This is a genomic window from Rhizobium lusitanum (assembly GCF_014189535.1).
Taxonomy (GTDB): Bacteria; Pseudomonadota; Alphaproteobacteria; order Rhizobiales; family Rhizobiaceae; genus Rhizobium; species Rhizobium lusitanum_C.
This window is the reverse complement of sequence record NZ_CP050308.1, coordinates 395,576-452,102: the sequence shown is the minus strand read 5'-3', so window position 1 is coordinate 452,102 and position 56,527 is coordinate 395,576. Positions and strand designations below refer to the sequence as shown.

Annotated in this window: 54 protein-coding genes, 1 tRNA gene and 3 pseudogenes (2 of these 58 cut by a window edge); 36 read left to right on the top strand and 22 right to left on the bottom strand. The window is 60.2% G+C overall.

Features of this window, described 5'->3' with window-relative positions:
- Nucleotides 1–166: the start of a PilZ domain-containing protein gene (locus HB780_RS16010; RefSeq protein WP_183693465.1), read on the bottom strand. Its footprint begins 464 nt before the window's first position; only the first 166 of its 630 coding nucleotides appear in the window; its start codon is at nt 164–166; its stop codon lies off the left edge, out of view.
- Nucleotides 167–284: 118 nt separating this feature from the next.
- On the bottom strand, nt 285–914 hold the full coding sequence (locus tag HB780_RS16005) for a PAS domain-containing protein (protein WP_183693462.1): 630 nt from the start codon (nt 912–914) through the stop codon (nt 285–287).
- A gap of 321 nt (nt 915–1,235) precedes the next feature.
- Between HB780_RS16005 and HB780_RS16000 the strand changes: the two genes are divergently transcribed.
- Complete coding sequence (locus HB780_RS16000) at nt 1,236–2,006, top strand: rhomboid family intramembrane serine protease (RefSeq protein ID WP_183693460.1); 771 nt, start codon at nt 1,236–1,238, stop codon at nt 2,004–2,006.
- A gap of 167 nt (nt 2,007–2,173) precedes the next feature.
- A complete protein-coding gene (locus HB780_RS15995) occupies nt 2,174–2,608 on the top strand; it encodes a CBS domain-containing protein (RefSeq protein WP_183693458.1) in 435 nt (144 codons plus the stop codon).
- A 168-nt stretch (nt 2,609–2,776) separates the two neighbouring features.
- On the opposite strand, the gene HB780_RS15990 is transcribed toward HB780_RS15995, so the two are convergent.
- The 3 genes from HB780_RS15990 to folE all read right to left on the bottom strand — a co-directional run bounded on the left by HB780_RS15990 (nt 2,777) and on the right by folE (nt 4,945).
- Nucleotides 2,777–3,742, bottom strand: coding sequence for a patatin-like phospholipase family protein (locus HB780_RS15990; protein WP_183693456.1), 966 nt, complete (start codon nt 3,740–3,742; stop codon nt 2,777–2,779).
- Nucleotides 3,743–3,858: 116 nt separating this feature from the next.
- A complete protein-coding gene (gene hisI / locus HB780_RS15985; protein WP_183693453.1) occupies nt 3,859–4,308 on the bottom strand; it encodes a phosphoribosyl-AMP cyclohydrolase in 450 nt (149 codons plus the stop codon).
- Between the two features lie 25 nt (nt 4,309–4,333).
- Nucleotides 4,334–4,945, bottom strand: coding sequence for a GTP cyclohydrolase I FolE (gene folE, locus HB780_RS15980; RefSeq protein WP_183693450.1), 612 nt, complete (start codon nt 4,943–4,945; stop codon nt 4,334–4,336).
- Nucleotides 4,946–5,237: 292 nt separating this feature from the next.
- Between folE and HB780_RS15975 the strand changes: the two genes are divergently transcribed.
- The 5 genes and pseudogenes from HB780_RS15975 to HB780_RS15955 all read left to right on the top strand — a co-directional run bounded on the left by HB780_RS15975 (nt 5,238) and on the right by HB780_RS15955 (nt 9,918).
- Nucleotides 5,238–5,690 (top strand): iron-sulfur cluster assembly scaffold protein, encoded by a 453-nt coding sequence (locus HB780_RS15975; protein WP_183697160.1) that lies wholly within the window; start codon nt 5,238–5,240, stop codon nt 5,688–5,690.
- A 128-nt stretch (nt 5,691–5,818) separates the two neighbouring features.
- Nucleotides 5,819–6,263, top strand: a pseudogene (gene yidD / locus HB780_RS32670) (membrane protein insertion efficiency factor YidD).
- A gap of 5 nt (nt 6,264–6,268) precedes the next feature.
- The gene (locus tag HB780_RS15965; protein WP_183693447.1) at nt 6,269–6,799 is read left to right on the top strand and encodes a DUF1697 domain-containing protein; all 531 of its coding nucleotides are present in this window, start codon (nt 6,269–6,271) and stop codon (nt 6,797–6,799) included.
- A 124-nt stretch (nt 6,800–6,923) separates the two neighbouring features.
- The gene (gene thrS, locus HB780_RS15960; protein WP_183693444.1) at nt 6,924–8,921 is read left to right on the top strand and encodes a threonine--tRNA ligase; all 1,998 of its coding nucleotides are present in this window, start codon (nt 6,924–6,926) and stop codon (nt 8,919–8,921) included.
- Between the two features lie 157 nt (nt 8,922–9,078).
- Complete coding sequence (locus HB780_RS15955; protein ID WP_183693442.1) at nt 9,079–9,918, top strand: lysophospholipid acyltransferase family protein; 840 nt, start codon at nt 9,079–9,081, stop codon at nt 9,916–9,918.
- 19 nt (nt 9,919–9,937) lie between these two features.
- Here HB780_RS15955 and HB780_RS15950 read toward each other — a convergent pair whose 3' ends face one another.
- Nucleotides 9,938–11,056, bottom strand: a complete 1,119-nt coding sequence (locus tag HB780_RS15950; protein WP_183693439.1) for a hypothetical protein — start codon at nt 11,054–11,056, stop codon at nt 9,938–9,940.
- Between the two features lie 110 nt (nt 11,057–11,166).
- Between HB780_RS15950 and HB780_RS15945 the strand changes: the two genes are divergently transcribed.
- The 4 genes from HB780_RS15945 (at nt 11,167) to HB780_RS15930 (ending at nt 14,108) form a co-directional block, all read left to right on the top strand.
- The gene (locus tag HB780_RS15945) at nt 11,167–11,754 is read left to right on the top strand and encodes a nitroreductase family protein (RefSeq protein WP_183693437.1); all 588 of its coding nucleotides are present in this window, start codon (nt 11,167–11,169) and stop codon (nt 11,752–11,754) included.
- A complete protein-coding gene (locus HB780_RS15940) occupies nt 11,754–12,359 on the top strand; it encodes a flavin reductase family protein (RefSeq protein WP_183693434.1) in 606 nt (201 codons plus the stop codon). The genes HB780_RS15945 and HB780_RS15940 overlap by 1 nt, the downstream gene beginning before the upstream one ends.
- A gap of 111 nt (nt 12,360–12,470) precedes the next feature.
- On the top strand, nt 12,471–13,616 hold the full coding sequence (locus HB780_RS15935) for a DUF2336 domain-containing protein (RefSeq protein WP_183697158.1): 1,146 nt from the start codon (nt 12,471–12,473) through the stop codon (nt 13,614–13,616).
- 93 nt (nt 13,617–13,709) lie between these two features.
- Nucleotides 13,710–14,108 carry a GNAT family N-acetyltransferase gene (locus HB780_RS15930; RefSeq protein ID WP_183697155.1) on the top strand — a complete coding sequence of 133 codons (399 nt, stop codon included), beginning with the start codon at nt 13,710–13,712 and terminating at the stop codon, nt 14,106–14,108.
- A 15-nt stretch (nt 14,109–14,123) separates the two neighbouring features.
- On the opposite strand, the gene HB780_RS15925 is transcribed toward HB780_RS15930, so the two are convergent.
- The 3 genes from HB780_RS15925 to parE all read right to left on the bottom strand — a co-directional run bounded on the left by HB780_RS15925 (nt 14,124) and on the right by parE (nt 18,791).
- Nucleotides 14,124–15,302: an AI-2E family transporter gene (locus HB780_RS15925; protein ID WP_183693431.1), complete on the bottom strand. Its 1,179-nt coding sequence runs from the start codon at nt 15,300–15,302 to the stop codon at nt 14,124–14,126.
- 141 nt (nt 15,303–15,443) lie between these two features.
- Nucleotides 15,444–16,577 (bottom strand): esterase-like activity of phytase family protein, encoded by a 1,134-nt coding sequence (locus tag HB780_RS15920; RefSeq protein ID WP_183693428.1) that lies wholly within the window; start codon nt 16,575–16,577, stop codon nt 15,444–15,446.
- 144 nt (nt 16,578–16,721) lie between these two features.
- Entirely contained in the window at nt 16,722–18,791 is a 2,070-nt protein-coding gene (gene parE, locus HB780_RS15915; RefSeq protein WP_183693425.1) for a DNA topoisomerase IV subunit B, read from the bottom strand.
- Nucleotides 18,792–18,990: 199 nt separating this feature from the next.
- Between parE and HB780_RS15910 the strand changes: the two genes are divergently transcribed.
- From HB780_RS15910 to HB780_RS15895, 4 genes and pseudogenes are all read left to right on the top strand, one after another.
- Nucleotides 18,991–19,887 carry a dienelactone hydrolase family protein gene (locus tag HB780_RS15910; RefSeq protein WP_183693422.1) on the top strand — a complete coding sequence of 299 codons (897 nt, stop codon included), beginning with the start codon at nt 18,991–18,993 and terminating at the stop codon, nt 19,885–19,887.
- A gap of 140 nt (nt 19,888–20,027) precedes the next feature.
- Complete coding sequence (gene tpiA, locus HB780_RS15905) at nt 20,028–20,798, top strand: triose-phosphate isomerase (RefSeq protein ID WP_183693419.1); 771 nt, start codon at nt 20,028–20,030, stop codon at nt 20,796–20,798.
- A 119-nt stretch (nt 20,799–20,917) separates the two neighbouring features.
- Nucleotides 20,918–21,426: pseudogene (gene secG / locus HB780_RS15900) on the top strand (preprotein translocase subunit SecG).
- A gap of 144 nt (nt 21,427–21,570) precedes the next feature.
- On the top strand, nt 21,571–23,199 hold the full coding sequence (locus HB780_RS15895; RefSeq protein WP_183693417.1) for a CTP synthase: 1,629 nt from the start codon (nt 21,571–21,573) through the stop codon (nt 23,197–23,199).
- On the opposite strand, the pseudogene ftrA reads toward HB780_RS15895, so the two are convergent.
- Nucleotides 23,162–24,200 (bottom strand): annotated as a pseudogene (gene ftrA / locus HB780_RS15890) (transcriptional regulator FtrA). The gene HB780_RS15895 and the pseudogene ftrA sit on opposite strands and share 38 nt — an antisense overlap.
- Nucleotides 24,201–24,268: 68 nt before the next feature.
- Here ftrA and HB780_RS15885 point away from each other — a divergent pair.
- The 4 genes from HB780_RS15885 (at nt 24,269) to HB780_RS15870 (ending at nt 28,302) form a co-directional block, all read left to right on the top strand.
- Nucleotides 24,269–24,664, top strand: a complete 396-nt coding sequence (locus HB780_RS15885) for a rhodanese-like domain-containing protein (RefSeq protein WP_183693414.1) — start codon at nt 24,269–24,271, stop codon at nt 24,662–24,664.
- 84 nt (nt 24,665–24,748) lie between these two features.
- Nucleotides 24,749–25,798 carry a HoxN/HupN/NixA family nickel/cobalt transporter gene (locus tag HB780_RS15880; RefSeq protein ID WP_183693411.1) on the top strand — a complete coding sequence of 350 codons (1,050 nt, stop codon included), beginning with the start codon at nt 24,749–24,751 and terminating at the stop codon, nt 25,796–25,798.
- Between the two features lie 85 nt (nt 25,799–25,883).
- Entirely contained in the window at nt 25,884–26,417 is a 534-nt protein-coding gene (locus tag HB780_RS15875; protein ID WP_183693408.1) for a FecR domain-containing protein, read from the top strand.
- A 13-nt stretch (nt 26,418–26,430) separates the two neighbouring features.
- Nucleotides 26,431–28,302: a CHASE2 domain-containing protein gene (locus tag HB780_RS15870; protein WP_183693405.1), complete on the top strand. Its 1,872-nt coding sequence runs from the start codon at nt 26,431–26,433 to the stop codon at nt 28,300–28,302.
- Between the two features lie 72 nt (nt 28,303–28,374).
- On the opposite strand, the gene HB780_RS15865 is transcribed toward HB780_RS15870, so the two are convergent.
- On the bottom strand, nt 28,375–29,463 hold the full coding sequence (locus HB780_RS15865; protein ID WP_183693402.1) for a citrate synthase/methylcitrate synthase: 1,089 nt from the start codon (nt 29,461–29,463) through the stop codon (nt 28,375–28,377).
- Nucleotides 29,464–29,547: 84 nt separating this feature from the next.
- Here HB780_RS15865 and HB780_RS15860 point away from each other — a divergent pair, with 84 nt between their 5' ends.
- Nucleotides 29,548–30,681: a citrate synthase gene (locus HB780_RS15860; protein WP_183693399.1), complete on the top strand. Its 1,134-nt coding sequence runs from the start codon at nt 29,548–29,550 to the stop codon at nt 30,679–30,681.
- Here HB780_RS15860 and HB780_RS15855 read toward each other — a convergent pair.
- Entirely contained in the window at nt 30,657–31,034 is a 378-nt protein-coding gene (locus HB780_RS15855; protein ID WP_183693397.1) for a VOC family protein, read from the bottom strand. The genes HB780_RS15860 and HB780_RS15855 overlap by 25 nt on opposite strands.
- A gap of 199 nt (nt 31,035–31,233) precedes the next feature.
- On the opposite strand from HB780_RS15855, the gene gnd reads away from it, so the two are divergent.
- Nucleotides 31,234–32,259 (top strand): phosphogluconate dehydrogenase (NAD(+)-dependent, decarboxylating), encoded by a 1,026-nt coding sequence (gene gnd / locus HB780_RS15850; protein WP_183693394.1) that lies wholly within the window; start codon nt 31,234–31,236, stop codon nt 32,257–32,259.
- A gap of 66 nt (nt 32,260–32,325) precedes the next feature.
- Here the strand turns inward: gnd and HB780_RS15845 are convergent, their stop codons facing one another.
- From HB780_RS15845 to HB780_RS15825, 5 genes are read right to left on the bottom strand one after another with little or no spacing between them, the layout of a single operon-like run.
- On the bottom strand, nt 32,326–33,552 hold the full coding sequence (locus HB780_RS15845) for a molybdopterin molybdotransferase MoeA (RefSeq protein ID WP_183693391.1): 1,227 nt from the start codon (nt 33,550–33,552) through the stop codon (nt 32,326–32,328).
- Nucleotides 33,553–33,555: 3 nt separating this feature from the next.
- The gene (moaC, locus tag HB780_RS15840) at nt 33,556–34,050 is read right to left on the bottom strand and encodes a cyclic pyranopterin monophosphate synthase MoaC (RefSeq protein ID WP_183693388.1); all 495 of its coding nucleotides are present in this window, start codon (nt 34,048–34,050) and stop codon (nt 33,556–33,558) included.
- A gap of 1 nt (nt 34,051) precedes the next feature.
- Nucleotides 34,052–34,867, bottom strand: a complete 816-nt coding sequence (trpC, locus tag HB780_RS15835) for an indole-3-glycerol phosphate synthase TrpC (protein WP_183693384.1) — start codon at nt 34,865–34,867, stop codon at nt 34,052–34,054.
- Between the two features lie 12 nt (nt 34,868–34,879).
- Nucleotides 34,880–35,896, bottom strand: coding sequence for an anthranilate phosphoribosyltransferase (trpD, locus tag HB780_RS15830; protein ID WP_183693381.1), 1,017 nt, complete (start codon nt 35,894–35,896; stop codon nt 34,880–34,882).
- A 25-nt stretch (nt 35,897–35,921) separates the two neighbouring features.
- Nucleotides 35,922–37,814, bottom strand: a complete 1,893-nt coding sequence (locus HB780_RS15825) for a peptidylprolyl isomerase (protein WP_183693378.1) — start codon at nt 37,812–37,814, stop codon at nt 35,922–35,924.
- 182 nt (nt 37,815–37,996) lie between these two features.
- On the opposite strand from HB780_RS15825, the gene HB780_RS15820 reads away from it, so the two are divergent.
- The 4 genes from HB780_RS15820 to HB780_RS15805 all read left to right on the top strand — a co-directional run bounded on the left by HB780_RS15820 (nt 37,997) and on the right by HB780_RS15805 (nt 41,754).
- Nucleotides 37,997–38,278 (top strand): DUF883 family protein, encoded by a 282-nt coding sequence (locus tag HB780_RS15820; RefSeq protein WP_183697153.1) that lies wholly within the window; start codon nt 37,997–37,999, stop codon nt 38,276–38,278.
- A gap of 258 nt (nt 38,279–38,536) precedes the next feature.
- A complete protein-coding gene (locus HB780_RS15815) occupies nt 38,537–39,001 on the top strand; it encodes a MarR family winged helix-turn-helix transcriptional regulator (protein ID WP_183693374.1) in 465 nt (154 codons plus the stop codon).
- The gene (locus HB780_RS15810) at nt 38,994–40,217 is read left to right on the top strand and encodes an HlyD family secretion protein (RefSeq protein ID WP_183693371.1); all 1,224 of its coding nucleotides are present in this window, start codon (nt 38,994–38,996) and stop codon (nt 40,215–40,217) included. The genes HB780_RS15815 and HB780_RS15810 overlap by 8 nt, the downstream gene beginning before the upstream one ends.
- Nucleotides 40,210–41,754, top strand: coding sequence for a DHA2 family efflux MFS transporter permease subunit (locus tag HB780_RS15805; protein ID WP_183693369.1), 1,545 nt, complete (start codon nt 40,210–40,212; stop codon nt 41,752–41,754). Before HB780_RS15810 ends, HB780_RS15805 begins: the two co-directional genes overlap by 8 nt.
- A gap of 66 nt (nt 41,755–41,820) precedes the next feature.
- Here HB780_RS15805 and HB780_RS15800 read toward each other — a convergent pair whose 3' ends face one another.
- On the bottom strand, nt 41,821–42,417 hold the full coding sequence (locus HB780_RS15800; RefSeq protein WP_183693366.1) for a DNA-3-methyladenine glycosylase: 597 nt from the start codon (nt 42,415–42,417) through the stop codon (nt 41,821–41,823).
- A 198-nt stretch (nt 42,418–42,615) separates the two neighbouring features.
- On the opposite strand from HB780_RS15800, the gene HB780_RS15795 reads away from it, so the two are divergent.
- A tRNA-Ser gene (locus HB780_RS15795) sits at nt 42,616–42,705 on the top strand.
- Nucleotides 42,706–43,247: 542 nt separating this feature from the next.
- Here the strand turns inward: HB780_RS15795 and cml are convergent.
- Both cml and HB780_RS15785 read right to left on the bottom strand, forming a co-directional pair.
- On the bottom strand, nt 43,248–44,450 hold the full coding sequence (cml, locus tag HB780_RS15790) for a CmlA/FloR family chloramphenicol efflux MFS transporter (protein ID WP_183693363.1): 1,203 nt from the start codon (nt 44,448–44,450) through the stop codon (nt 43,248–43,250).
- Nucleotides 44,451–44,732: 282 nt separating this feature from the next.
- The gene (locus tag HB780_RS15785; RefSeq protein ID WP_183693362.1) at nt 44,733–45,026 is read right to left on the bottom strand and encodes a PsiF family protein; all 294 of its coding nucleotides are present in this window, start codon (nt 45,024–45,026) and stop codon (nt 44,733–44,735) included.
- Nucleotides 45,027–45,439: 413 nt separating this feature from the next.
- Here HB780_RS15785 and HB780_RS15780 point away from each other — a divergent pair, with 413 nt between their 5' ends.
- The 4 genes from HB780_RS15780 (at nt 45,440) to HB780_RS15765 (ending at nt 49,743) form a co-directional block, all read left to right on the top strand.
- A complete protein-coding gene (locus HB780_RS15780) occupies nt 45,440–46,606 on the top strand; it encodes a septal ring lytic transglycosylase RlpA family protein (RefSeq protein WP_183693359.1) in 1,167 nt (388 codons plus the stop codon).
- Nucleotides 46,607–46,674: 68 nt separating this feature from the next.
- Nucleotides 46,675–47,886: a D-alanyl-D-alanine carboxypeptidase family protein gene (locus tag HB780_RS15775; protein ID WP_183693356.1), complete on the top strand. Its 1,212-nt coding sequence runs from the start codon at nt 46,675–46,677 to the stop codon at nt 47,884–47,886.
- Between the two features lie 142 nt (nt 47,887–48,028).
- Nucleotides 48,029–48,712 (top strand): dTMP kinase, encoded by a 684-nt coding sequence (gene tmk / locus HB780_RS15770; RefSeq protein WP_183693353.1) that lies wholly within the window; start codon nt 48,029–48,031, stop codon nt 48,710–48,712.
- Nucleotides 48,709–49,743, top strand: a complete 1,035-nt coding sequence (locus tag HB780_RS15765; RefSeq protein ID WP_183693350.1) for a DNA polymerase III subunit delta' — start codon at nt 48,709–48,711, stop codon at nt 49,741–49,743. Before tmk ends, HB780_RS15765 begins: the two co-directional genes overlap by 4 nt.
- Here the strand turns inward: HB780_RS15765 and HB780_RS15760 are convergent.
- Entirely contained in the window at nt 49,740–50,483 is a 744-nt protein-coding gene (locus HB780_RS15760; protein ID WP_435693938.1) for a sulfite exporter TauE/SafE family protein, read from the bottom strand. The genes HB780_RS15765 and HB780_RS15760 overlap by 4 nt on opposite strands.
- 304 nt (nt 50,484–50,787) lie before the next feature.
- On the opposite strand from HB780_RS15760, the gene metG reads away from it, so the two are divergent.
- The 5 genes from metG (at nt 50,788) to HB780_RS15735 (ending at nt 55,430) form a co-directional block, all read left to right on the top strand.
- Nucleotides 50,788–52,341 (top strand): methionine--tRNA ligase, encoded by a 1,554-nt coding sequence (gene metG / locus HB780_RS15755; RefSeq protein ID WP_183693344.1) that lies wholly within the window; start codon nt 50,788–50,790, stop codon nt 52,339–52,341.
- Between the two features lie 8 nt (nt 52,342–52,349).
- Nucleotides 52,350–53,132 (top strand): TatD family hydrolase, encoded by a 783-nt coding sequence (locus HB780_RS15750; RefSeq protein WP_183693341.1) that lies wholly within the window; start codon nt 52,350–52,352, stop codon nt 53,130–53,132.
- A gap of 4 nt (nt 53,133–53,136) precedes the next feature.
- Nucleotides 53,137–53,964 (top strand): MBL fold metallo-hydrolase, encoded by an 828-nt coding sequence (locus HB780_RS15745; protein WP_183693338.1) that lies wholly within the window; start codon nt 53,137–53,139, stop codon nt 53,962–53,964.
- Nucleotides 53,961–54,452, top strand: coding sequence for a YbaK/EbsC family protein (locus tag HB780_RS15740; protein WP_183693335.1), 492 nt, complete (start codon nt 53,961–53,963; stop codon nt 54,450–54,452). The genes HB780_RS15745 and HB780_RS15740 overlap by 4 nt, the downstream gene beginning before the upstream one ends.
- A 270-nt stretch (nt 54,453–54,722) precedes the next feature.
- Complete coding sequence (locus HB780_RS15735) at nt 54,723–55,430, top strand: polysaccharide deacetylase family protein (protein WP_286203118.1); 708 nt, start codon at nt 54,723–54,725, stop codon at nt 55,428–55,430.
- A 16-nt stretch (nt 55,431–55,446) separates the two neighbouring features.
- Here HB780_RS15735 and HB780_RS15730 read toward each other — a convergent pair whose 3' ends face one another.
- Complete coding sequence (locus tag HB780_RS15730) at nt 55,447–55,668, bottom strand: DUF1127 domain-containing protein (RefSeq protein WP_183693329.1); 222 nt, start codon at nt 55,666–55,668, stop codon at nt 55,447–55,449.
- 129 nt (nt 55,669–55,797) lie between these two features.
- Between HB780_RS15730 and HB780_RS15725 the strand changes: the two genes are divergently transcribed.
- Nucleotides 55,798–56,527, top strand: partial view of a LysR family transcriptional regulator gene (locus tag HB780_RS15725; protein WP_183693326.1) — the 5' portion only. Its footprint extends 146 nt past the window's final position; 730 of the gene's 876 nt are visible here — the first part of the coding sequence; it begins with the start codon at nt 55,798–55,800; its stop codon lies beyond the right edge, outside the window.

The following is a 56,527-nucleotide window of genomic DNA, read 5'->3' as shown; positions in this document are numbered from 1 at the left end:
CGGGCGACATGTCGGTGACCAGGCATTCGAATTCTTCGTAACTGGCCAGCATTAGACGGCCCTGCATATTGATCGGAACCCGCTGAAAGGTTCGCTGATCGTTGCGGGGCGCACCTCCTACCATCTGGTTGGGCCGCGTCGTTTGAGCTGGCTGGAATGAATGCATAAATGGGCTTCTTCAACCGACTATGTTTGTTGCAATCATTAGCCGAACTTTCTTAAGGTAAGGTTGTCTTGGCCGAATAATGATTGAGAAGAGATGGATGAATTTGTGTCGTGATGGGTCAACCGGCGCGAGAATCGTGCATGCCCGTTTTCAAATGCAGCATCCGCCGCATCAATTCACCGAACCGGGCACCATCTCGAGGTGAGATCAAATCGGCGGATTGCGGATGCGTTGGCAGTTCGACGGCGCGGGCAGGGCGGTCATGAAGCAAGCGGCTGCGATCAAGCGCCAGGAACTCCATGGGTTCGCTGCCAAGCCACGCTGTTTGTGCAACCGGCGTCAGGCAGCCGAGCAGACGATCGCAGACATCACCCGATGAACGCATCGGCATCAGCACCATTTCAAAGGCCATATGGCGGCCGCTGATGCTGTAGCCGGTTGCATTGATCAAGACGGGAACCACATGCGTCATCACGCCAGTCGCAATGCGAATCGGGTCTTCGATCTGGCTGCCGGCCCAAAGCGCGGCAAAACTCTCGCCGCGAATCTCGCGTCCCATGAGACTGCAAATCGCCGTACCGGCCAGCCGAAAACGCGGTGCATCATTCGGCAAGAGCTCCAGAATGAACAGCTCCGGCAGGATGTGGCGGACCGCCGAGGGCTGTATCAAATTGCGCAATGGGGCATCCGCACCACCGCGCAGCTGCTCCCAATAGGTGAATATCTCGATGCTCGTCTTCTGGCGCATGACGCGTCGGTATCCCATTTCAGTTCAAATACAGGGGCGCTCATCGCCCTTGCACCTTGCCTTGCTTATTTCATGCCAAGGCCGAGCCATTAAGGTTAAGAAAGGGTTTCGTTTGCCTTTTGCGGCCCTGAATGGGAGAAATAGGCCATCACTTCACGAGGTGACCTTCAGCACAAACTCTTTCGGGCGGGGGATGCAAGCCATTGCGGCGCATCCCTGTGAAGAGCGCCCGAACAAGCCGTCCACATTGGTTGGACGGCTTTTTTTTTGACGATCGCTGCTGTATGTCTCGAGTCCCTTTTGAGGACCTCAGAGCAAGACATGGACAATGCAGAGCCGCCGCGCCAACAGCTAGAAGATCCGCGGCCGCCGCAGCGCGTTCCGGCTTTCAACCTGCCACCCGTCATCCTCGCAAGCCTGGCACTGCTGGCGGTCGTCTTCGCTGTTCAGAACTTGCCCTGGTGGTCGGACGATACACTGAACTGGCTCTATTTCACCTTTAGCTTCATTCCCGCGCGCTATGCTTTCCCGCTGTCACAGCAGGGACTGGAGTGGCTGTGGACGCCGGTCACCTATTCGCTTCTGCATGGCGGTATCGAGCATATCGTTTTCAACGGGCTGTGGCTGATGGTCTTCGCAGCACCTGTTGCGCGCCGGATTGGCGTCGTGCGCTATGTGCTCTTCTGGCTTTTTTCAGCCGCCGCCTCGGCATTCCTGCACGCGGCTATCTATTGGGGTGACCAGACCCTGCTGATCGGCGCATCCGGCGTCGTTTCAGGATTGATGGGAGCTGCCTGCCGTTTTGCCTTTCCGGCCATGGACGGCCGCCGCATCGGCGCACGGCAAGCCCACCTCAACCCGCGGCTGTCGATCCTCGACTCGCTGCGCAGCCGGACGGTCGTCGTCTATATCCTGATGTGGGTCGCCGGCAACGCACTGGTCGCTTTCGGCATCACGCTGGTTGGCGACAGCTCGCAACCGGTCGCCTGGGACGCCCATATCGGCGGCTTCCTCTTCGGCTTCCTGCTGTTTTCGCTGTTCGACCGGCAGCCTCGCGTCGAAGTCGAAAATCCTGCCGTATCAACGGAATGAAGCTGTTGCTTTCTTGGCTCCACAAGCGCAACATTCATGGCTATCGGACGCGCGTGGGAGGAAACCAACGCGGCCGATGAAGGGAGCAGCGGCCCGAAACCTTGGGGTGGTTTCGGAACAAATCCGAAGCTCGCATGTTCACTGTGCTTTCGAGATGGGAGAATCGAATGTCAGTTTCCGTAAAAGCCATACTGGATATCAAAGGTCGCGACGTCGTTACCACCGGGGGTAATACGACCGTCGCGGAGGCCGCTAGAATTCTCAACGAGAACCGTATTGGCGCCATCGTTGTCGTCGGCATGGCAGGCAAGATTTCCGGCATATTCACCGAGCGCGATGTGGTCAATGCGGTGGCCAAGCACGGTAGCGAATGTCTCGATCAACCGATCGCCTCGCTGATGACGGCGAAGGTGCATCGCTGCAAGGAAGAGAGCACCACCGACGAGCTGATGGAGCTGATGACCCTGCGCCGCTTCCGCCATGTCCCGGTCGAAGACAAAGGCAAGCTCTCCGGCATCATCTCGATCGGCGACGTCGTCAAATGGCGTATCCGCGAGATCGAGCTCGAGGCCGAGCAGATCAAGGCCTATATCGCTGGGTGAGAAGCGGTTCGGCGAAGCCGAAGCAATCGACCCAGCGGGTCGATTGCAGCGTATAGCGCCCTGAGCCCAAAGCGAAGGGCCGGGTGGTGCCTCATATGCGAAAGCCATCCCGCCGTTTTGAGCGAGATGGGCGGCATGTCTCTTCAGAGTTTCACGTCTATTGACGCCCTACCGCGCATAGGCTTCCTGCATGCGCCGGATTTCGGTGAGCCGCACCAATGTCTCCTCATAGCCGCGCTCGATCGCCTCGCCGGCACGATGAAACTCCGAGAGGCCGATGTCGCTGAGGCGCGGATGCAGCGCCAGGTCCGGCGGGTCGCCGGCAAGGCGAGCACGAGAGATCCGATCCTGAATAATGTTGAAAGCCTGTACCATCACGCCGGTCATGCCGAGCTTGGTGTAGGGCGGCTCTTCGCGGCGTTGCTGGTCGCTGCTCGGCGGGCCGGCATTGTGTTTGACGACGGCAGAACGACCGTAGAGGTCGTAATTCAAATTGACGGCGACCACGAGAGGCTGCTCGTAAGCACGACAAACGGAAACAGGCACCGGATTGACGAGTGCGCCATCGACCAGCGTGCGGCTATTGGTGCGAACCGGCTCGAAAATGCCGGGCAGGGCATAGGATGCCCGCAGTGCCGTGATCAGCGAGCCATTGGCGATCCAGACCTCGTGGCCGGTGTTCAATTCCGAGGCGACGGCGACGAATGTGCGGTCGAGATCCTCGATAGACAGGCCTTCAAGGTGTTCCTGCATGCGCTTGGTAAGCCGCATGCCGCCGAACAGGCCGCTGCCGCCAATGGTGAGATCAAGCAGGCTGGCGATGCGGCGCATAGTCAAGGAGCGGGCAAAAGCCTCCAGCTCGTCAAGCTTGCCGGCAAGATAGCAGCCGCCAACCAGAGCCCCGATGGACGTGCCCGCAACCATGCCGACCTCGATACCCGCCTCGTCCAGGGCACGCAGCACGCCGATATGAGCCCAGCCGCGAGCTGCACCTCCTCCAAGCGCCAGCGAGATCTTTACTTTCTTTGGCGGAGCGGGAGCAATGGGAGGAGCGAGGATGCCGCGCGAGGTGGTCGGATCTGAACCAGCCGAAGTCTGTCCGGCGCCCTGACGATTCAACCCCCAATTCAGCATGACATATCTTCCTCTGAGGCCTGTATGTGCCCCTTGCTAAAATACTGTCCCTTTTTCGTTTCCAAATCGTATATTTGGTTATCGCCCGATCGATATGTGGAAACCTGTCGCCTGGCCTATTGCTGGTAGATTTCGCTGGGATCGAAATGCAGGTGATCGTCGACCACGCTCAGCACCGGCTTTCCATCCTCCAGCTCAACCGTACGGTAGAAGCAGGAACGGCGACCAGTATGGCACGTTGCATCGTGACCGGCGACTACAACTTTCAGCCAGATGGCATCCTGATCGCAATCGGTACGTATCTCCTTCACCGTTTGCAGGTTTCCGGAAGTCTCGCCCTTTTTCCAGAGTTTGCCGCGCGAACGGCTGTAGTAGTGCGCCGTCTTGGTCTTGATGGTCAGCGCCAGAGCTTCGGCATTCATATGCGCGACCATCAGCAGCTCACCGTCATGTGCGTCGGTCACGATTGCGGTGATCAGTCCGCGATCGTCGAAACGGGGCGTGAAATCGCCCGCATCCTCAAGCTCGGACTTGTCCGTGGAAGGGGCGTTGAATACCAAATTCATCTCAGGCTCTTTTCTTGGAGCCCTGTCAGCGGCTCCGGACCATCGTCATGAAGCGGACCTGCTCAGCCGGATCGGCCTTGAAAGCACCGGTGAAAGTCGTCGTCAGCGTTGAAGCACCCTGCTGCTGCACACCGCGCATCGCCATGCACATATGTTCGGCTTCGATCATCACGGCGACGCCGCGCGGACGCAGGGAATCGTCGATGGCATTGGCGACCTGGGCGGTCATGGCCTCCTGCGTCTGCAGGCGGCGACCAAAGATTTCGACGACGCGGCCGATCTTCGACAGGCCAAGCACGCGACCATTCGGCAGATAGGCGACATGCGCCTTGCCGATAATCGGCACCATATGATGTTCGCAATGCGAGTAGAACGGAATATCGCGCACGAGGACCATGTCATCGTAGCCGGAAACTTCCTCGAAGGTGCGACCAAGCACGTCCTCGGGGTTCATGTCATAGCCGGCGAAAAGCTCACGATAGGCCTTGGCGACGCGCGCCGGCGTATCGAGCAGGCCTTCGCGCTGCGGATCATCACCTGCCCAGCGAAGCAGAACGCGAACGGCGTCTTCTGCTTCCTTCTGTGAAGGACGATCGGATTCAACGGCTTGCGGAAAGTTCTTTACAATGGCGTCCATTACCTGTGGTCTCCTGACCCGCACCGCGGATCTTGTTTTATCGGACTCGCCACTGGTATTCCCCATCACATGGGAAAATGTGTACCTTTGGCGGGCTCCGGGGCGTTCTGGCTGGCGGACAAGCCTGCCGTCCTGCACGGTTTCCCATCAAACTTACAGAAGACCATTGCATTTTTGTGGTCTTCGAACGACATACATATAGTATGGCATTGTCCCTGTGAAAGTGTCCAAACGGAACACAGTGTGTTTTTGTTTTGAAACACAAAGCGCATACATCGGAGCGAGATCGATGATGGACGAGATCTATAACAGCAAGATCCTGGAATTCGCCGGCAATATCGAACGCATTGGTAGCCTTTCAGACGCCGATGCGAGCGCTCAGGCCCATTCCAGACTGTGCGGCTCCCGCGTGAAGATCTGGCTGAAAATGGACGACGATGTCGTTACCGATTTTGCGCACGACGTCAAGGCCTGTGCGCTTGGTCAGGCGTCTTCTTCGGTCATGGCCCGCCATGTGGTGGGTGCCACTTCCGCCGAATTGCGCCAGGCACGAGAAGATATGCTTGCGATGCTGAAGGCGAACGGCGAGGGGCCAACAGGGCGCTTCGAGGACATGCGCTATCTGAAGCCGGTCAAGGATTACAAGGCGCGCCATGCATCGACGATGCTGACTTTCGATGCTGTGGTGGATGCGATCGGGCAGATTGAGGCGACGCGGGCCGGGGTTGTTGAGGCTGTATCGTGAGTATCTCTGCGCGGAGAGCGCATACCCCCCTCTGTCACTCCGTGACATCTCCCCCACAAGGGGGGAGATTGAGGAGAGTACGCAGCATCCGCCCCAGAACACTATCAAGTATCGAGGGATAGCCGCTCATGTGCTATCTCTGCTCAGTACAGGATGAAGAAGATGAGGGTGGAGCTGCGGCAAGCTCCAAACCGATCTCCCCCCTTGTGGGGGAGATGTCACGGAGTGACAGAGGGGGGGTATACCACACGACGGATAAGTCGTAATTGGCATGGCCCCTTCCGCAAGACACCCGACCGGCTCTTCGGCATGGGCCTAATCCGTCTGTATCAACTGACCCTTTCCGGCTTCATCGGCAATTCCTGCCGCCATATTCCGACCTGCTCGGAATATGGCTACGAATCGATCGCCCGGCATGGCTTATGGCCCGGCGGCTGGATGACGCTGTTTCGGGTGGCACGTTGCGGCCCTGGCGGCACCAGCGGGCTGGACCCAGTGCCAGAAGCTCTGGAAAACCACTATCATTGGTGGACACCCTGGCGGTATTTCGTCATCGGCCGAAAGGCAGCCTGAGCGGCATGACGACGTATGTCGCACTGCTTCACAGCATCGTCCTTGCCGCTGGCCGTCGAGTCATCATGAGCGATCTGCGGACGATGGCGGAAAATCTGGGCTTCACCAACGTCAAAACGCTGGTCGCGACCGGTAATCTGGTCTTCGAGGCTGGCGCGCAACCGATTGCGGCAATCGAAACTCAGCTCGAAGCGGGCTTTACGAAGACTTTCGGCAAGCACGTCGACATTATTGCTCGCGATGCTGCGACGTGGATTAAGCTTGTCGCGGGCAATCCGTTCGCAGACGGTGAAGGCAGCGAGGTGGCCATCCGCGTCATGCGTGAACCGCTCGATCCGTCGGTGGTCGAAGTACTCGAAAAGCGCAGAAGCGGCCCGGAGCTGCTGGCCGTGGTCGATGGCGATCTCTGGATCGATTTCGGCGGTAAGGCGAGTGAAACGCGCCTGCTCTCCTCGCTGACCACCAAACGTCTCGGTGTCGGCACGCTGCGAAATTGGAATACGGTGCGAGGATTGGTCGGGATGATCGGCCGTTAGAGCTGCTTTTCCTTTACTAAATCGCCAAATATCGTTATCAGGCGACCGCGTTCAAAAACATTGATTGACCGCATCTATTGAAACCACCCGCATTCGTTGGCGGGACTGGACAAGGAGAATTTCGATGTCCCAATCCGTTTCCCTGACATTTCCCGATGGTTCCGTGCGCAGCTACGATGCTGGCGCAACCGGCCGGGATGTCGCTGAATCCATTTCCAAGTCGCTTGCCAAGAAGGCCGTCGCCATTGCGATCGACGGCACCGTGCGCGACCTTTCCGAGCCGGTGACCGACGGCAAGATCGAGATCATCACCCGCAATGACGGCCGCGCGCTGGAGCTGATCCGGCATGACGCGGCGCATGTCATGGCGGAAGCCGTGCAGGAGATCTGGCCAGGTACTCAGGTGACCATCGGCCCTGTGATTGAAAACGGCTTCTATTACGACTTCGCCAAGAACGAGCCCTTTACGCCCGACGACCTGCCGGTCATCGAGAAGAAGATGCGCGAGATCATCCAGCGCAATGCTCCCTTCACCAGGCAGATCTGGTCGCGCGAAAAGGCCAAGCAGGTCTTTGCCGACAAGGGCGAGCGCTACAAGGTGGAACTCGTAGACGCCATTCCTGAAGGCCAGGACCTGAAGATCTATTATCAGGGCGATTGGTTCGACCTTTGCCGTGGGCCGCATATGGCCTCCACCGGCCAGATCGGCACGGCCTTCAAGCTGATGAAGGTGGCCGGCGCCTATTGGCGCGGCGACAGCAACAATCCGATGCTGACCCGCATCTACGGCACGGCCTTTGCCGAACAGGCCGATCTCGACAACTACCTGCATATCCTCGCCGAAGCTGAGAAGCGCGACCACCGCCGTCTTGGCCGCGAAATGGACCTGTTCCATTTCCAGGAAGAGGGTCCGGGCGTCGTTTTCTGGCATGGCAAGGGCTGGCGCATTTTCCAGACTCTGGTCTCCTATATGCGCCGCCGTCTGGAAGGCGACTATCAGGAAGTCAACGCGCCGCAGGTGCTCGACAAGTCGCTCTGGGAAACCTCCGGTCACTGGGGCTGGTATCGCGACAATATGTTCAAGGTGACTGTCGCCGGCGACGATACCGACGACGACCGCGTCTTCGCTCTGAAGCCGATGAACTGCCCCGGCCACATCCAGATCTTCAAGCATGGTTTGAAGTCTTACCGCGAACTGCCGATCCGTCTTGCGGAATTCGGCAATGTGCATCGCTACGAGCCTTCGGGCGCGCTGCACGGTCTGATGCGCGTGCGCGGCTTCACGCAGGATGATGCGCATATCTTCTGTACCGACGAACAGATGGCGGCCGAATGCCTGAAGATCAACGACCTGATCCTGTCTGTCTACGAGGACTTCGGCTTCGAGGAGATCGTCGTCAAGCTTTCGACCCGTCCCGAAAAGCGCGTCGGTGACGATGCGCTCTGGGATCGCGCCGAAAGCGTGATGATGGAGGTCCTGAAAACCATCGAGGAGCAGTCCGGTGGCCGCATTAAGACCGGCATTCTACCCGGCGAAGGCGCGTTCTACGGGCCGAAGTTCGAATATACGCTGAAGGATGCCATCGGCCGTGAATGGCAGTGCGGCACGACGCAGGTCGACTTCAATCTGCCGGAACGCTTTGGCGCCTTCTATATCGACCAGCACTCCGAAAAGACTCAGCCGGTAATGATCCATCGCGCCATCTGCGGCTCGATGGAACGCTTCCTCGGTATCCTGATCGAGAACTTCGCCGGCCATATGCCGCTTTGGGTCTCGCCGCTGCAGGTGGTTGTCGCGACCATTACCTCGGAAGCCGACGGTTACGGCGAAGAGGTAGCGGAAGCGCTGCGTGACGCCGGGCTCACGGTCGAGACCGACTTCCGCAACGAGAAGATCAACTACAAGATCCGCGAGCATTCGGTAACGAAGGTTCCGGTGATCATCGTCTGCGGCAAGAAGGAAGCCGAGGAGCGCTCGGTCAATATCCGCCGTCTCGGCAGCCAGGCGCAGACGCCGATGTCGCTCGACGAGGCGATCGCATCGCTGTCGCTCGAAGCCACACCACCGGACGTCCTGCGCAAGCGCGAAGCCAGGCGGGCCAAGGTTGCCAAGCTTGCTTGATACAATAAATATCGTCTGACGGCGCTTTCAGCGCGCCGTCAGATAACTGACATAGAACTTTCATATATGTGCTGAAAAGAACGCTGCTGCGCCCGTTGCATGCCAAGAAGGATATGCGGCTCAGCAGGTCATAGGAGCGGGGCAGCCCGTCGCGGATTTGGATTTCAAAGAATTATCCTACGCCAATGAACGGGATACGCGCATCAAGCGTTGGTTCATCCGCTCCATCGAAGGCCTTTCCGGTCGCGATCGCTATACCCGGCTCTACGATATCTGGCGTAGCGATATCGTCGGCAAAAGCGAGCGCGTCTTCGGCAAGATGCTCGATCTCATCGATGTGCGGCTTGTGGCCAAGGGCGAATGGCCGCCACGCGATGTTCCCGATGCGCCGATCGTCATCGTCGCCAACCATCCTTTCGGTATCGGCGACGGCATCGCCGTGTTGGCGCTTGCCGAAGAGCTCGGCCGGCCCTTCAAGGTGCTGATCAACAACGAGTTGCTGAAAGTGCCTGAGATGAACGACTATTCGCTGCCGGTTTCCTTCGAGGAAACCAAGGAAGCGATGGCGATCAACATGAAGACGCGCCATGAGGCGGTTCGCCTGCTCAAGGATGGCACCACCATCATCGTCTTTCCGGCCGGCGGCGTCGCGACGGCCAAGAAGGGTTTTGGCCGCGCCGAGGACCTGCCGTGGAAGATCTTTCCGGCAAAGCTCATCCAGGCTGCCCACGCCAGCGTCATTCCCATCTATTTCGAAGGTCAGAACGGCCGGCTGTTCCATCTCGCCAGCCGCGTATCGATGACGCTGCGCATCTCTCTGCTGATCCGTGAATTCCGCCGCCTTTCTGGCAGCACTATCACCGCCCATGTCGGCAAGCTGATGACCTGGGAAGCGATGAGCGAAGGCAGTGACCGTAAGGATCTGCTGTCGAAGCTATACGGCGCGGTGTTTTCCATGGCGCCGCCAAAGCGGGCGTTGCGGAAAAAAGCCGGGTGAGGCGAGGGCTACCTCACCGTCAATCCATACTATCGCCGCCATCATCGCCGGCAGACGGTGCCAACTGCTCATAGGTCGGCAATGGACGCTGTTGGCTTGACACGCCGGGTTGGCCAGACGACCCCTGTGCCTGCGGCGACTGGACGGGAATCTGTTGCGCAGGCTGCTGATTGTCGGCGTCCTGAGGCTGCTGTTGCTTCATCAGCACTTCGACATCGGTATTCCTGCCTGCAACGACGGTGAAGTCGCGCTGGTAGATCTTGTCCTTGTTGCGGGCGACGGCGGTATATTGGCCTTCGGCCAGCACCATCACCGGGAAGGCACTGAGACTTTCGCCGACGATGTCGCCGGCAGCCGTCAAGATCGACCAGGCCGTATCGGCAATCGCCTCACCACCGGCGTCCGACACCAGCTTGAAGGTGATTTTTGCCGCTCTATGCTGGATCGTCGCCTCTGTCACCTTGCCGGCCTCGACCTGGATATCGGCACGAATGACAGCGTTGACGGCGCCATACTCGGAGACGATGTGATAAATACCGGTACTGAGGCCGACCAGCGTGTTTGGCTTGACGTCGGACATGACAAGGCCGCGCTCGCCATCTTCCTTGGCGTCACCGGCATAGATCGAGAAACTCAGCTCGGCGGGTGGAATGCGAACGTCGGAACCGGAGACGGCGTTCAGCACCATGCCGCCGGCGTCCAATACCATGGTCTGCTTCTGCGATAGGCCGCTTTCAGGCACGGTCAGCTTCTTGGTGACGCCGGCCCGGCCGAAGGAGACATTGACGAAATAGTCGCCGGGCTGGAGGTGGAAGGAGGCTGAGCCGCCCTTGGAACTCGCCACCAGCGGCAGCTTGCCGTCAGTGCCGGCAAAGGGGCTGAAGACATACCAGGACAGGCCCTGCTGCTGCGGGCCGCTATCGGGTGCAAGCTTGGCTTCCAGCGAAACGTCGCGCAAAGTCCGGGCTGGCGAGTTTTCGCCATCCGGGGCCACGAAGGCGTTGAGCTTCGGCATTTTCAAGCTGCCGTCGAGCTGCTTGAACTCCTGAAAGGCATCCTGTGCCGAGGCAGCCGTACTCAGGCTTGCGAGCATGGCGAAAGCCGCGCCCAATCGGTGAGCGGATGAAATACCTGACATGCGTTCCCAACCGATTGACTTCCGATAAAACACAGGCCACTTCAAAACCAATGCGGTGGCAAATTCAAGACCCACTTCCTCCCGCGCATGAAAATGAAAGCAATCACTCCATGAAAACCGATATCAAGCTGGTCGATTATCTGGCGGTTCGCCGATCCATTCCCGCGTTTCAGATGGCGGAACCAGGCCCGGACAAGGCCGAAATCGAAGAGATCCTGCGGCTCGCCTCCCGTGTGCCGGACCACGGCAAGCTCGCTCCGTGGCGCTTTATCGTCTATCGCGGCGAGGAGCGGGCGAAGATCGGCGAAGAGTTGCTCAAGCTTGCGCTGGAAGCCAAGCCGGATCTGTCCGGGGAAATGATTCAGGTCGAGCGCACGCGCTTCACCCGCGCACCGGTCGTTATCGCAGTCGTCAGCACGGCAGGCCCGCATTTCAAGATCCCGGAATGGGAACAGCTGATGTCGGCGGGTGCGCTTTGCCTCAATCTGCTGATCTCGGCCAATGCGCATGGCTGGGTGTCGAACTGGCTGACCGAGTGGTTCGCCTATGACGAGCGCGCTTATCCGCTCCTCGGCGTCCAGCCGGGTGAAAAAGTCGCCGGCTTCATCCATATCGGCTCCTCCGAGTTCCCGCCGATAGAACGGCCGCGCCCGGAACTGGCGGAAACCGTGACCTGGGTCGGCGGCGAGGGGGCGTAATGTTCTACACAACCGACACCAATCAGCATGGCCTGCCTCATGATCCCTTCAAGGCGATCGTCACGCCGCGCCCGATCGGCTGGATCGGCAGCAAGGGCAGGGACGGCTCGATCAACCTGTCACCCTACTCCTTCTTCAATGCGATCAGTGATCGTCCAAAGCTGGTGATGTTTTCCTCGACTGGCCGCAAGGACAGCGCCCGCAATGTCGAGGAAACCGGTGTCTTCACCGCCAACCTTGTCAGCCGCAACCTCGTTGAAAAGATGAACCATTCATCAATTTCCGTGCCGTACGGGACCAACGAGTTTGCGCTCGCCGGCCTGACCGCCGAGCCGGGCCGGTTGGTGGATGCGCCGTATGTCGGCGAAGCCTTTGCCGTTCTCGAGTGCCGGGTGACGGAGATCATGCAACCGAAGGGCCTTGATGGACAGCCGACAGAAAACGTCATGGTCTTCGGCCAGGTCGTCGGCATTCATATCGATGAGGCGATCATTCGTGACGGCCGGCTCGACATGGCGCTTGCCCGGCCCGTCGCGCGCATGGGCTATATGGACTACAGCGAAGGCAGTGACGTCTTCGAATTGGTGCGGCCGAAGACGCCGTGACATCGGCGGCGAGCCCGCGCATTAGTGGTTAATAAATAAGGTAAACGCACCGTAAACCTTTCGCCATTAACGTGTCCCCAGTGAGTTCGCGGGACGGGAATCGTTCCGCCGATATCGGGGCGTTACGTGATCATAGAAGCATTTCTTCGCTGGGCCGAGACCGCCAAGGCAGAGGGCAGGGCAAGGGCCGCTAACGCCCTTGGCCGCGCCTATCTCCAATCGGCAATGCCGGCGGAAGAGCGTGAGGCCGCCGAAATGGCGATGATCTATATTCTCGACGATCCATCGCCCCGCGTACGCCTGTCGCTTGCAGAAGCTGTGGCGCGCGCTCCCAATGCGCCGCGCAATATCATCCTTTCGTTGGCCGAGGATCAGCCAGAAATTGCCGGGCAAGTCATTCTCTTCTCGCCCGTGTTCACCGATGGCGATCTCGTCGACCTTGCATTGCGCGGCAGCGACGTGACGCGTGTCCTGATTGCCTCCCGCGGGCAGGTGCCACGGCCGGTTTCCGCAGCACTGGCCGAGATCGGCGGCGAGAGTGAGATCCTTTGCCTGCTGGAAAACGACGCAGCTTCATTATCGCACGCTTCGCTGAAGCGGGTTGCCGAGCGGCTTGGCGATAATGCGGAGATTCGCGGCCTGCTTCTTGCCCGCGACGCCCTGCCTTCGGATGTCCGGCACCTGCTGATGCGGCACGTTTGCGATGCGCTGGCGGGCTTGAGCCTCATACAGGCGACAATCGGGGCTGGCCGGCTACAGCATGTTATCCGCGAGGCCAGCGAGACGGCGACGGTTTCCATCGCGGGATCGGTTCAGCACCACGATATTCCGGAGCTGGCGGAGCATCTGCGGCAGTCCGGCTGGCTGACACCGGCCTTCCTGATGCACGCTCTTTGCTCCGGGAAGGTCGATTTCTTCGCCGGCGCGATTACGAACCTCTCCGGCTGCGACGAGCGGCGGGTCCGTTCGATCCTGTCGACCGGGCGTGTCTATGCCGTGCGCGCGCTTTATGAATCCGCCGGCCTGCCGCGCGATATCAGCATTGTCTTCGTCGAGGCGACCCTGATCTGGCGCGAGGCGTCACGTACCACCGGCGGCAGCATGCTGGATAATGTCTCGACCCGGTTGATGCGCAAATTCCACGTCGCCGAGCGCTCATCCGGCGCGGCGATACAGTTACTGGACATGGTGGAGAAGCTTGCCAATGCCGAACGGCGGCAGACGGCACGGAGCTTTGCAGCGCTGGCGGCAGCGTGATACTGATCGGCCTTCAAAGCCTTCAGGAGCTACTTCTTGCTGACCATTGCCATTGAATCGCCGCGCCAGGACGGTGTTATCCGTCTCCTCGATATGTCGAGCGCCTATGCCGAATCGCTTTATCCTGCCGAGAGCAACCACCTGCTAGATCTAAGCTCGTTGGAAAAGCCTGAAGTGACCTTCTGGGTAGCGCGGCTGGCCGGCGATATCGTCGGCTGCTGCTCACTGGTCGAGGCCGGCGATGGCACGGCGGAGATCAAGCGCATGTTCGTCGATCCAATTGCCCGGGGACGCAAGCTCTCTCTGAGGCTGATGGAGCTGCTTGAAGAGAAGGCGGTGGAAAAGAAGCTGACTGCGGTGCGGCTGGAAACCGGCATATACCAGCCGGAAGCCATCGCTCTCTATCGCAAGTTTGGCTATGTCGAGATCGAACCGTTCGGGGAATATAAGCCCGATCCGCTCAGCCTGTTCATGGAAAAGACGCTTCCGTAAGACTGGGAAGCGCGATCAGCCCTCAGAACCATCCCTGATGCGCAGCTGCAGTTCCGGCTCCTGGGCATGTTGTTCCTCGCTCAACTCCGCCTCGCGAATCCATTCCCGCCAGATCGCGACGATGATGGCCATCAGCACCGGGCCGATGAACAGGCCGAGAAAGCCCATGGTCTTGACGCCGCCGACAAGGCCGAAAAAGGTCGGCAGGAAGGGTAGCTTGATCGGTCCGCCAACGAGCTTCGGCCGCAATGTCTTGTCGACGATGAAGAGTTCGACCGTGCCCCAGACGAACAGCGCCACACCGGCCCATAGCGAACCGCTGGCGATCAGATAGATCGAGACGAGCGACATGGAGAGCGGCGCGCCGCCCGGTATGAGCGCCATGACGCCTGTGAGAACACCGAGCGTGATGGCCGAGGGTGCCCCGGCAATCCAATAGGCGACGCCAAGCACGATACCCTCACCGATGGCGATCAGCGTCATACCCATGACCGTGGAGCTGATCGTCGCCGGTATTACGCGGGAGATCCGCTCCCACCGGTTCGGCAGGATACGTTCGCCCAGAAGATCGACTTGGCCGACAAACCTCGAGCCGTCGCGATAGATGAAAAACAGGGCGATCAGCATGAAAAGCAAAGTCAGGATGACATGAAACGCGCCACCGCCGGCGGCAAGCACTGCGCGGTAGATATTCCCGATATGCGCGCCACTGACGATCTGGGCCAATTCACCGATGGAACCAGGGCTGCCGACATATTGCGTCCACTGATCGCCAAGCCAGGATCCGACCATCGGCAGCGCCAGAATCCACTGCGGCGGTGGAGCGCCATCTCGGTTTACATGCACGGCCCAGGCAAACCATTCGCGCACTTCACCGACCATATAGACGGCCGAAAGCACGATCGGCAGCACCAGGAAGGTGACGATGAAGGCGATGGCAATGGTTGCTGCAAGTGTCGTGTTGCCGCCCGTGCGGCGTAACACCTCGCTATAGAGCGGCCAGGTCGCGAAACCGATCACGGCCGCTGCCAGCACAGGTATCAGAAAACCATAGAAGAAATAAATTCCCGCCGCGGCAATCAGGATTAGCAGCCAGCGTGCCGCCGAAATGGACGGAATGAGGGCCATGCGTGAAGGTGCGGTAGGCCCCAGCCACCGTGGTTCCCTCGGCTTTTGACGTTCGAATACACCCACCGGACTTGCTTTACCTTTTTCATTCGATCAACCGGTTATGAGCTATGATCTGGGCCGATTCAAGGGCCACAACCTGAAAGCCTATATAATCCGTTGTCGTGACGGCACGACGACTACCAATGCGGGCAAGAAGCGACGTGCTCAGGATGGCCGACGAAGAACCTTGAAGGCAAAGAACTGGGTCTTCTGCGTCGGATTGAAATTGTTATCGGCAACGAAGATCAGCACATCCGTGCCATCCTTCGCCTTACCGAAGGAAACACCCTCGATATTGTCGGGCGCAAGGCCAAGCGCGCGCAAATCCATCACCTGGGTCTTGCGCACCGGCACGATGCGCTGATCGGTCTTGGCGAGCGACGGAATAGCGGAAACATCGGTTGCGCCATCGAGATCGAACATGTTGATGACCACCGAGTTGCCGATATCCTGCGCATAGCCGCGCTCAACCGACAGCCCATGCCGGTCGTCCAGCGCCAGGATTTCCGACATGCCGAAATCGTTCCAGCCGCCGGGCTTGGTCGACGCCTGCGGGATCGGCGAGACCGGATAGACATATTGCGCTTTCTGTTCGCCCGTGACCGCGTCGTAGCGGATGATGCGGGCAAGCGCGCCATTGGTCAGCGTCGTCATCGGCCCGTCCTGATAAAGCGCGGACTCCGTGCCGACGAGAAGGTCGCCGCCGGCGAGGAACGTCAGGCCCTCGAAGGCGAGATTGTCGCGGATACCGGTGCTTTTATCGGCGGTCGGCGCAAAACCTTCCGGCAACGGCAATTCACGCACGAAGCTGCCATCGCGATTGGCGACACGCACGAAAGGCGGCAACAGCGCCTTGCCGTCGCCTTCACTGCTCCAGTAGATGCCATCCTTGCCGATACGGATCGACTCGGAATCAACCGTACGGAACGCGAAAGGCTGGCCGTTCTTGTCCGTCAGCGTGACATGATCAAGCACCGTCACGCCCTTGAGGCTGTCAGCGCCGACATCGATATCGAGATGGTAGAAGCGAGCCGGCGCCCTTTCGGAACGGTCGTCGCTGATCGAGATATAGTGGCCGGTCGAAGGGTCGAAATCGATGCCCGAGAGACCACCGACCTCAACACCGTTTTCCATGAAACCCGTCGGAATGTCGTATTCGCCGAGATAGGAAAGGCTGATGCCGGCCTTGCAGTCGCCGAAGGGGCAGGGCACATCGACAACCGCACCGACATCGGCGGCGCGGGCTGTGGTGCAAAGAAGAAAGGCAAGAGCGGCGGTCGTCAGGAAGGGCTTCATCATGGCGATATCATTACATCCGGATCATGAGCTGGCGGGTTTGCGCCGCATCTATGCATCCGCTCATGACGCTTTCGTTACGGATCGCGCTCCATCCCCTAAAAATATCGGCAAATCGATTTTGCCACAGCCGCCGAAGCGCGGCTGTCAGATATCCAGATTTTCCGCAAATGCCGCACGTTCCTGGATGAAGCGGAAGCGGGCCTCGGGCTTGGTGCCCATGAGGTTATCGACGGCGTCACGCGTGCCTTCGAAATCCACCTCGTCGATCACGACACGCAACAGCGTGCGTTTCGACGGGTCCATCGTGGTTTCCTTAAGCTGCGCTGGAAGCATTTCGCCCAAGCCTTTGAATCGGCTGATTTCGACCTTGCCCTTACCCTTGAAATCGCTCTCCATCAGCTCCAGCCTATGGGCGTCGTCGCGGGCATAGATGGATTTCGATCCCTGCGTGATCTTGTAGAGCGGCGGCACGGCCAGGAAGAGGTGTCCGCCACGGATCAGTTCGGTCATTTCCTGATAGAAGAAGGTAATCAGCAGCGAAGCGATATGAGCGCCGTCGACGTCGGCATCGGTCATGACGACGATGCGTTGATAGCGGAGATCTTCCTCGCGGTATTTCGAACGTGTGCCGCAACCGAGCGCCTGGACCAGATCGGAGATCTGCTGGTTGGCGGAGAGCTTTTCGCGGCCGGCGCTGGCGACATTGAGGATCTTGCCGCGCAGCGGCAGGATCGCCTGGTTCATGCGGTTGCGTGCCTGCTTGGCGGAGCCGCCAGCCGAATCACCTTCCACCAGGAAGAGTTCGGCGCCTTCGGCGGTGTTCTGCGAACAATCGGCGAGCTTGCCCGGCAGGCGCAGCTTGCGCACAGCCGACTTGCGATTGACTTCCTTTTCCTTGCGGCGGCGCAGGCGCTCCTCGGAGCGCTCGATCACCCATTCCAGCAGCTTTTCTGCCTCGGTCGGATTATCGGTGAGATAGTGATCGAAAGGATCACGCAACGCGTTTTCGACGATACGCTGCGCCTCGACGGTCGCCAGCCTGTCCTTGGTCTGGCCGACAAATTCCGGCTCACGGATGAAGATGGAGAGCATTCCGACGCCAGAGATCATCACGTCGTCGGTGCTAATGCCGGCGGCGCGCTTGTTCTGCGTCAGCTCGGCGTAGTTCTTCAGCCCCTTGGTCAGCGCGATGCGCAAGCCGGCCTCGTGCGTGCCGCCTTCGGGAGTGGGAATGGTGTTGCAATAGGAATGGACCTGCGGGTCGCCGCCATACCAGGTGATCGCCCATTCGATCGAGCCGTGGCCGGTTCCCTTCTCCGACTTGCCGGAGAATATTTCGCGGGTGACGGTGAACTCATTGCCCATCGTCGCCTTGAGATAATCTTTCAGGCCGCCGGGGAAATGGAAGACAGCCTTTTCGGGAACATCCGAGCCTGCCGGTGCCAGTTCCGGATCGCAGCTCCAGCGGATCTCGACGCCGCCGAAAAGATAGGCCTTGGAGCGGGCCATACGGAAGACGCGGGCCGGCTCGAACTTGGCGTGATCGCCGAAAATCTGCGGATCGGGATGAAAGCGGACACGGGTGCCGCGACGATTATGGACATCGCCCAGTTCCTCAAGCCCACCTTGCGGCACACCGCGCGAAAAACGCTGACGATAGAGCTTGCGGTTGCGCGCCACCTCGACTTCGAGATCGTCGGAGAGCGCATTGACGACGGAGACGCCGACGCCATGCAGACCGCCAGAGGTCTCGTAGGCCTTGCCGTCGAACTTACCGCCGGCATGCAGCTTGGTCATGATGACCTCAAGCGTCGACTTGCCCGGCACCTGCGGATGGTTTTCGACCGGAATGCCGCGACCGTTGTCGGTGACGGTCAGGTAGCCGCGCTGATCGAGATGCACCTCGATGAAATCGGCATGGCCAGCGACGGCCTCGTCCATGGAGTTGTCGATGACTTCGGCGAAGAGGTGATGCAGCGCCTTCTCGTCGGTGCCGCCGATATACATGCCGGGGCGCATGCGCACTGGCTCGAGCCCTTCGAGAACGCGGATCGAACTCGCGCCGTACTCCTCGACGGACGACGTTGTCGGAGTTGCGCGCGGGGTAGGGACAGGGGCGGCTGCAGGGCTTTCAACCTTTACGGCCGGCTTTTCCACCGTTTCCGGCTTCGGAGAAGCGGGCAGTCCGGAGAAGAGATCGTTGCTGTTATCCATGGGGCTGTTCAGATTTATCCTTGAAGGGGTCACACCCCAGAATCATCACGTTTGCCGTCAATGCCGCGAATCACCATGATTCTGCCAGAAATGACGTTCTAACGCGATGGCGCCCCAGTGATGGGACAAATTCGAAAAAAGATTTGCGTTGCCGGGCGGCGAATGGCAAGCCCGTGAGCCTATCGAGGGAAGTGTCCACATGCGAATGTCCACAGCTCATTTGCCGGTATTAGCCGCAATTGCGGCCTTTTTGCCGCTCACCGTCGCGGCTGGTGCGTCCGCCGAAGCGCTAAAACCCTTCAAGGATGATTTGTTTTCCAGCCAGACAGTCATCGAGAGCCATGACAATGGCGCGTTCCAGACGATCGACTATCAGGAGATGCGCGACATCAACAGCCGCGACCAGATCCCGGAAAAGCGGGTCAAGCCGGCCTACATCGCCACCGGCGTGCGCTGGAAGGCGCAAGAAGACGAGACCCTGCCGCTTGGCGATCGCAAGCTCGATGTCACGCGTATCGGCCGGGAATCGGGACAGGCTTTCACGGTGATCTTCATCCATGGCCGCGGCGGCGATCGCCGGCTGGGGTCGAACGACTATACCTTCGGCGGCAATTTCAATCGGCTGAAGAACCTCGCCTACAACAATGGCGGCACCTACTACGCCCCGAGCGTCAAAAGCTTCGACAGCGATGGCGTCGCCAACATTGCGGCTCTGATCCGCTATTCCTACGAGCAGTCAGGTGGCAAGCCCGTCATCCTCACTTGCGCCTCGATGGGCAGCTTCGTCTGCTGGGGCATCACCCGCGATGCCGAGAGCGTCAAACGCCTGAAGGGCATGGCGATCTTGAGCGGCGTGACCGATCCGGATTTCGTCAAGAGCGCTTTCTACAAGGCGAAACTGCCGGTCTGGTTTACCCATGGCAGCAAGGATCCTGTCTATGCCGCCGCCGACCAGGAAGCGTTGTTCGAAAAGCTCTACAAGGCCCATTACCCGACGCGGTTCACGCTGTTTGCAACCGGCAATCACGGCACGCCGGTTCGCATGACCGACTGGCGGAAGGTGCTGAATTGGATCATCGATCCACAGCCGTCCTAGGTCTTTTCGAGAAAAATTCGGTTTATTCTCGAAAAAGCGATTTTTAAACGATTTTAGGCCGCTCCGAGGACCACCGTTAACTTTTCTTTCCCTCTCGCTTTTGTTAGTGCGGCAGCACATGAATGAAGGGGAGATGAGGAATGACGAAGCAAATTCGGCCGCTGTTGGCGGGAAACTGGAAGATGAACGGCACGCGTGCCAGCCTCGACCAGATCAAGGCGATCGCGGAAGGCGTGAAAGCACCACTGTCGGAAAAGATCGACACGCTGCTCTGCCCGCCGGCGACGCTCCTCTATGTCGCAACGGCACTCTGCGATGACAGCCCATTGGCGATCGGCGCACAGGACTGCCATCAGCTGGTCAGCGGCGCGCATACAGGCGATATCTCCGCAGAGATGATTGCCGATTGCTTCGGCACCCACGTCATCGTCGGCCACTCCGAACGCCGCAGGAACCATGCGGAAGGTGACGTATTGGTGCGCGCCAAGGCGGAAGCAGCCCTTGCTGCCGATTTGACGACGATCATCTGCATCGGCGAGACGGCGGAAGAGCGCGACAATGCTCAGACTCTTGACGTCCTCAAGCGTCAACTCGCCGCTTCGATACCCGATAGCTCCACTTCGGAAACGACCGTCATCGCCTATGAACCGGTCTGGGCTATCGGCACGGGTAAAGTTCCTACCCGCGCCGATGTCGAAGAGGCTCATGCTTTCATACGCGGCAAGCTCGTGGAGCGCTTCGGCGAGGACGGCAAAAAGTACCGTCTTCTCTACGGCGGCTCGGTCAGCGGTGCGAATGCGGCGGATCTGCTTGCCGTTGCGAATGTCAACGGTTTGCTCGTCGGTGGGCAAAGCTTGAAAGCCGTCGATTTCCTCGCCATCTATGGCGCATTCGAACGGCAGTTCGCCTAAAGGCTTCACTTGACCGAATTCCAATCTCGAAAGGGCTTGGAATAGGCGAGAGCCTCATGTAAAGAGCCGCGAGCTTTTCTTTTTGATTGATGCCCGCGCCCGTGGGCAGGACTGGACCTATGCAAACCGTATTGCTTGTCATCTATCTCATGATTGTTGTCGCCCTTATCGGCGTGGTGCTGATTCAGCGCTCGGAGGGCGGTGGCCTGGGCATTGGCGGCGGATCGGGCTTCATGTCGGCTCGGGGCGCAGCCAATGCGCTGACGCGCACCACGGCGATCCTGGCGACTCTGTTTTTTTGCTAGCGCTCGGCATGAACGTGTTGTCTCGCTTCGAGGGACGTCCGACGGATATTCTCAACCGTATTCCGAGCACGACGGGCCAAGGCAAAGGCATTCTTGATTCGCTTGGCGGCCAGAATGGCGCAGCACCGGCAGCCAGCCAGCCGCAGCCGGCCAACAATAGTGGCGTTCCGAACAGCGGCGCGGTCGCTCCGCAGTCTCAGACAACGACGCAACCCGCTCCGGCGACGACCACCCAGCAGGCTCCGGCCGCTACCGGTCAGCAGACGGCACCGGCTACGACGACGCCAGCCCAGAGTGGCAACGGCGTTCCGACCGGCAACTAAGCCCGGTCGCATAGCATCCTCCTCCGGCAGGTCTTCGGATCTGCCGGTTTTGTTTTGTCGAAATTCTGTGTTCTGTGTCCAAAATTCCGGAAACGAATTTTAGGGCTGGCAGAATCGTTTGTTAAAAGGTATCCGGTGACTCCCATGGCGCGATATGTATTCATCACTGGCGGCGTGGTTTCTTCTCTCGGAAAAGGAATTGCGGCCGCGGCTCTCGGAGCGTTGTTGCAGGCCCGTGGTTATCGGGTCCGCCTGCGCAAACTCGACCCCTATCTGAACGTGGATCCGGGCACGATGAGCCCGACCCAGCACGGCGAGGTCTTCGTGACCGACGACGGCGCGGAAACCGATCTCGATCTTGGCCACTACGAGCGCTTTACCGGTCGCTCTGCCACCAAGACGGACAACATCACCACCGGTCGTATCTACAAGAACATTATCGACAAGGAACGTCGCGGCGACTATCTCGGCGCCACCGTCCAGGTCATTCCGCATGTGACCAACGAGATCAAGGACTTCGTCATCGAAGGCAATGACGAGTATGATTTCGTCATCTGCGAGATCGGCGGCACGGTCGGCGATATCGAGGCGATGCCGTTCATGGAAGCTATCCGCCAGCTCGGCAACGACCTGCCGCGCGGCACCGCAGTCTATGTCCACCTGACATTGATGCCCTATATCCCGGCAGCCGGCGAGCTGAAGACCAAGCCAACGCAGCATTCCGTCAAGGAACTGCAGGCACTCGGCATTCATCCCGATATCTTGCTGGTGCGCGCCGACCGGGAAATACCGGAGGCAGAACGCCGCAAGCTTTCGCTGTTCTGCAATGTCCGACAGTCTGCCGTTATCCAGGCGCTCGACGTCGCAAACATTTACGACGTACCGATGGCCTATCACAAGGAAGGCCTCGACAACGAAGTGCTGGCTGCCTTCGGCATCGAGCCGGCGCCGAAGCCGCGCCTCGAGCAATGGGAAGAGGTCTGCAACCGCATTCGCACGCCGGAAGGCGAAGTGACCATCGCCATCGTCGGCAAGTATACCGGCCTGAAGGATGCCTATAAGTCGCTGATCGAAGCGCTGCATCACGGCGGGATCGCCAACCGCGTCAAGGTCAACCTTGAATGGATTGAGTCGGAGGTCTTCGAAAAGGAAGATCCGGCGCCGTATCTGGAAAAGGTCCACGGCATTCTCGTGCCCGGCGGCTTTGGTGAACGCGGTTCCGAAGGCAAGATTCTGGCGGCGCGCTTTGCTCGTGAGCGCAAGGTGCCGTATTTCGGCATCTGCTTCGGCATGCAAATGGCCGTCATCGAAGCGGCTCGCAACCTTGCCGGCGTCGAACATGCGTCATCCACCGAATTCGGCCCGACGAACGAGCCTGTGGTCGGTCTGATGACGGAATGGCTGAAGGGCAATGAGCTGCAGAAGCGTACGAAATCCGGCGATCTCGGCGGCACGATGCGCCTCGGTGCCTACAAGGCGACCCTGAAGAAGGGCACCAAGATCGCCGAGGTCTACGGCTCAACCGATATTTCCGAGCGCCATCGTCACCGCTACGAAGTCAATATCGACTACAAGGACCGCCTCGAAGGTTGCGGCCTCATCTTCTCTGGCATGTCGCCGGACGGTATCCTCCCGGAAACGGTCGAATACCCCGACCATCCCTGGTTCATCGGCGTTCAGTACCACCCGGAACTGAAGTCCCGCCCGCTGGAGCCGCATCCGCTGTTCTTGAGCTTCATCGAAGCGGCGACGGAACAGAGCCGGCTGGTTTAACTCTTGAAAATCGCTTGCGGTAGTCACTGGGACTGACCGCAAGCTTTTCCCGAAAAATGATGGCGCATCGTGGCAAGCGAGCCAAAACCGCTCGCGACGGCGACATCATCCAGCGATTTGGCTGTCTCTTTTTCGAGAAGATCGCGGGCATATCTCAATCTCTCAGCTAGAAGCCATTCACCCGGCGCCATGCCGGTTGTCGCTTCGAATCGACGCTGAAAGGTCCGCACGCTCATGCCGGCACGTTCTGCCAGTGTGACGATCGGTTGCTCCTCGTGTAGTCTCTGGCGCATCCAATCGAGCAGCGGCCCCAGTCTGGCCCCTTCACGCTGACGCAACACCGGCGTCTCAATATATTGAGCCTGACCGCCTTCGCGATGGGGAGGCACCACCAACCGGCGCGCCACACTGTTTGCTGCCTCCGGCCCGAAGTCTCTGCGGACAACATGAAGACAAAGATCGATCGCCGCGGCACTTCCGGCTGCGGTCAGAACAGCGCCCTCATCGACATACAGCACGTCCGCATCGACGGTGACATCGGGATAGCGGGCGGCGATGGCATCGACATAGCGCCAATGTGTCGTCGCCTTCCGCCCCGCCAGCAATCCAGCCGCAGCGAGAACGGCAACGCCCGAACATAGCGACATGACGCGAGCGCCGCGATCGCTGGCAGCCTGCAACGCGGCAATCAATGGCGCGGGGACGGGTGAGGTTATTCCGCGCCAACCGGGAGCGATGATCAGATCGGCCCCCTGCAGGATATCAAGACCGCGATCGACTTGGACCAGCAGGCCACCGGCGGCGCGAAGGGGACCACCCTCTATGCCGCAAACGGAGAAACGATACCAATCCTCTCCCATCTCAGGTCGAGGCAGACCGAATATCTCGTAGGCAACGCCGAATTCGAAAGTGCAGAGCCCGTCATAGACAAGAGCGACGACGTGCGGACCGCGAAGAGGCGGAGCGAAAGTGTTTGGCATGATTTTGACGTTATATGGCATTCCAGCCAATTTCAACAGGGAGATGTTCGCGACATAAATGCTCCCGCAACACCAAAGCAGGAGCCTTCATGTCCAGCCGTGTCAGTGAAATACCCGCCGCTTCTCCCAACGCGGTCGCCGAATATTATGGCCAAAAGCTCGCATTCGAAACGGATTGTTCCGATGTCCAGCTATCTATCGCCTCCGGCAATACCGATTTCGTCCTGCTCGACGTTCGCGGGCCATCGCTATTCGGACAGCAACACATACCCGGCGCGGTCAACCTGCCGCACGGCAAGATGACGGCGCGGAAAATGGCGGAGTGGCCGGATGATACGCTCTTCGTCGTCTATTGCGCCGGCCCGCATTGCAACGGAACCGATAAGGCGGCCTTGCGTCTCGGCATGCTCGGCAAGCGCGTCAAGGTCATGATTGGTGGTATGACAGGCTGGGCGGACGAGGGGTTTCTGTTTCTTGCACCGTAAAAATTCTGCTCCCTACGTCATTTGACTGTCGCGCCGTTCCCGTTTCCATGGCAATTTGCCAGTAAGCACATTGGGAACAAAAGTATGATACTCAATCCATTTGATGACCGGATCGAGCGGTCGAAGACCAAGATTGCCGTCACCTATATTCTGCTGATTTCATTCAACATCGCCGCCTGGGTTTGGGCATGGGTCGCTTTTTCCGACAGGCCGTCGCTGCTGGGCACCGCGTTTCTCGCCTATATGTTCGGCCTCAGGCATGCGTTTGACGCCGACCACATCGCGGCGATAGACAATGTGGTGCGCAAGCTGATGCAGGAGAAGAAGCAGCCCTATGCTGTCGGCTTCTTCTTCTCGCTCGGCCATTCCAGCATCGTCGTGCTTGCCTCGATCTTCATTGCCGCAACGGCGGCTGCGATGCAGGGCCAGTTCGAATCGTTCCACGATGTCGGCGGCGTCATCGGAACGGCCGTTTCGGCTGCCTTTCTGCTTCTCATCGGTATTGCCAACCTGTTCGTGCTCAAGGGCGTATGGTCGGCCTTCAACCGGGCAAGACGGGGCGAGAGGATTGCCGACGAGGATCTCGACGCACTGCTGGCCGGCGGCGGTTTTCTTACGCGTATCTTCCGGCCGATGTTCAAGGTGGTGACGCGGTCGTGGCACATGTACCCGATCGGCTTCCTCTTCGGCCTCGGCTTCGACACGGCGACGGAGGTCGGCCTGCTCGGTATTTCCGCGGCGCAGGCGGCGCAAGGCATGTCCTTCTGGACGATTCTCGTCTTCCCGGCACTGTTTACCGCCGGCATGTCGCTGATGGATACCATCGACAGCACGCTGATGACCGGCGCCTATGGTTGGGCCTTCGTCAAGCCGGTGCGCAAGCTCTGGTACAATCTGACGATCACCGCCGCTTCGGTTGTCGTCGCCATCTTCATCGGCGGCATCGAGGCGATAGGGCTGATCTCCGATAAGCTAGGCCTCGAAGGCGGTGTCTGGAGCTTCATCGGCAGTCTCAACGATAATCTTGCCAATTTCGGCTTCGCGATCGTCGGCATCTTCCTGTTGAGCTGGCTGGTTTCGACCGTGCTCTACAAGGCCGGGGGTTACGATAGCTTGCAGATCAACCGCTCCTGACGCATCATCCGTTCCAAGGATCGAGAATGCCGTGACTGGAGATGGTCGTCCTCGGCCCCGGTTACATGCGATGAGGGGGCCAATCATGATCCAGACAGGCAATATTCTCGGCGTTGCACTGGCAGTGGGCGTTCTCTGCGCCATCAGCGCCGGATCGGCCTCTGCGCAAGCCACCGCAAACTGCTCGCTGCGGCCGGCGGTCAGCACTAAGCGACAGACCCTGAATTGCGAACCGGGGCTTAGCATCACCATCGAACGCGGGGCACGCTACCGGCTTGCGGACCGGAATCGCGACGGTCAGGTGGATACCATGGTGCTCAACAGCAAGGCGGCGCTGATCGATGTCGACAGCAGCCGCATTCAAGGCGGGTTCGAAGTGGTGACACCGCAGGCGATCGCTGCCGTCCGGGGCACGCGATGGGCGGTCGATACACAGCGTGGCAAGACATCGGTGCTGGTGCTACGCGGCCGCGTTGCGGTCAACAAGGTTTCGACCGGGGAGGGCGTGACACTCGGGCAATGGCAGGGCATCGATGCCGATAGCGGCCGTTCTTCCCTACATGTCACGCGCTGGGGGCAACCACGCATAAATGCATTGATGGCCCGCCTCGGCCAGTGAGATCCTGACGCCCATGCGCAGACCACCGCTCCTGACGCTGATCGCGCTTGTCTTGACTGCCGTCTGGGGTCTCGGCCTCGGGATCACGCATCTGCGCGGTGACATTCCGTTTATCGACGGCGCTGAGGCGACGCTGACGAACCTCAGGAATGCAGTCGGCGGCAGCCGTCAGCCGCCCGATATCGTCACCATTGTTGCCATTGACGATGAGACGTCGCGGGCGGTGGGGCGCTATCCGCTGCCCCGCGCCACCCTGGCCACAATCATAGACGCGATCGCAGCGTTGGGGCCGAAAGCAATCGCGCTCGACATGCTTCTGGTCGATCCGGGTGATGAATCCGGCGATGCGGCACTGGAGCAATCGCTCAAGCGAACCAATACCGTGTTGGCTGCAGCCGGCATCTTTCCCGAAAGCCGCCAGCGCGTCACTGATAACAGCAAGGAACCTCTCGCGCGCGTGCCGAGCGCACTGCAATTCCTGGAGCCACAGCAGCGGTTCGCGGAAGCCGCGAGCTATGGCATCGTCAATGTGCAGACCGACAAGACGGGAACGCCGCGTTTCGTGCCCATGCTGTTTCGCAGCGGCGAGCGAATCGAACCGTCCTTCTCGCTGCGCGTCGTTTCGGCGGCGACCGGCGAACATCCAACGGTCATCTCCGACCACATCAAGATCGGTGACCGCTCCGTGCATACCGATACCGGCTATCTCATGCCGCTGTCGTTCTATGGTCCGCGCGGCACGATCCGCACCATCAGCGCCAGCACGGCCTTAAATGGGCAATTGCCGGAAAAGGCGATTAGGGACCATATTGTCGTCATCGGTGCGACCGTCACCGGCGGCGGCGATGTCTTTCCGACACCGTTCGATCCGGTACTGCCGGGCGTCGAAGTCATCTCCACCTCGATCACACATCTAATCGCCGGCGACGGCCTGGTCCGTGACCATGGCGTGCGTCTCGTCGATCTCTATTTCGCCGTCGGCCTGCCGCTCCTCCTGGTCGGCCTGCTTGCCTGGCGGCGCAACACCATCGGCCTGATCATGGCGCTCTGCGTCGTCCTTGCCTGGCTGGCGATCAACCTCAGTGCCTTCAAGTACGGGATCTGGCTGAGCGCCGCCGTGCCGATCGCCGCGACGGTCCCACCAACGCTGTTTTTTGGCGCAGCCCAGCTTTGGCTCGGCCGCAGGCAGGCCGGGCGCTTTGCCGAGGAGAGCGAACGCCTGCAGCGCATCCAGGCACCCGGTCTTGCCGAACATCTTGCCCGCGATCCCGGCTTTCTCGCAAAGCCGGTGCATCAGGAGGCCGCCGTAGTCTTCATCGACATCAACGGGTTTACGGGTCTCAGCGAGACAATCGGACCCACCGCCGTGCGGGAGCTGCTGAACGGTTTCTACAATCTTGTCGACGAGGAAGTGACCGCCTGCGGCGGCGCTATTACCAGCTTCATGGGCGACGGTGCGATGATCCTTTTCGGACTGCCGCAGCCGAAGCGAACCGATCCCGCCAATGCGGCGCGCTGCTGCATTCGCCTCGCCGACCGGATGAGAGGCTGGCTCGCAGCGCTGCCGGAGGCGACCGCCTCTCGCATCGGCTTCAAGATCGGCGCGCATTTCGGCACCATAGTCGCCTCAAGGCTCGGTGGTGAAGGCCGTCAGCAGATCACGGCGACCGGCGACACGGTGAACGTTGCCAGCCGCCTGATGGAAGTGGCCGCCCGCAATCAGGCCGAGATCGCCATCAGCAATGACCTGCTACATTCCGCCGGACGCGACAGTCTGCCCTATATCGAAGGCAAGCTCGAAGGTCCGGTCGAAACAAGCTTGCGCGGCCGTGCCGGATCGTTGGCGGTATGGCTCTGGCGAAGCCAGGCGGGATCGCAAGCGTAGCCGGGCCGCTTGCCAAGGGGGCGAAGGAAGCGGCCGCGACAGGTCACGGCCGCATGAGGATAGCTGCTTTTGTTACGCTGCTTTCGGCAGCGGTCCGACGTAACGCGACTGCGGACGGATCAGTCGGCCGTCCAATGTCTGTTCGCGTGCATGCGCAATCCAGCCGACCGTGCGGCCGATCGCAAAAACGCCGGTGAAGGAGTTGCGTGGAAAGCCGAGAGCATCGAGAAGCAGCGCCGTATAGTACTCGACATTGACATCCAAAGGACGATCCGGCTTGCGCTCCTTCAGAAGCGCCAGCGCAGCGGCCTCGATCGCTTCGGCAAGCGCGATGCGGCCGGCGTCGGCCTGACCACTCGCGAAAATCGGCTTGAGCGCCGTCTTCAAGGCATCGGCACGCGGATCGCGGACGCGGTAGACGCGGTGGCCGAAGCCCATCAGCCTTTCGCCATGATCAAGCGCCTGCGACAGCCAAGCGCGAGCATTGGCCGGGTCGCCGACAGCGTCGAGCATGTCGAGCACCGGGCCGGGGGCGCCACCATGCAGCGGTCCCTTGAGAGCGCTGATAGCAGCCAGCACCGACGAGGTGAGACCGGCATGGGTGGAGGCGATGACGCGGGAGGCGAAGGTGGAAGCGTTCAGGCCATGGTCGGAGATCGTAACCAGATAGGCGTCGAGGCCGGCTGTCTGCTCTGATGTCGGGCGCTTGCCCGCCAGCATGTGCAGGATATCAGCGGCCTGCGACAGCGCGGCGTCTGGCTTGATCGGCGTCTCGGCGTTCTGAAGGCGTAGCACGGCCGGCAGGAAAACGGCGGGTGCGGCCATCAGGCGGATGGCGGTGGCGAAATCTTCGCCGTCCTCGATGCGGGCCAACAGCGCCCGCACGGCCTCGACCGGTGGCAGGGCCAGCAATGTCGGATCGGCGGCGGCGACATGCGCGAACAATTCTGCGCGCGCAGCACCCAACTGCGTCTTGATGCTTTCCGCATCGGCGTGTTCCTCGAATAGTCCGTCGAGCAGCAGGGCGGCAACATCCTCGAAGCGGCTCGTCGCCACCAGATCGTCCAACGACACACCGCGAATGATCAGCCGGCCGGCAGCGCCGTCGACATCGGACAGCTTGGTTTCGGCAGCAATGACATCTTCAAGACCACTTTTCATCAGCATTCTCCTTTGACTATGCGTTTAGATCAGTCCTATTTGCATTGACGTCAATCTTGATGAAATTGATCAATGTGAGGATTTATGAGCTGGCTGACGGCGGAGCAGGCATTGACCCTGCTGGGTACAAAAACGCAGACGCTGTACGCCAATGTCAGCCGTGGCCGCATCCGTGCGAAGCCTGATCCGGCTGATACGCGGCGCAGCCTCTACTTCACCGATGATGTCAAACGGCTGGCGGCGCGCCATGCCGGACGGCGCAAGACGGAGACGGTGGCGGCCGAAGCGATCCAGTGGGGCGATCCGGTGCTGCCTTCGGCGCTATCGACGGTTTTCGACGGTCGCCTGTTCTATCGTGGGCAGGATGCAGCCAAGCTTGCCGAACATGCGACGCTCGAAGAGATCGCGGTTCTGCTCTGGGACATGAAGCGGCCGGTGCGGCTGGAGGGGCAGGGTGGAGACAGACGATTGCCCGCCCTGAGCGCGGCCTTTTCCGCACTGGCTGGGCGGGCCACGACCGACCTGCCTTCGCTTGGACGCTCATTGCCGGCGCTTCAGAACGAAGCCGAAAGCGTGTTCGGCACCGTTGCGGAAGCGCTGGCGCCGGGGGTGTCCACGCTGCCGTTGCATGAACGTCTTGCTACGGCCTGGGGCAGACCGGATGCCGGCGACCTCATCCGCCGCTGCCTGGTTCTCTTCGCCGATCATGAGCTCAACGCCTCGACCTTCACGGCGCGAATCACCGCTTCCGCCGGAGCGACGCTGTCAGCCGCCGCACTTTCCGGTCTTGCGACGCTGACCGGACCGCTGCATGGCGGTGCGTGGCAAAGCGTGCGCTCGCTGATCACCCGCGCCGCCGCAATCGGGGCGGAGGAGGCGGTGCGTAGCTATCTGGCGGAAGGACGACCGGTGCCAGCGGTCGGACATCCATTCTATCCAGACGGTGATGCGCGCGCCAAAGCGCTGCTCGCATGCTTCACCCTGCCGCCCTTGTTTGCAGAGGTTCGGAGCGTGTCTGAAGACCTCGTGGGAGAACGCGTCAATGTTGACTTTGCGCTGACAGCGATGACGTCAGCCTATCATTTGCCCGAGGATGCACCGATGATCATCTTCGCGCTTGCCCGCACGGTCGGCTGGCTGGCGCATGCCATGGAGCAGTCGACAAGCGGGCACCTCATCCGGCCACGTGCGCGTTATGTCGGCCCGCCGGTCGAGTGACAGACGGCCTCGATGTTGTGCCCATCGGGATCGAGGATGAAAGCGCCGTAGTAGCTGGGGTGATAATGAGACCGGATGCCGGGAGGCCCATTGTCCAGCCCGCCGGCAGCAAGGGCGGCTTCATAGAATCGGTCAACAGCCGCTCTGTCCTCAGCCGTGAAAGCAACATGAACACCAGTTTGCGCCGCATTTCGATGCCCTACCCAGAAGAAGGCCTTTGGCCGGATCCCGTATCCGGCAAACGTCACGCCTTCGGCGTATAGGCGCTCGATGCCGAGGGGCAGCAGAGCCTTGTCATAGAAGGCCTTGGACCGTTCGATATCGCTTACCCCGATTGTGACATGATCCAGCATATCTGCTCCAGAGATGGCCGATGCGGATAGCTTGGCAGTTTGTCGGCGCCAAGCAATATCACAGATGCGTGAGCGCCGCATGTTTCGCCCCGATCCCGCGTAGCTGCATAGCTCGCCCGTCATTTGTTCATTGGCAAAGACGGCTAAATATCTCTATTGAGATTTCAACCGATACAAATCCTTCCTGGGAGACTGACATATGCAAATCGGAATGATTGGCCTTGGCCGCATGGGCAGCAACATGGTGCAGCGTCTGATGAAGGGCGGCCATACCGCCGTCGTTTTCGACGCGCGTCCGGAAAGCATCACGACGCTTGAGCAGCTCGGCGCCACCGGCAGCACGTCGCTCGAAGATTTCGTATCGAAGCTCGCCCGTCCTCGTGCCGTCTGGCTCATGTTGCCGGCTGCGATCGTCGACAAGGAACTCGCCGCGATCCTTCCGCTGCTCGACGAGGGCGATATCGTCATCGACGGCGGCAACTCCTATTATCATGACGACATCCGCCGCGCCGGCGAACTGAAATCCAAGGGCATCCACTATGTCGACGTCGGCACAAGCGGCGGCGTCTTCGGCCTGCAGCGCGGCTATTGCCTGATGATCGGCGGCGAAAAGGATACCGTCCAGCACCTGTCGCCGATCTTCGCAACGCTCGCACCGGGCGTCGGCGACGTTCTGCCATCGCCGATGCGCTCCGACGAAGCTGCAAAGGCCAGCACGGCCGAACAGGGCTACCTGCATTGCGGCCCGTCTGGCGCCGGCCACTTCGTCAAGATGGTCCATAACGGTATCGAATACGGCCTGATGGCCGCCTATGCGGAAGGCTTCAACGTGCTGCGTCATGCCAATGTCGGCACGCAGACCACCGAAGCCGACGCGGAAACCGCGCCGCTGTCCCATCCGGAATACTACCAGTACAACCTCGACATCGCCGAAATCAGCGAAGTCTGGCGCCGCGGCAGCGTTATCACCTCCTGGCTGCTCGACCTCACCGCCGACGCGCTGCATGGCGATGCCGCCCTGTCGCAATATGCCGGCCGCGTTTCGGACTCGGGCGAGGGCCGCTGGACAATTTCGGCCGCGATCGACGAAGGCGTCCCGACACCGGTACTCAGCGCCGCCCTCTACGGCCGCTTTGCCTCGCGCGGCAATGACGACTACGCCAACAAGGTTCTCTCGGCCATGCGCGCAGGCTTCGGCGGCCACCACGAGAAGCCCGTCAAGTAATCGCTTTACGGTTTTGATGACATTCGTGCCGGGCGGGTCAAACTGCCCGGCATTTTTGTGTCCGGTTTAGCCCAGCAGGTCCGGGCGCAATAGCAGGACCGGGCATGGAGCGCCGGCGGTGAGTTCAGGCACATGCGGCGGGCGGATGATGAGGCAATCCGAGCGGGAAAAAACCTTCATCATCGAGGAATCCTGCTTGGAAAAAGGCTCTGCGAGCCAGTCGCCATCGGCGGATTTCGTTAGCGTGGCGCGGACATAGTCCTGGCGTTGGTCATTCGCTTTGAGGGTTACAGCAGCACGGGCCGTGGCGTCACGCTTCACCGGCGGTAGAGACGCCAGCTTGCGGATCAACGGCTCCAGGAACAACAGGCCGCAGACGAGGCTGGAGACCGGATTACCAGGCAGCCCCAACACATGGGTCTCACCAAGGCTACCGACCATCAGCGGCTTGCCGGGACGCATGGCGATTCGCCAGAAATCGAGCTGCATGCCGGCCGCAATCAGGGTCGCCTGCACCAGATCGTGATCGCCGACGGAGGCTCCGCCGAGTGTGACGATGACATCCGCTTTCGCCACCTGCGCCCGACCGATCGCGGCGGTGATTTCCGCCTCATCGTCGGGGACGATCCCGAGATCGAGTACATGGGCGCCGGCACTGCGGGCAAGCGCCGCGATGCCGAAGGTGTTTGACGCGATAATCTGCGAGGGGCCAGGCTCGCTGCCAGGCGTCACCAGCTCATCGCCAGTCGCAAGGATCGCCACCAGGGGGCGGCGGTAAACCTCGAGCGCCGGATGGTTCATGGCAGCAGCCACCGTCAGCCGCGAAAAATCCATCACCGTGCCTGCCGGAAGCACGACCTCACCCTCGGCAAAGTCCTGGCCACGTGGACGAATATGCTGTCCGTTGCGCAAGGAATAGGTGGTGCGGATTCGGCTCCCCTCCAGCCGTTCCGCGTCCTCCTGCAACAGCACCGTATCGGCACCAGACGGAACCGGCGCGCCGGTGAAGATACGCGCTGTTTCGCCCCTGCCGACCGTACCCTCGAAAGCGTGGCCCGCGGCTGAAGTACCGATCACGGTTAACTCCGCTCCCGGTTCGGGGGCATCGTCAAAACGCAGCGCGTAGCCATCCATCGCCGAGGCGTCGAAGGGCGGCTGGGTCAGGCGCGCCGCTAGATCCTTGGCGAGAACCCGGCCATCGGCCAAGTCGAGCGTAATGCTTTCGATACGATGGAGCGGCGTCGCGCTGTTCAGCAGACGCTCCTGGGCATCCGCTACGGGCAAAAGGCTCATGTGTCAGGCCTCCGGGTGACGGAAATCACCGGATTTGCCGCCGGATTTCTCCAATAGTCTAATGCCGCCGATCTCCATCGTCCGGTCGGCAGCCTTGGCCATATCGTAGATGGTCAGGCAGGCGACGGAGACCGCCGTCAGCGCTTCCATCTCGACACCGGTGCGGCCGGTGAGCTTTGCGGTGGCGGTGACGCGCAAGCCGGGCAGGGCGGCATCCTCAGTGATATCGACCGTGACTTTGGTCAGCATCAGCGGATGGCAGAGCGGGATGAGATTGGCAGTCTGCTTGGCGGCCATGATGCCGGCAAGCCTCGCGGTGCCGATAACGTCGCCCTTCTTGGCGTTGCCTTCGCGAATGAGCGCCAGCGTTTCCGGCTTCATCGTCACATGGCCTTCGGCGGTGGCGATGCGGATCGTCTCAGCCTTGTCGCCGACATCGACCATATGCGCCTCGCCGGAAGCGCCGATATGGGTGAGGCCGGTCTTTTCCGTGCTCATCTTATTCGGCCGCTACAGCGCCGGTTTCGCCGGTCAGCAGCAGACGTGTCGCCGCCGCCACGTCGTCCTTGCGCATTAGGCTTTCGCCAACGAGAAATGTGGAGATATCAACGGCTTCGAGCCGCTTGCAATCAGCGTGGGTGAAGACGCCGCTTTCGCCCACCAGCAGCCGGTCGGCGGGAACCATAGGTGCCAGGGTTTCGCTAACCGTCAGGCTGACCTCGAAGGTGCGCAGATTACGGTTGTTGATACCGATCAGCGGCGAGGACAGCTTCAGCGCCCGCTCCATCTCCTCTGCATCATGCACTTCAACCAGTACATCCATGCCAAGACCGAAGGCCTCGTCCTGCAGGCGCTCGGCTTCGCTGTCGGAGAGAGAAGCCATGATCAGGAGAATGCAGTCGCCGCCCCAGGCGCGCGCCTCATGCACCTGGTAGGTCTCGAACATGAAATCCTTGCGCAATGCCGGCAGCGAGCATGCGGCTCGGGCAGCGGTCAGGAACTCCGGGGCGCCCTGGAAGCTTGGGCTGTCCGTCAATACGGAGAGGCAGGCGGCACCACCGATCTCATAGGCCTTGGCGAGGGCAGGCGGATCGAAATCGGGACGGATCAGGCCCTTCGAGGGGCTGGCCTTCTTGATTTCGGCGATCAGGCCGAAGGAACCGGCATTCTTCTTGGCGAGGAGCGCTCTATGGAAACCGCGCGGCGCGGACTGGCCGGCCTGCATCGCCTTGAGATCGGCAAGCGAGACCTTGGCCTTGGCGGCGGCGATCTCTTCGCGCTTATAGGCTTCGATCTTCTTGAGAATATCGGTCATGACGTCCTGAACCTATTCTTCGGCGTTGGAGACGGCGATCAGCTTTTCCAGCGCAGCGGCAGTCGCGCCACTATCGAGCGACTGGGCCGCGAGCTTCATGCCATCATGAAGCGTTTCCGCCTTGCCGGCAATCACCAGGGATGCTGCCGCATTCGCGAGAGAAATATCGCGATAGGCATTCTTTTCACCGCTGAGCACGCCACGGAGCGCTGCCGCATTGGCAATGCCGTCGCCGCCCTTGAGGTCAGCCAGATCGGCATGCGCCAGGCCGAAATCGGCGGGCGTCAGTTCGAAGGTACGGATCTTGCCACCTTCAAGCGCCGCGACCGAGGTGGTTCCGGTCGTGGTGATTTCGTCGAGGCCATTGCCGTGCACGACCCAGACGCTCTCGGCATTCAGGTCCTTCAGCACCTCGGCGAGCGGCACGACCCACTCCGGCGCGAAGACGCCGAGCAACTGCCGACGAGCGCCGGCGGGGTTCGACAACGGTCCCAACAGGTTGAAGATCGTCCGCGTGCCCAACTCCACCCTGGAGGGGCCGACATGGCGCATCGACGAATGATGCAATTGTGCGAACATGAAGCCGATGCCGGCCTCGCGAATGCAGCGGGCGATCGTCTCTGGACCGATGTCGAGCTTGATGCCCAGCACGGACTGCGTGTCGGCCGTGCCGGCCTTGGAGCTCTGAGCGCGGTTACCGTGCTTTGCCACCGGCACACCTGCGCCGGCAACAATGAACGCCGCCAGCGTCGAGATGTTGTAAGTGCCGAAGCCATCGCCGCCGGTGCCGACGATATCGATCGCATCAGACGGCGCTTCTACACGCAACATCTTGGCACGCATGGTCGTGACCGCGCCGACGATCTCGTCGACCGTCTCGCCGCGCACACGCAGCGCCATCAAGAACGCACCGATCTGCGAGGGCGTGGCTTCCCCCGACATTAGGATCTCGAATGCCTGACGGGCTTCGTCCCGCGTCAGCACCTCGCCATTGGCGACCTTGGCGAGAAAAGGTTTCAATTCAGCCATCGGCTATCGATCCTCCCGACCGGGCCTAGCGGGACATCGCCTGTTCGGCGAGGTTCTGGTTGACCGTGACGGTGTATTTGGATTGCAGGTCAGCAACGATCTGGTCGAGAATGTCGTCGCCGGCGGCATTGGCAATCTGGGCCGCCTGCTGATCTTCGTTGCTCAACGCATCTGTCGTCGGATTGTTGTTGACGTCGGTGACCTTCAGCAGGATCTGCGTCGTGTCGTCGGCGCCGATAGCATTGGCAGCCGTGTCTACCGGGCCGGAGAAGGCGGCAGCGACACTAGCACGGCCAAGAACCGGATCGTCCGTCGTGCGCGTAACGTCAGCCTTGCTCTCGACGGCGATGCCGAGCGGCGTGGCGATATCGGCAAGCGACTTGCCCTTCTGAGCTTCCTGCTTCAGCTCGACGGCCTTGGCGGCGAGCGCAATCTTCTGCTGCGCGGCAGTCCAGTCGACTACAGCCTTTTCATGCACTTCGGAAAGCGGGCGATCGCGGTCCGGTGTGATACCCAGGACATCGTACCAGACGTAACCATCGTTACCGACAGTCAAGGGCGCGGAATTGCTGCCCTGGTCCGCCTTGAAGGCTTCGCCGAGCAATTGCTGTCTGGCGGGCAGATCCTTGATCTCGTTGCCGTTCTGATCGAGCCCGCTCGCATCGACCGAATCAACCGTTATCGCCTTCAGGCTCAGTTGCTGAGCCGCTTCCGGCAACGACACGCCGGAGCCGCGCAGGTCCTCGAACTTGTCATGGATGCTGGTGATTTCACTTGAGGCATTGTTGAGCGCGATCTGCTTGCGGACATCTTCCTTGACGTCGTCGAAGTTCTTCGCGGTCTCGTCCTTGACGTTGGTCACGCGCAGGATCACCGGGCCGAAGGAACCGTCGACGACAGGCGTCGTGCCGCCTTCCTTGGTCACGGCAAAAGCGGCCTGGGAGAGTGTCTGATCCGGAACCTGGTCCTTGGTGAAGGTGCCGAGCAGCACGTCGGCCGGCTTCTTGCCCTGGTCGGTGACGAGCTGGTCGAATGTCGTTCCGGTCTTCAGCGCATCCAAGGCCGCATTTGCGAGATCCTTGTTGGCGAAGGTCAGCTGTTCGATCGTGCGGGTCGCCGGCGTCGTGAAGCTATCCTTGCGCTTCTCGAATTCGGCGCGAACGGCGTCATCGGTCACGCTTGCCGGATCGGCAACATCCTCGGCCTGCAGCTTCACATAGGCGATCTTGCGGTATTCGGGCGCGCGGTACTTCGACTTGACCCCATCGAACCATTTCGACAGCACATCTTCGGCCGGAGCCTTGATCGGATCGATATTGGCGTTGGTCAACAGCAGATAATCGATGCTGCGGCTTTCGGCGTGATATTGCTTGACGGCATCGACCAGCGTCTTCGGGGCGGTAAAGCCGTTGGAGACAGCTTCCACGATCTGGCTGCGGACCGCGACCTTGCTGCGCTCCTTGATGTAGTCGTCGGGATTGATGCTGCTGTTACGCAGCAGGCTCTCGAATTTCTGCCGATCGAAGGTGCCGTTCAGCGCCTTGAAGGCCGGATCATCGCCGATGAGCTGGGCGAGGCGATCCTGCGACAGACCGAGGTTCATATCGCTGGCGAGCTGATCGAGCGAGGCGCCGGCGACAAGCTGCGCGACGGTTTGCTGCGCGATGCCAAATGCGCGCGCCTGCTCAGGTGTGACCTGCATGCGCAGCTGCTGGCTGATGGCCTGGATCTGGCGGCGATAGGCAAGGCGGAACTCGTTGGTATCGATCTTCTGATCGCCGACGGTCACAACGGCATTGCTACTGCCGCCTCCAATGAGCGAACGCTCGATCCCCCATACGCTGAAGGCAGCAGCCAGGAGAAGCAACAAACCCTTGGCAACCCAGGTCTTGGCCAGTTTTCTCAACACATCGAACATCGGAAGGCAAACCTCGTCATCAATACCATCTTCACCCGCGGGCGAAGCAATCGGAGTTCCTTAGAGCAATCCGAAACGGAATTGAAGAGCTACCGAGGAAATCAACCGGGCCAAGCACGGAAGCTCCGGAACCTTTACCCAGGATTGACGTTGAATGACAAGGTAAACAAAAGGAGCCAATGATGGCCGAGACGAAATCCGCTTCCGCCCAATCAGCCTCAGCACAGGCGCACGCAGAAACCGCCGTCGATGACCTCGCCGTGCAGATCGCAGCGCTTCGGGAGGATTTAACGAAACTTTCCCATAGTGTGGCAGCAGTCGGGCAGGGTGCAAAGTCGGTCGTTACTGAAGAGGCTGAGGAAATAACCGAGCACCTGCGTGAAAGGGTCCGTCAGGAGCCAATCTTCATGGTTGCTGCTGCTGCCGGCATTGGTTACCTCCTAGGGCTGCTCAGCCGCCGCTAAGCCCACAAGATCCTTTAGATGTTGAGTCTATCAACCCGCAGGCTCGGAGCCTGCGGGTTGATATCCCATTTTTGACTTTTAAATCCTCGGTCGCGCGTTGCCTCATATCCCCCCTGTGACTGCGACATCTTTGCGACACCCCCTGCGACATTTTTGACAATCCGCCGATGATCGCGCCTCAACCTCTTGAATCGGGCGCCCACTTATTATACGTCACGGCATTATAAGGTTGCTTATGAATAGCAGGCTTCTCATATCATGCACACATCACCGACCCTCGGCTTTCTCCTCCATGACGTTGCCCGGCTTCTACGGAAGCGGTTCGAGCAGCGTGCGAAGGATTTGGGACTGACGCGCTCGCAATGGCAGACACTCGCCTATCTCTCGAACAACGAGGGCATCCATCAGGCAGGTCTTGCCGAAATGTTGGAGATCGAGCCGATCACGCTGGTGCGGATCCTCGACAAGCTGGCTGATCGCGGGTTGGTCGAACGTCGCCAGCATCCGAACGATCGTCGGAGCTGGATGCTCTATATGAGCGATGAAGCCCGGCCGTTACTCGACACCATGCGTGGTTTGGGCGACCAGACCCGCAGGGAGGCCCTCCAAGGTGTTCCTTTCGAAGAGCATGAGCGCCTTTATCAATTGCTTACCCTTATGAAATCGAACCTGGTCCAGGCCTGCCGTGCAACGGTGGGCGACAAAGAGACAAATCATGGCTGACGCATCCTCTCCGCTTCGCGTACCCGCAAACGTAAATTCCGCAATCGAGCAGAACCAAGCCGCAGTTGCGGAGGCACCGTCCTCCAATCCTGCACCCGCGCCGGCTGCGGCAGGTGCGGCGGTTCCGGCCGCAGCTCCTGAAAAACCGCGCAAGCGCCGCAGCCCGACGCGGCCGATTCTCTTCGCGCTGCTGCCAGTCGCGCTGGTTATCGGCGGCTATTATTACGTCACCGGCGGGCAGATCATGTCCACCGACAATGCCTATGTCCAGGCCGACATGGTCGGCGTTTCGACCGATGTTTCCGGCACGGTGATCTCGATCGACGTGCATGAAAACGAAGTGGTGAAGAAGGGACAGGTGCTTTTCCGCCTGAAGCCCGATTCGTTCCGCATTACGCTGGAAGGCGCGCAGGCCCAACTCGGCAATGCCCGCAACCAGATCCTGAACCTGCAGGCGAGCTACAAGCAATCTCTCGCAGAGATCGCCCAGGCGCAGGCCGATATTCCTTATTACCAGAATGAATACGAGCGCCAGCAGAACCTGATCAACAGCTCGGTCGCCTCCAAGGCTGCCTACGATCAGGCCAAGCACAATCTCGATGCGGCCCAGCAGAAGGTCTCCGTCGCCCAGGCACAGGCGGCAACCACGCTTGCCCAACTCGGCACCAATGCCGACCTGCCGGTCGAGCAGAACCCGCTTTACCTGCAGGCCAAGGCCGCTGTCGACAACGCGCAGCGCGAACTCGACGATACGGTCGTGCGTGCGCCCTTCGACGGCATCACCACCAATGTTCCCTCGCTGCAGGTCGGCGCCTATCTGACCGCCGCGCAGCAAGGCTTCTCGCTGGTTTCCACCACCAATATGTGGATCAACGCCAGCCCGAAGGAAACCGAACTGACCTATGTGAAGACTGGCCAGAAGGTGACGATCTCGGTCGATGCCTATCCAGGCGTCACCTGGAAAGGTACCGTCTCCAGCATCTCGCCGGCCTCGGGCGCGAGCTTCTCGCTGCTGCCGGCGCAGAATACCACGGGCAACTGGGTGAAGGTCGTGCAGCGCATCCCGATGATCATCAGCATCGACGATACGCAGGGCAAACCACCGCTGCGCGTCGGCATGAGCGTCGTCGCCGGTGTCGATACCGGCCATGCTCGCGGCCTGCCGGACTCCATCGCCAGCCTGTTGGGCCAATCCCACGGTCAGGATCATGAGTAACGCTGCCGCCACGTCCACTGCCGGCCCGATCGCCAATCGCGGCGCCATCACCGCCTGCGTCATTCTGGCGGTCATCATGCAGGCGCTGGACACCACCATCGCCAACGTCGCTCTCCCGCATATCCAGGGCGACGTTTCGGCCAGCGCCGACCAGATCAACTGGGTGCTGACCTCCTACATCGTCGCCGCCGCGATCATGACGCCGCCATCCGGCTTCCTGTCGGCCAAATTCGGCCGCAAGCGCGTGCTGCTGGTGGCGATCGCCGGCTTCGTCGTCGCCTCCGTGCTTTGCGGCCTGGCGCAATCTCTGAACCAGATCGTCGGCTTCCGCCTGTTGCAGGGGCTGTTCGGCGCAGCGCTCGTGCCGCTGTCGCAGGGCATTCTGCTTGATATCTACAATGTCGAGGAACGCGGCAAGGCCATGGCTCTGTTCGGCGTCTCGGTCATGGTTGGTCCTGTGCTCGGGCCTGTTATCGGCGGCTGGCTGACGGACAATATGAGCTGGCGCTGGGTGTTCTACATCAACGTGCCGATCGGCGCGCTCGCCTTCTTCGGCATCGTTGTCTATGTAACCGAAACCACGCGCGATGCGCTCGCCAAGCTCGACATATTCGGCTTCAGCATGCTGTCGATCGGCATCGCAGCCTTGCAGCTTTTCCTCGACCGTGGCGAACAGCTGGACTGGTTCTACTCCGGAGAGATCATCATCGAGGCGCTGGTTTGCGTCTCGGCCTTTTATCTCTTCCTGGTGCATATGTTCACGGCGGAAAAATCCTTCGTGAACCCGCGCTTGTTCCTAGATCAGAACTTCGCGGTGAGCATGCTGTTCATCTTCATCGTCGGTGTCACCTATCTCGCCTCGCTGGCGCTGATGACGCCCTATCTGCAGACGTTGATGGGCTATCCGGTCGTCACCGCCGGCATCGTCATGGGCCCACGCGGCCTCGGCACCATGTTCTGCATGTTCCTCGTGGGGCGGCTGATCGGCAAGGTCGATACGCGCTGGCTGCTCTTTATCGGCCTCGCGCTGACCGCCTGGGCGATGTACGACATGACCGGCTGGACGCCCGACGTCTCGCAATGGACGTTGATCTCGGTCGGTTTCGTGCAGGGCGCCGGTCTTGGCTTCCTCTTTGTGCCGCTGACAACGATCGCGTTTGCGACGCTCCCGGCACAGATGCGCGGCGAGGGGACCGGCCTCTACAATCTCTCGCGCAACATCGGCTCCAGCGTCGGCATATCCGTCGTCTCCATGCTGATCACCGAGAATACCCAGGTCAACCATTCGACGATCGCCGCCTATGTGACGCCGTTCAATCGTTATTTTGATGCGACGGTGGCGCAGGGCCTCAGCCCATTGACGGCCGTCGGCCGCGCCTCGCTCGACAGCATCATCACCACGCAGGCGACGATTATCGCCTATATGGACGATTTCAAGCTGCTGATGCTGATGTCGATCTTCGCCATGCCGCTGCTGATTCTTCTGCGCAAGCCAGCCGCGCCGCCAGTGGTCGATCACAGCGTTGCAATGGAATAGCCGCGCAGTCTTTCCAGTTTCACTGCGCGGTTACATGGCCGCCGGACACCACGCCGGCGGTCTTTTTTATCCTTGCGGGAAGCGACGACTGACAAAACGCGAGCCGACCGCGCCGAACCGCCAGAGAGGATCGACATTCCTACTGATTCCGATCCGTTTGCCCGCGACGACGGACAGTGGTTCAGCCAGAGAGAATTCAAAGGGCGCAGCATCCAATGCCCGGCCGTTCAGGCTGATGTCGATGCCCATCGCTTGCGTCAACTTCCCCGGCCCGCTGCAAAGTGCTGCAATGTCGGCAGTGCCGCGCCTGTGGATCATCTCCTCGATCCCGCTCTCCGGCTCGAGGGCTCGAATCAGCACGGCGCTCCCGGTCGTACAGACAAAATTCACGCACCAGTGAATGCCGTAGGATCGATAGACGTAGATACACCCAGCCGGGCCGAACATCGCCGCATTGCGCGCCGTCGGCCCACGAAAAGCATGGGACGCCTCATCATCCGGCCGATAGGCTTCCGTCTCCACGATACGCCCGCCAACGCCCGCAACGGTAAAGCGCGCGCCGATGAGATCGGACGCAACGACAACGGCGTCACGGGAAAAGAAGTCGGCGAGGGCGGGGCCGGCAAGCGGCGCTGGGCCGAGAGGCAGGGGCTGGTGCGTCATGGGTGAGGGCGATGTCTTTCCGGATGGTCGATGCTAGAAATTACTATCGCCCGATCGCTGAAACGCCTAGCCCAATCCCAACGTCCTCGATCTGGTCACGAATTGAACCCACACCGCCGCGCAACCGGTTGACGCTTCGGCCCGAATAGCTGTAAAGCCAGCCCACCACATTTTCTGAAGCGTCATGCTTCAGCGACAGGAAGAGTGTCCGAGTGGTTTAAGGAACCGGTCTTGAAAACCGGCGTGCGGGAGACCGTACCGTGGGTTCGAATCCCACCTCTTCCGCCATCTCTACCCTTGTCCACGGCATAACAGCGCTCGCGTTCACTCGCGAGATCGCACTTGATTGTCACCGCCGATCCTGTAGACACCACCGAAGAACGCGACTGCCGTCAACTTTAGGGCGGGGTCGGGCGGCCGATTGACGTCACGCTGCTGCCACGAGATTACGTGGCCGTTCTTTTTCTTCATGACACGAGACACTGATATGCCCATGGCTGTACGCCTTGGGCGATGTCACGCCAGCTGTCACGCGACATTCCTCACTCGCTCCTGTAGTTAGCCTCCAACGTTCGGGTTTGAGGGGCGGATTGATGTCGACTTCGATTTTGACTGCTTTGACAATATGTGCAGGCGCAATCACGGTGGCACTTATGGTGGCGCAGTTGCTTCACTGACCCTGGTGTCCAGTGGCCTGGCTATTGTCATATTTTTATTTAACTTTATCAATATCATAGGTAATTTCATCACGAATGAAGTGGCATGCATGACGAGGCCGGTGCGAAGGCTCCGGCCTCTCATTGGGCAGCCTCGCAGCCGGCCGACAAACCTCACTGCTCTGAGGATTGATCCCATAACCGGAGCAGTGCCAGACCAGCCGACACCAATGCCGCCATCATGGTCGCATAGCAGATCAGCGGCCAGGCGGTATCTCCGCCCAGCATGGTCGTTGCCAGGGTTCCCACCGTCCCGACGATCAGACTCTGGATGCAGAAATAGAAGGCGACGGCCGATCCGGCGATGTCATTGAAGCCGGCGAGAGCGCCGTTCGCCGAGACCGATGCGGTGAGGACGATGCCGGCCGCCATAACCCACATCGGCACGATGAAGCTTGCGAAGGATGGCGAGCCGAAGACTTCGCCCAGTCCGAGAAGAATAGCGCTGCATAGCAGCAAGCCCATGCCGCGCGCCGCACTTCCGGCAATGCCCCATCGTGCGACAAACGCCTTGGCGAAGCGGGTCACCACAATCATGACGACCGCGACGGTCGCGAAGGTGATGCTGAACCGGATCTCGGAATAGCCGGCCCGGTCAATAAGGACGCGTGGCGCCGTCGAGAAAAACACGAAGAAGGTGCCCATGGCGGCGCTGAAGGCCAATGTATAGGTCCAGAACGGCAGGCTGGAAAAGATCGGCATTACCGATCGGCGCTGCATTGTCTGGCTCCCGGGCCTCGTCTCGTGCCATCGAAACGCTGCATTCAGCATGGCCGGCACCGACAATGCCGCCAGGACGACGAAGATGGCTCGCCAACCGAAATGATCCGCAATCAGCGCTCCCGCAATAGGCCCGAGCGCCGGCACGAAAGCCAGCATCGAACTGAACAGGCCATAGATGACAACGCCTTCGGGACGATCCGCATAGATGTCCCGGACCGTGGCGAAGGTCGCGACGAGTGCGGCCGAGGCTCCGACTGCCTGTAGCAGGCGGAACGTGACGAAGGGGATGGCGGTCGACGACGAGGCCGCGCCCAACGAGGCGATCGCGAAGAGAAGAGTGCCGGCGAGCAATACCGGGCGACGCCCGATGCGATCCGAGATCGGCCCGAACAGGACCTGCCCAACGCCGAGCATGACCATATAAAGGCTGAGCGTGAGCTGGATTACGAATGGATTTGTGCCGAGGATTGCGGGCATTGCCGGAACGACGGGGAGATAGATATCCATCGCCAGGGAGGCGAGAATGTCGAAGGGCGCCATCAGCAGCAGGGCTGCCGGCAGCGTGTGGCCCCAGATGGGGCGGTTGATAGTCATGAGATCATATCCGCTCGAATGAGAAATATCCGGCGGCGTTCGCTTGTCAGCAACTGGCTGGGTCAGGTTCGACAGAACGCCGCAACAACGAAATGCGTTGTTGCGGCCTACTTATCTGACGACTTGGCGGCTCCCATGCCGATGCTCCACACGATGAAATGGTTGATGCGGGCATTTTTACCCGACCGATCTCGGCTTGACAATATCCATCGCCCGGAGCCGAGAGCAGGGGCGGGAAGGGCTGCGGCGGTATTTACGCCGCAGCCTCGGTATCAGGCCGGCTTATACCTTGCCGCCGTTTTTCTTGCACTGGCTGCGGAACTTGGCACGTTCTTTTCCATGGAGCCCCTTTGCATCCGCCTGTGTGGAACAGGCTTTGGAAACTTCCGATTGCACCGGTTTCGTCGCCTTTGGCTTGGCGACCGTTCCTGCTGAATTCGTGGTGGTTGCAGGCGCCATGGTCGTAGTGGATGGCGTGGTCGTGGTAGTAGACGGCGTCGTAGCCGTCTGTGCCATTGCGCCGGTGCCGATGAGGGCCACAATAGCCGCAGCGGTGAACGTCCTAACAAATCGCATGGTCATTTCCTCCGTTGATGCATCTGATGAAATGCATGGCCCCCCGGCAGGCGGAATTTGGATCATCACCCAGGCAAAAGCAAGGCAACCCGCTCCTGGTCGAATACGGCGAATATTCACCGCATTGAGTAAAAGCCTGACGCCGCGCGGTTATCTCGTTCACGAGATCATCGGCGCCCCAACGCCTGGGCTTTCCTCCTCGAGCCGGCACGCCCTTGACGGGCATCTAATTTAACTATTGATTAACCATAACATTTGGAATTGTCCGTATCCGCTCAAATCGGAACGCAAATTCGACAACATGCAATCATGATTAAAGTACCGTTAGGTGGTTGGGGCGTAGCAGGTATCAACATGAGGGATATGCTGGTGCATGCCTCGGTCCTGGTAATTTGTTAAGCGGCGTGGGACAGATGAAATTCGATAATCGTGCGACGACATACGCGACAGGTCTGCGTTGGTTTGCTCTCTCTTTGATGTGCGCCACCGTTACCGCTTGCGGAACCTCGCAGCAGGTTGCAACGAAGCGTCAGCACGGCAAGGAATATTTCTCCGAGAAGGAATATGGCGTCAAGGCGAGCCCGCGGGTTGTGGCCAACGGGCCGGTTCCCAAGGGTGGCGGCCGGTTCCTTGTCGGCAATCCCTATCAGGTCAAGGGCAAGTGGTATTACCCCAAGGAAGACTATAGCTATAACAAGATGGGCATTGCCTCCTGGTACGGCTCGGCTTTCCACGGCCGCCTGACCGCCAATGGCGAAGTCTATGATCAGCAGGCACTGACCGCTGCGCATCCGACGTTTCCGCTGCCGAGCTATGCGCGCGTGACAAATGTCGAAACCGGTTCCTCCATCATCGTGCGCGTCAACGATCGCGGCCCTTACCATCCGGGCCGTATCATCGATCTCTCCAACAAAACGGCGCAACTGCTCGATTTGCAGCACAGTGGTACCGGCGATGTGCGCGTGCAGTATGTCGGCCGCGCCCGCATGGACGGTCATGACGATCCCTATCTGATGGCCTCCTATATTCCCAAGGGATCGCGCCTGCCGAGCATCAATCCTGGCGGCCAGATCGCAACGGGCGTGATGGTTGCCTCGAACGGCGCAATGACCGCCGATCAGCTACCCCAGTCGGATAGCTACGCCCGCAAGAGCCGTGAACAGCGCAACTTCAACACCACGCCGACGCTGGCGCCGATACCGCGATCCTCGCCGAATTCTGCTGTCGCCTTTGCCGGCTCCACCCCAACGACCCCGAATAGCGGCAAGCAGAACAATCCGCCGCCGATGACCTGGAATGGCGGCGCGGCTCCGTCCGTTGATCCTGTCGAGCCGACGCTTGTCGTCCTGCCCATGATCGGACCCATTCCTTATGAGCGTCCGGACTTCTCGCCGGGCATGGCCAGCCTTACGACCCCGTCGCTCGCCTCCATGGTTGCCGCATATCAGGATGCGCCGGTCAAGACGGTTTATGTCAACCTCGCTTTCGATGCGGTCATGGTCCGTAATGACGGGTTGACGCAGCAGTCGATCCTCTCCGCCTATCACCGCCAGCATCAAGGCCAGACGCAAGTCGATTGATTGGCGTGATTGCCTGAATCTTCACCCCTGGCTAATATGTTCGGGGGTGGTCGCATTGGGGAGCCGACATGCTAAGACGCCTTATTTTCGCGTTTTTCTTTCTTGTCGGAGTTGGATGCCTGCCGGCGATGGCCCAGCAAGCGGCGTCTCCCGCTTTCGACACCAAGGCCACCCAAGCCTTCATGGTGGAAGCCTCAACCGGCACGATCCTGCTTGCCAAGAACGCGGATCAACAGATTTCACCGGCATCGCTTGCCAAGCTGATGACGCTTGATGTCATCTCTGATGCAATCAAGCGCGGGGAGATCTCGCTCGATACCGAATATCCGGTGTCCGAAAATGCCTGGCGTACCGGCGGGGCGCCGTCACGCACATCGACCATGTTCGCCGCGCTGAAATCACGCGTGCGCGTTGGCGATCTGATCCAGGGCATCGCGGTGCAGCAGGCCAATGATAGCTGCATCATCCTCGCAGAGGGGATCTCGATCAGCGAAAAGGAATTTGCACGACGCATGACGGCGCGTGCGCGCGAGATCGGCATGCCGAGGGCTGTGTTCAGCAATTCCACCGGCCTGCCGGATGCCGACGATCCGAATGGCGGCGGCAAGATATCCGTGCGCGAACTGGTGACCCTGGCGCAAGACCTGCAGCAGAATCATGCGGACTTCTATAGGTACCTCGGCCAACCTGATTTCACCTGGAACAAGATCTTCCAGCGCAATCGTAATCCGCTGCTGCCGCTGAACATCGGCGTCGATGGTCTGGGCCTCGGCTTTGCGGACGGCGAGGGCTATTCGATCGTCGCTTCCATCCAGCGTGACGGCAAGCGCCTGTTCCTGGCGCTCGGCGGTTTGAAGACGGACAAGGAACGCACCGAGGAAAGCCGCCGTGTACTGGAATGGGGCCTCAGCAACTTCAAAAGCCAGCGCATCTTCGCCGACGGCGAAGTGATCGGCAATGCCAGCGTCTACGGCGGAGCGCAATCCACGGTCGGGCTGCTCGCCAAAATGCCTGTCGATGTCTATGTGGCAAACGACAATCCCGATCGCCTGTCGGCCCGCATCGTCTACCATTGGCCACTGACGGCGCCCGTGACAGCCGGCTATGAAGCGGGAACACTCCGCGTCTTTTCCGGGGCGCGCCTGCTACGCGAACTGCCTCTCTACACCAAAGATCCGGTCGCTCAGGGAACGCTTGGCCGCCGCGCTTTGGATGCTCTCGTGGAGTTAACAGAAACGCTGTTGTTTTCCTGGCTTTGGGACACGCCGACGCCGACCTGATCGCTTCCCGCCTCGCGAAATCCCTGTTCACAGCCTATATAGAATGTCCGAGCTGGTGGTTTCACCCGGCTACGTCTTGGGTTAAACAGAACAGAGATCGCGCAGCGGCAAAAGAGCGTAAAACAAGTGCAGGACATGATCATTGGCTGATGCAACCGGACTGTTCGTGAGCTTCGAGGGCGGGGAAGGGGCCGGCAAATCGACCCAGATTCGCCGTCTGGCGGCGTGGTTGCGCGGGCTGGGCCATGATGTGCTGGTGACGCGCGAACCAGGTGGTTCGCCAGGAGCCGAAGCGGTGCGGCATGTACTGCTCTCGGGCGCAGCGGAGATGTTCGGCACGCGCATGGAAGCCATCCTGTTTGCCGCCGCGCGCAACGATCACGTCGAGGAGATCATCCGCCCGGCGCTCGCTCGCGGTACGATCGTGCTTTGTGACCGCTTCATGGATTCCTCACGCGTCTATCAAGGCATCACGGGCAATCTGGAACCGGATTTCATCGAGGCCCTGCAACGGGTGGCCGTCAACGGTGTTGTGCCGGACTGCACACTGATCCTCGATATTCCCGCCGAAATCGGCCTGGAGCGCGCCCGCAAGCGCGCGTCGGCCGATACGGCGCCGGATCGCTTCGAAAAGGAAGAATTGCAGACCCACGAGAAGCGCCGCGAGGCCTTTCTCGATATCGCCGCTCGTGATCCTGACCGCTGCCACATCGTCGATGCACAGCGCGAGGAAGACGCCATTGCCGATGAGATTGCCGGGATTATCGAAAAGCGGCTGAGCCTGGCAGATGACATGCAAGCCGCCAGACCGGAAGTTGCACAATGAGCGAAGATCGGCCCGGCGTTCTGGACGGAGCAATCCCTCCGCAGGATAACACCCGTCTTTTTGGCCACGAGGAGGCCGAGGCTTTTCTGGCGCAGTCATACCGCTCCGGCAAGGGCCACCATGCCGTGCTGATCGAAGGGCCGGAGGGCATCGGCAAGGCGACGCTTGCCTTCCGCTTTGCCAACCATGTGCTCTCGCATCCCGATCCCGCCTCGGCACCCGAGACGATCGGCGATCCGGATCCGGCCTCCGCCGTCAGCCGGCAAATTTCGGGCGGCGCCTCGCACAATCTGCTGCATCTTGCCCGCCCGGTCGATGAGAAGACCGGCAAGGTGAAATCGGCAATCACCGTCGACGAGGTGCGCCGCGCGGGTAAATTCTTTTCGCAGACCTCCGGCACCGGTAACTGGCGCGTCGTCATCATCGATCCCGCCGACGACCTCAACCGCAATGCCGCCAATGCGATATTGAAGATCCTCGAGGAGCCGCCGAAGCGGGCGTTGTTCCTGGTGTTGTCGCACGCACCGGGCAAGCTTTTGCCGACCATTCGTTCGCGCTGCCTGCCGTTGAAGCTGGCACCGCTGAGCGATGATGCCTTGAGCAAGGCTCTTGAACATCTCAGCATAGGCCTGTCGGCGGGACAGGGCAAGGAACTGCTTGCGTCGGCCAAGGGCAGTGTCAACGAGGCGCTGAAGCTGCTGAATTATGGTGGCGGCGAGATCGTTGCGGCCTATGAGCAGGTCATCTCTACGGAAGGCCCTGCCGCACGCCGGGCGATGCACCGCCTTGCCGATGCACTGTCGGGCAAGGACAGCGAGACGATCTTCGGCTTCTTCGTGTCTCATATCGGCGACGATATCATGGCCCGGGCGAGGGCGGCCGCGTTGGAGGGGCATATTACCGTCGCTGAAAAGCTCGCCCGCCTCTATGCCGAGGTTACGGAGCGGCTCACCGTCTCACAGGCTTACAACCTCGACCGCAAGCAGACGATCATCACCGTTCTTGGCGAGCTCAAGCAGCGGCTTGCTTAAGGGAAAATCAGCCTCCAGGCGACGACGAGCAGGGTGACGGCGAGCACGATCCGGATCAGCCGTTCATGCAGGCGTGGTGCGAGCAGACTGCCGGCGACGATGCCGGGGATCGAGCCAAGTAGCAGCGCAAACAGTATGGTCCAATTGATCTCGCCGATGAACCAATAGCCCATGCCGCCGATCAGGGTCAGCGGCACGGCATGGACGATATCCGAGCCGACGATCTCTCGGACATCGAGCTGCGGATAGAGCACAAGAAGCACGGTGACGCCGAGCGCACCGGCGCCGACAGACGTCATGGTGACGAGCGTACCAAGTACGAGCCCCAAGACGAGCGTCAGAATCGCGATGGTGCGCGGCGCCAGAACCCCGCGCTTGCCCCGCCATTTGCGCATCGCGTTCAACACCTGGCCACGACAGAGCAGCATCAGCGCCGTCAGGAGCAGAAGACAGCCGAGCGACAGGGTGATCGCGTGCGCAACCTCCGGGCTCTGGCGATTGACGCCGGCCATGAACCACAACATCGCAAGCGCTGCCGGTACGCTGCCCGAGGCAAGCAGGCCCACGACTCTCCAGTTCACCCGCCCATGCATGCCGTGCACGGCCGTTCCCGCCGTCTTGGTGATCGCGGCATAGAGGAGATCTGTGCCGACGGCCGTGGCCGGATGCACACCGAATAGAAGCACGAGCAAGGGCGTCATCAACGAGCCGCCGCCAACGCCCGTAATGCCCACCAGCATGCCGACGAAGAAACCGGAAAATGAGTAGAGGGGTTGGTACCAAGCTGGAAAACTCAAAACCACGGCCCTTTCGAGCCGATGGACAGGCTGCCAAAAATGAAAATGGAATTCACGATGATTTGTGTCCTGCCCTTGGGTTTTCCGCAGGGGTAAAGCTGGGTCGGGACCCTGTCAAGCAAAGCACACTCGCCAGTCAGGAATGTTGCAGGCGCGAAACTTGGTGTTTCGCTCCTAGCAAACATGCGCTAAAGCGAGCATGAGCAAGAATAACAATGACGAAACGTAAAGCGGACCATTGCCTGATATGACCGATAAAACCCCGTTCTACATCACCACCGCGATCGCCTATCCCAATGGCAAGCCGCATATCGGCCATGCCTACGAGCTGATTGCGACCGACGCCATGGCGCGTTTCCAGCGGTTGGACGGGCGAGACGTCTTCTTCTTGACGGGTACGGACGAACACGGCCAGAAGATGCAGCAGACAGCGCGCGCCGAGGGCCTGACGCCGCATGAGCTCGCTGACCGCAATTCCGCTGAGTTCCAGGCGATGGGCAAGCTGCTCAATTCGTCGAACGACGACTATATCCGCACGACGGAAGAACGCCACCACGAGACCTCGCGGAACATCTGGAACCTGATGGCCGATGCCGGCGACATCTATAAGGATTCCTATGCGGGCTGGTATTCGGTGCGCGACGAAGCCTATTACCAGGAAAACGAGACGGAGCTGCGCGCCGACGGCGTGCGCTACGGGGCGCAGGGCACGCCGGTCGAATGGGTGCAGGAGGAAAGCTATTTCTTCAAGCTCTCGGAATACCAGGATCGCCTGCTGAAGCTCTACGAGGAAAATCCCGATTTCGTCGGCCCGGCCGAGCGCCGCAACGAGGTCATCTCCTTCGTCAAATCTGGCCTCAAAGATCTGTCGATCTCGCGCACGACATTCGACTGGGGCATCAAGGTGCCGAACGATCCGGCGCATGTCATGTATGTCTGGGTCGATGCACTGACGAACTACATCACGGCGACCGGCTATATCGAGGACCGGAACAATCCGCGGGCGAAATACTGGCCTGCCGATGTCCACATCATCGGCAAGGACATCATCCGCTTCCACGCTGTCTACTGGCCGGCTTTCCTGATGTCGGCGAAGCTGCCGCTGCCGAAGCGCGTCTTTGCCCATGGCTTCCTGCTCAACAAGGGCGAGAAGATGTCGAAATCGCTCGGCAACGTCGTCGATCCGGTCAACTTGGTGAACCATTTCGGTCTCGACCAGGTGCGCTATTTCTTCCTGCGCGAAGTCTCCTTCGGCCAGGACGGCAGCTACAGTGAAGAGGCGATCGGCACGCGCATCAATTCCGATCTCGCCAACGGCATCGGCAACCTTGCCAGTCGTTCACTGTCGATGATCGTCAAGAATTGCGATGGCAAGATCCCGGAATGCGGCGCACTGACCGACGAGGACAAGGCGCTGCTGGCGCAGGCCGATGCGCTGCTGGCCTCCACGCGCGAGGATATGGGCAAGCAAGCCATCCACCGTGCGCTTGCCTCGATCATTGCCGTCGTCTCCGAAAGCGACCGTTATTTCGCCGGCCAGGAACCCTGGGCGCTGAAGAAGACCGACCCGGCTCGCATGGCGACTGTACTCTATGTCACGGCCGATGTCGTCCGCCAGATCGGCATTCTGCTGCAGCCCTTCATGCCGGATTCCTCTACCAAGCTGCTGGACCTGATCGCCATTCCCTCAGACAAGCGCGATTTCGCCGCCCTCGGCGAGGCAGGTCGTCTTGTCCCCGGTACGCCGCTGGAAGCGCCGAAACCGGTCTTCCCGCGCTATGTGGCGCCGACAGCCGAATAAGGTTTGCCATGCTGATCGACACACATTGCCATCTGGATTTCGCTGATTTCGCGGAGGAACGCGACGTGATCGTTGCGCGCGCCCATGAAGTCGGCGTCAAGCAAATGGTCACCATCTCAACCAAGGTTCGAAAGCTCGACGGGCTGCTGGCGATCACCGAGCGGTATCCATCCGTCTTCTGTTCAGTCGGCACGCATCCGAACAGCGCCGATCAGGAACTGGACATCCAGACCGAGGATCTTGTGCGGCTGGCAAATCAGCACGAGAAGATCGTCGCGATCGGCGAGGCGGGGCTTGATTACTTCTATGACACGGTGAAGCCTGAAGATCAGAAGACCGGCTTCCTGCGTCATATCGCTGCCGCCCGCGAGACGCAGCTGCCGCTGGTCATTCACAGCCGTAGTGCCGATGAAGACATGGCCGCGATCCTGACCGAGGAGACAGGGAAGGGGGCTTTCCCCTTCATCCTGCATTGCTTCTCCGCCGGCCCAGCCCTCGCCCGTACCGGCGTCGAACTCGGCGGCTACATCTCCTTCTCCGGCATCCTGACCTTCCCTAAATCCGAAGAGCTGCGCGACATCGCCAAGACGATCCCGCACGACCGGCTTCTGGTCGAGACCGACGCGCCGTATCTCGCGCCGAAGCGCTGGCGCGGCAAGCGCAACGAGCCATCCTATGTCGTCAACACCGCCGAGGTGCTGGCCGACACGATTGGCGTCGGGATGGACGAAATCTCGACGATCACCACCGAGAACGCATTCCGCTGCTTCTCCCGGATGACGAGGGTCTGACAGCGTGACACACCGGCGGCGCTTCACCATATTGGGCTGTTCGTCGTCGCCGGGCGTACCGCGCATTACCGGCGATTGGGGCGCCTGCGACCCGAAAAACCCAAAAAACCGACGCACGCGGTCGGCTTTCATGGTCGAGCAGATCGCACCCGACGGCGGCGTCACAACGGTCGTCATCGACACCGGCCCGGATTTTCGCGAACAGATGATACGCGCCGGCGTCGGCTCGATCGACGCCGTACTCTATACGCATGCGCATGCCGACCATATTCACGGTCTCGACGATCTGCGCGGCTTCTTCCACAATTCACTTGAACGCATTCCGATCTATGCGGATCAGCCGACCATGGACCGTATCCGCGAAGGCTTCGGCTATTGCCTGGAAACACCGCCGGGCAGCAACTATCCGCCGATCGTCCGGCCGGTCATCATCGAAAGCCTGGACAAGAGCTTCACGGTCGAAGGGCCGGGCGGTCCGATCACCTTCTGGCCGCACAGGCAGCAGCATGGCGATATCCATTCGCTCGGTTTTCGTATCGGAAAACTCGCTTATTGCAGCGATATCAGCGACTTCCCGGCAGAATCTGTCGAGAAGGTACAAAATCTCGATGTGTTGATCATCGATGCCTTGCAATATCGGCCTCATCCAAGCCATCTTTCGCTGGAGCAATCGCTCGCCTGGATCGAACGCTTGCAGCCAAAGCATGCGATCCTGACACATATGCACACACCACTCGACTACGAGACCGTGCTTGCGGAAACGCCAGACCATGTCGAGCCGGCCTACGACCAGATGCGCATTGAGCTCGATGTAGAGGATGATGATCTATGAGCGAGGATAGCAGGAAGCTTTCAAGCCTGGAGCGCGTCGAGCAGGGCGCTCGCGATCTCGGCCTCGACATCGCCATCAAGCGCATGGAGCAATCGACCCGCACGGCCGAGGAAGCCGCCAATGCGGCCGGCTGCGCCGTCGGCCAGATCGTCAAGTCGCTGGTCTTCGTCAATGCGGACACCAATGGCCTGACGCTGCTTCTCGTTTCCGGCGCCCACAATGCCGATACGGCAAATATCGCAGCCACTTACGGCCTGCGCCTGAAGCGCGCCGACATCGACCGCGTCCGCGACGAAACCGGCTTCGCCATCGGCGGCGTCGGTCCGATCGGCCATCGCGTCAACCTGCCGGTCTTCGTCGACGAAAGCCTGCTGGGCTACGATCAGGTCTGGTGCGCCGCGGGACGGCCAGACAGCATTTTTGCCTGCGATCCGAAGGTCTTGGCTGAGAAGATCGGAGCCAAGGTGATACGGGTGAAGGCGGGCTGAAGCGGTTCTAGCACGCATCGGATATCGGTTTTAGTTCCATAATCTATCTTATGTGACTTTTGTATTTGGGCAGGTGGGCTCAAGTTTGAAGTGCTACATGCCAATGAAACGCCCCCACCTATTTCTAGCTCCAGCCGTCACGCGAGCCGCCTGCTTTCCTTATCAAAGCTGATATGCCAACCTGCCGCAAGTTTGCGGTAGAGACCTTCGGGCGGATACGATTTGCTTTGGAACGTATTTCAACGATCGCTTCAGATCGGGATTTTTCTCGTGGCTTGCATCTCCGCTGCATCGGCGGCGGAGCGGACGATATATCTGACGTTCGATGATGGTCCGCTGCTCGGCACGGAGAACATCCTTTCCACCCTGAAACAGGAAAATGTTCCGGCCGTTATGTTCATGGTCGGGCAGCATGTGGAGAGCAATTCGCAAGGCCGCGCATTGTTGGCCGAGGCCAAAGCTCTGCCGCTCGTCACGGTGGGAAACCATAGCTATAGCCATGCCAACAATCACTATAGACACTACTACTCAAACACCGACGCCGTGGTCGCCGACATGCTTCGCGCCAATGGCGTCCTTGATCTGACACCGAAGGTTGACGCCCGTTTGCCGGGGCGCAATGTCTTTCGGCTTCGCAATGTTTCCAGCGAGGACCTGTCCCTCAATGTTGCCGAATGGCAGCGCGAATGGCTGGATTATGAACTCGTCGCCGAAGCCGGATTCGACCTCTATGGCTGGGATTTCGAATGGGTTCACAGCAATGACGGCAAACCCGTCCAGTCCGTCGATCACCTCGTTAGAGAAATTGATCATCTGTTTGCGTACGGCAAGTTCGTGCGGCCGGGTAAAATGATCCTGCTCATGCATGATGAGATGTTTCAGGATAAGTTCGATGGCACACGGAATCTGAAGGCGTTGATCGATGCGCTCAGACAAGGTGGTTATGCCTTCGGCGATATCAGCACCTACGACCAATAACCCCATCACGCCACCGCTACGCCCAGAACCATGACTTGTTGACTTCGGCTTTTGCCTCCGACCGGGTCACACCAATGTCCAGAAGCTGAGTATCGGACAGTTCCGCAAGATCTATCCGTGTCCTGCGTTTCTCCAGATGGCAGACGAGCCCGGTCAGCGCGCGCCGCATGATGCCCATCACGCCATTCCAGTCCCTTCCCGGCCCTATCGCAATTGGGTTTTCAATGTCGGTTGTCATCGCATAAACTCCTGATCTGCCATGCAGCCGATGAAAATGCCGCTGCTCTTGGTCATGCCTCTAAAATGCACTGGCGCTCCTCGCGAAGGAAGCTTATGGAACTAATGCAATCCATAAGGAATTCTTTTCATGCTCAATCTGGATCAGCTCGCCGCCTTCGTTAGCGTCGTCGATCTCGGCAGCTTTACGGCTGCCGCCGACAGGGTGGGATTGACGCAGCCCGCCGTCAGTTTGCAGGTGAAGCTTCTCGAGCAGCGGCTTGGCGTTCGATTGATCGAACGTGTGGGCCGACGGGCGCAGCCCTCACCGGCGGGTGTCGAACTGCTCCTCCATGCGCGCCGGATATTGGAGGATTGTTCGGCGGCGCAGGACGCAATGCTTCCTTACCGCGAGGGATCGATCGGACGCGTCCGGATCGGCAGCGGAGGCACGGCCTCCATCCATCTGCTACCCCGCGCCATCGCCGCAGTAAAAAAGCGCATGCCTGGGTTGGAAATCATTGTCCGCATCGGCAATACCGACGAGATTCTGCGCGATCTCGAGGCGAATGCATTGGATCTTGCAGTCGTGGTCCTGCCCGCTGCCGGACGCTCGCTCGAGGTGGAGCCGTTCTACGAGGATGAGCTTCTCGCCGTGGCTCCCAAGGGCAGCCAGATACCGGAAGGTGGTCCGGAGGCCGGCTTCTTCAGCGACAAAACCCTCATGCTTTACGAGGGCGGCAACACGCGGCGAACGATCGACGACTGGTTCGCTTCCGCCGGAATTAGGTTGAAGCCCGCAATGGAGTTCGGCAGCGTCGAGGCTGTCAAGGAACTGGTGGCGGCAGGCCTCGGTTGGTCGTTGCTTCCCGAACTGGCCT

Coding starts and splice junctions, on each gene's coding strand:
- HB780_RS16005 (WP_183693462.1), bottom strand. CDS start 914: ATGCGCCAGAAGACGAGCATCGAGATATTCACCTATTGGGAGCAGCTG.
- HB780_RS16000 (WP_183693460.1), top strand. CDS start 1,236: ATGGACAATGCAGAGCCGCCGCGCCAACAGCTAGAAGATCCGCGGCCG.
- HB780_RS15995 (WP_183693458.1), top strand. CDS start 2,174: ATGTCAGTTTCCGTAAAAGCCATACTGGATATCAAAGGTCGCGACGTC.
- HB780_RS15990 (WP_183693456.1), bottom strand. CDS start 3,742: ATGCTGAATTGGGGGTTGAATCGTCAGGGCGCCGGACAGACTTCGGCT.
- hisI (WP_183693453.1), bottom strand. CDS start 4,308: ATGAATTTGGTATTCAACGCCCCTTCCACGGACAAGTCCGAGCTTGAG.
- folE (WP_183693450.1), bottom strand. CDS start 4,945: ATGGACGCCATTGTAAAGAACTTTCCGCAAGCCGTTGAATCCGATCGT.
- HB780_RS15975 (WP_183697160.1), top strand. CDS start 5,238: ATGGACGAGATCTATAACAGCAAGATCCTGGAATTCGCCGGCAATATC.
- HB780_RS15965 (WP_183693447.1), top strand. CDS start 6,269: ATGACGACGTATGTCGCACTGCTTCACAGCATCGTCCTTGCCGCTGGC.
- thrS (WP_183693444.1), top strand. CDS start 6,924: ATGTCCCAATCCGTTTCCCTGACATTTCCCGATGGTTCCGTGCGCAGC.
- HB780_RS15950 (WP_183693439.1), bottom strand. CDS start 11,056: ATGTCAGGTATTTCATCCGCTCACCGATTGGGCGCGGCTTTCGCCATG.
- HB780_RS15945 (WP_183693437.1), top strand. CDS start 11,167: ATGAAAACCGATATCAAGCTGGTCGATTATCTGGCGGTTCGCCGATCC.
- HB780_RS15940 (WP_183693434.1), top strand. CDS start 11,754: ATGTTCTACACAACCGACACCAATCAGCATGGCCTGCCTCATGATCCC.
- HB780_RS15930 (WP_183697155.1), top strand. CDS start 13,710: ATGTCGAGCGCCTATGCCGAATCGCTTTATCCTGCCGAGAGCAACCAC.
- HB780_RS15920 (WP_183693428.1), bottom strand. CDS start 16,577: ATGATGAAGCCCTTCCTGACGACCGCCGCTCTTGCCTTTCTTCTTTGC.
- parE (WP_183693425.1), bottom strand. CDS start 18,791: ATGGATAACAGCAACGATCTCTTCTCCGGACTGCCCGCTTCTCCGAAG.
- HB780_RS15910 (WP_183693422.1), top strand. CDS start 18,991: ATGCGAATGTCCACAGCTCATTTGCCGGTATTAGCCGCAATTGCGGCC.
- tpiA (WP_183693419.1), top strand. CDS start 20,028: ATGACGAAGCAAATTCGGCCGCTGTTGGCGGGAAACTGGAAGATGAAC.
- HB780_RS15895 (WP_183693417.1), top strand. CDS start 21,571: ATGGCGCGATATGTATTCATCACTGGCGGCGTGGTTTCTTCTCTCGGA.
- HB780_RS15885 (WP_183693414.1), top strand. CDS start 24,269: ATGTCCAGCCGTGTCAGTGAAATACCCGCCGCTTCTCCCAACGCGGTC.
- HB780_RS15880 (WP_183693411.1), top strand. CDS start 24,749: ATGATACTCAATCCATTTGATGACCGGATCGAGCGGTCGAAGACCAAG.
- HB780_RS15875 (WP_183693408.1), top strand. CDS start 25,884: ATGATCCAGACAGGCAATATTCTCGGCGTTGCACTGGCAGTGGGCGTT.
- HB780_RS15870 (WP_183693405.1), top strand. CDS start 26,431: ATGCGCAGACCACCGCTCCTGACGCTGATCGCGCTTGTCTTGACTGCC.
- HB780_RS15865 (WP_183693402.1), bottom strand. CDS start 29,463: ATGAAAAGTGGTCTTGAAGATGTCATTGCTGCCGAAACCAAGCTGTCC.
- HB780_RS15860 (WP_183693399.1), top strand. CDS start 29,548: ATGAGCTGGCTGACGGCGGAGCAGGCATTGACCCTGCTGGGTACAAAA.
- HB780_RS15855 (WP_183693397.1), bottom strand. CDS start 31,034: ATGCTGGATCATGTCACAATCGGGGTAAGCGATATCGAACGGTCCAAG.
- gnd (WP_183693394.1), top strand. CDS start 31,234: ATGCAAATCGGAATGATTGGCCTTGGCCGCATGGGCAGCAACATGGTG.
- HB780_RS15845 (WP_183693391.1), bottom strand. CDS start 33,552: ATGAGCCTTTTGCCCGTAGCGGATGCCCAGGAGCGTCTGCTGAACAGC.
- moaC (WP_183693388.1), bottom strand. CDS start 34,050: ATGAGCACGGAAAAGACCGGCCTCACCCATATCGGCGCTTCCGGCGAG.
- trpC (WP_183693384.1), bottom strand. CDS start 34,867: ATGACCGATATTCTCAAGAAGATCGAAGCCTATAAGCGCGAAGAGATC.
- trpD (WP_183693381.1), bottom strand. CDS start 35,896: ATGGCTGAATTGAAACCTTTTCTCGCCAAGGTCGCCAATGGCGAGGTG.
- HB780_RS15825 (WP_183693378.1), bottom strand. CDS start 37,814: ATGTTCGATGTGTTGAGAAAACTGGCCAAGACCTGGGTTGCCAAGGGT.
- HB780_RS15820 (WP_183697153.1), top strand. CDS start 37,997: ATGGCCGAGACGAAATCCGCTTCCGCCCAATCAGCCTCAGCACAGGCG.
- HB780_RS15815 (WP_183693374.1), top strand. CDS start 38,537: ATGCACACATCACCGACCCTCGGCTTTCTCCTCCATGACGTTGCCCGG.
- HB780_RS15810 (WP_183693371.1), top strand. CDS start 38,994: ATGGCTGACGCATCCTCTCCGCTTCGCGTACCCGCAAACGTAAATTCC.
- HB780_RS15805 (WP_183693369.1), top strand. CDS start 40,210: ATGAGTAACGCTGCCGCCACGTCCACTGCCGGCCCGATCGCCAATCGC.
- HB780_RS15800 (WP_183693366.1), bottom strand. CDS start 42,417: ATGACGCACCAGCCCCTGCCTCTCGGCCCAGCGCCGCTTGCCGGCCCC.
- cml (WP_183693363.1), bottom strand. CDS start 44,450: ATGACTATCAACCGCCCCATCTGGGGCCACACGCTGCCGGCAGCCCTG.
- HB780_RS15785 (WP_183693362.1), bottom strand. CDS start 45,026: ATGCGATTTGTTAGGACGTTCACCGCTGCGGCTATTGTGGCCCTCATC.
- HB780_RS15780 (WP_183693359.1), top strand. CDS start 45,440: ATGAAATTCGATAATCGTGCGACGACATACGCGACAGGTCTGCGTTGG.
- HB780_RS15775 (WP_183693356.1), top strand. CDS start 46,675: ATGCTAAGACGCCTTATTTTCGCGTTTTTCTTTCTTGTCGGAGTTGGA.
- HB780_RS15765 (WP_183693350.1), top strand. CDS start 48,709: ATGAGCGAAGATCGGCCCGGCGTTCTGGACGGAGCAATCCCTCCGCAG.
- HB780_RS15760 (WP_435693938.1), bottom strand. CDS start 50,483: ATGCTGGTGGGCATTACGGGCGTTGGCGGCGGCTCGTTGATGACGCCC.
- metG (WP_183693344.1), top strand. CDS start 50,788: ATGACCGATAAAACCCCGTTCTACATCACCACCGCGATCGCCTATCCC.
- HB780_RS15750 (WP_183693341.1), top strand. CDS start 52,350: ATGCTGATCGACACACATTGCCATCTGGATTTCGCTGATTTCGCGGAG.
- HB780_RS15740 (WP_183693335.1), top strand. CDS start 53,961: ATGAGCGAGGATAGCAGGAAGCTTTCAAGCCTGGAGCGCGTCGAGCAG.
- HB780_RS15730 (WP_183693329.1), bottom strand. CDS start 55,668: ATGACAACCGACATTGAAAACCCAATTGCGATAGGGCCGGGAAGGGAC.